The organism is Streptomyces sp. NPDC001292 (assembly GCF_042896465.1).
Classification (GTDB): domain Bacteria; phylum Actinomycetota; class Actinomycetes; order Streptomycetales; family Streptomycetaceae; genus Streptomyces.
Genome location: NZ_JBIAXG010000017.1, coordinates 67,747 through 123,108, shown reverse-complemented (window position 1 = coordinate 123,108; position 55,362 = coordinate 67,747). Strand labels below are relative to the sequence as shown.

The 55,362-nt window shown below is 70.5% G+C and carries 54 protein-coding genes and 4 tRNA genes (1 of these 58 only partly in view); 22 read left to right on the top strand and 36 right to left on the bottom strand.

What is annotated here, in order from left to right; translation table 11 throughout:
* From ACFY4A_RS19835 to rplK, 7 genes are all read right to left on the bottom strand, one after another.
* A protein-coding gene (locus tag ACFY4A_RS19835; RefSeq protein ID WP_390830688.1) for a DNA-directed RNA polymerase subunit beta' crosses the window boundary here: on the bottom strand, positions 1-3,572 show its 5' portion. The gene continues 328 nt to the left of window position 1, outside the view; 3,572 of the gene's 3,900 nt are visible here — the first part of the coding sequence; the start codon lies at positions 3,570-3,572; the stop codon falls past the left edge of the window.
* A 96-nt stretch (positions 3,573-3,668) separates the two neighbouring features.
* Positions 3,669-7,154 (bottom strand): DNA-directed RNA polymerase subunit beta, encoded by a 3,486-nt coding sequence (gene rpoB, locus ACFY4A_RS19830; RefSeq protein WP_390830687.1) that lies wholly within the window; start codon positions 7,152-7,154, stop codon positions 3,669-3,671.
* A 608-nt stretch (positions 7,155-7,762) separates the two neighbouring features.
* Positions 7,763-8,146 (bottom strand): 50S ribosomal protein L7/L12, encoded by a 384-nt coding sequence (rplL, locus tag ACFY4A_RS19825; RefSeq protein WP_390830686.1) that lies wholly within the window; start codon positions 8,144-8,146, stop codon positions 7,763-7,765.
* Between the two features lie 116 nt (positions 8,147-8,262).
* Positions 8,263-8,793 carry a 50S ribosomal protein L10 gene (gene rplJ / locus ACFY4A_RS19820; protein ID WP_100569727.1) on the bottom strand — a complete coding sequence of 177 codons (531 nt, stop codon included), beginning with the start codon at positions 8,791-8,793 and terminating at the stop codon, positions 8,263-8,265.
* Between the two features lie 294 nt (positions 8,794-9,087).
* The gene (locus tag ACFY4A_RS19815; protein WP_390830685.1) at positions 9,088-10,011 is read right to left on the bottom strand and encodes a hypothetical protein; all 924 of its coding nucleotides are present in this window, start codon (positions 10,009-10,011) and stop codon (positions 9,088-9,090) included.
* A gap of 188 nt (positions 10,012-10,199) precedes the next feature.
* Complete coding sequence (rplA, locus tag ACFY4A_RS19810) at positions 10,200-10,925, bottom strand: 50S ribosomal protein L1 (RefSeq protein ID WP_390830684.1); 726 nt, start codon at positions 10,923-10,925, stop codon at positions 10,200-10,202.
* 95 nt (positions 10,926-11,020) lie between these two features.
* Positions 11,021-11,455 carry a 50S ribosomal protein L11 gene (rplK, locus tag ACFY4A_RS19805; RefSeq protein WP_019756559.1) on the bottom strand — a complete coding sequence of 145 codons (435 nt, stop codon included), beginning with the start codon at positions 11,453-11,455 and terminating at the stop codon, positions 11,021-11,023.
* A 371-nt stretch (positions 11,456-11,826) separates the two neighbouring features.
* Between rplK and ACFY4A_RS19800 the strand changes: the two genes are divergently transcribed.
* Positions 11,827-12,252 (top strand): hypothetical protein, encoded by a 426-nt coding sequence (locus ACFY4A_RS19800; RefSeq protein ID WP_390830683.1) that lies wholly within the window; start codon positions 11,827-11,829, stop codon positions 12,250-12,252.
* A gap of 361 nt (positions 12,253-12,613) precedes the next feature.
* Here ACFY4A_RS19800 and ACFY4A_RS19795 read toward each other — a convergent pair whose 3' ends face one another.
* Positions 12,614-13,177 carry a GNAT family N-acetyltransferase gene (locus tag ACFY4A_RS19795; RefSeq protein WP_390830682.1) on the bottom strand — a complete coding sequence of 188 codons (564 nt, stop codon included), beginning with the start codon at positions 13,175-13,177 and terminating at the stop codon, positions 12,614-12,616.
* Entirely contained in the window at positions 13,174-13,947 is a 774-nt protein-coding gene (locus ACFY4A_RS19790; protein WP_141359413.1) for a GntR family transcriptional regulator, read from the bottom strand. The genes ACFY4A_RS19795 and ACFY4A_RS19790 overlap by 4 nt, the downstream gene beginning before the upstream one ends.
* 204 nt (positions 13,948-14,151) lie before the next feature.
* Here ACFY4A_RS19790 and ACFY4A_RS19785 point away from each other — a divergent pair, with 204 nt between their 5' ends.
* From ACFY4A_RS19785 to ACFY4A_RS19765, 5 genes are read left to right on the top strand one after another with little or no spacing between them, the layout of a single operon-like run.
* Positions 14,152-14,496: a hypothetical protein gene (locus tag ACFY4A_RS19785; protein ID WP_390830681.1), complete on the top strand. Its 345-nt coding sequence runs from the start codon at positions 14,152-14,154 to the stop codon at positions 14,494-14,496.
* On the top strand, positions 14,493-14,915 hold the full coding sequence (locus ACFY4A_RS19780) for an XRE family transcriptional regulator (RefSeq protein WP_390830680.1): 423 nt from the start codon (positions 14,493-14,495) through the stop codon (positions 14,913-14,915). The genes ACFY4A_RS19785 and ACFY4A_RS19780 overlap by 4 nt, the downstream gene beginning before the upstream one ends.
* Before the next feature lie 26 nt (positions 14,916-14,941).
* Positions 14,942-16,339, top strand: a complete 1,398-nt coding sequence (repSA, locus tag ACFY4A_RS19775; protein ID WP_390830712.1) for a replication initiator protein RepSA — start codon at positions 14,942-14,944, stop codon at positions 16,337-16,339.
* A complete protein-coding gene (locus ACFY4A_RS19770) occupies positions 16,336-16,530 on the top strand; it encodes a helix-turn-helix transcriptional regulator (RefSeq protein WP_390830679.1) in 195 nt (64 codons plus the stop codon). Before repSA ends, ACFY4A_RS19770 begins: the two co-directional genes overlap by 4 nt.
* A complete protein-coding gene (locus ACFY4A_RS19765) occupies positions 16,530-17,777 on the top strand; it encodes a tyrosine-type recombinase/integrase (RefSeq protein WP_390830678.1) in 1,248 nt (415 codons plus the stop codon). Before ACFY4A_RS19770 ends, ACFY4A_RS19765 begins: the two co-directional genes overlap by 1 nt.
* Before the next feature lie 75 nt (positions 17,778-17,852).
* Here ACFY4A_RS19765 and nusG read toward each other — a convergent pair whose 3' ends face one another.
* The 3 genes from nusG to ACFY4A_RS19750 all read right to left on the bottom strand — a co-directional run bounded on the left by nusG (position 17,853) and on the right by ACFY4A_RS19750 (position 19,217).
* Complete coding sequence (nusG, locus tag ACFY4A_RS19760) at positions 17,853-18,671, bottom strand: transcription termination/antitermination protein NusG (protein ID WP_390830677.1); 819 nt, start codon at positions 18,669-18,671, stop codon at positions 17,853-17,855.
* An 81-nt stretch (positions 18,672-18,752) separates the two neighbouring features.
* On the bottom strand, positions 18,753-19,037 hold the full coding sequence (gene secE / locus ACFY4A_RS19755) for a preprotein translocase subunit SecE (protein WP_390830676.1): 285 nt from the start codon (positions 19,035-19,037) through the stop codon (positions 18,753-18,755).
* Positions 19,038-19,144: 107 nt separating this feature from the next.
* Positions 19,145-19,217: transfer RNA gene (locus ACFY4A_RS19750), tRNA-Trp, on the bottom strand.
* Positions 19,218-19,481: 264 nt separating this feature from the next.
* Here ACFY4A_RS19750 and ACFY4A_RS19745 point away from each other — a divergent pair.
* Complete coding sequence (locus ACFY4A_RS19745) at positions 19,482-20,708, top strand: pyridoxal phosphate-dependent aminotransferase (RefSeq protein WP_390830675.1); 1,227 nt, start codon at positions 19,482-19,484, stop codon at positions 20,706-20,708.
* Positions 20,709-20,840: 132 nt separating this feature from the next.
* Positions 20,841-21,872 carry an adenosine deaminase gene (locus tag ACFY4A_RS19740; RefSeq protein WP_390830674.1) on the top strand — a complete coding sequence of 344 codons (1,032 nt, stop codon included), beginning with the start codon at positions 20,841-20,843 and terminating at the stop codon, positions 21,870-21,872.
* 33 nt (positions 21,873-21,905) lie between these two features.
* On the opposite strand, the gene ACFY4A_RS19735 is transcribed toward ACFY4A_RS19740, so the two are convergent.
* The 7 genes from ACFY4A_RS19735 to ACFY4A_RS19705 all read right to left on the bottom strand — a co-directional run bounded on the left by ACFY4A_RS19735 (position 21,906) and on the right by ACFY4A_RS19705 (position 25,314).
* Positions 21,906-22,628: a DsbA family protein gene (locus ACFY4A_RS19735; protein WP_390830672.1), complete on the bottom strand. Its 723-nt coding sequence runs from the start codon at positions 22,626-22,628 to the stop codon at positions 21,906-21,908.
* Between the two features lie 85 nt (positions 22,629-22,713).
* Positions 22,714-23,769, bottom strand: a complete 1,056-nt coding sequence (locus ACFY4A_RS19730) for a UDP-N-acetylmuramate dehydrogenase (protein ID WP_390830671.1) — start codon at positions 23,767-23,769, stop codon at positions 22,714-22,716.
* Between the two features lie 66 nt (positions 23,770-23,835).
* The gene (locus ACFY4A_RS19725; RefSeq protein WP_390830711.1) at positions 23,836-24,264 is read right to left on the bottom strand and encodes a MaoC family dehydratase; all 429 of its coding nucleotides are present in this window, start codon (positions 24,262-24,264) and stop codon (positions 23,836-23,838) included.
* An 8-nt stretch (positions 24,265-24,272) separates the two neighbouring features.
* Complete coding sequence (locus tag ACFY4A_RS19720) at positions 24,273-24,725, bottom strand: MaoC family dehydratase N-terminal domain-containing protein (protein WP_361427345.1); 453 nt, start codon at positions 24,723-24,725, stop codon at positions 24,273-24,275.
* Positions 24,726-24,868: 143 nt separating this feature from the next.
* Entirely contained in the window at positions 24,869-25,033 is a 165-nt protein-coding gene (gene rpmG / locus ACFY4A_RS19715) for a 50S ribosomal protein L33 (protein WP_003948671.1), read from the bottom strand.
* 89 nt (positions 25,034-25,122) lie between these two features.
* A tRNA-Met gene (locus ACFY4A_RS19710) sits at positions 25,123-25,195 on the bottom strand.
* 46 nt (positions 25,196-25,241) lie between these two features.
* Positions 25,242-25,314: transfer RNA gene (locus tag ACFY4A_RS19705), tRNA-Thr, on the bottom strand.
* Positions 25,315-25,531: 217 nt separating this feature from the next.
* On the opposite strand from ACFY4A_RS19705, the gene ACFY4A_RS19700 reads away from it, so the two are divergent.
* Together ACFY4A_RS19700 and ACFY4A_RS19695 are read left to right on the top strand one after the other, a co-directional pair.
* The gene (locus ACFY4A_RS19700) at positions 25,532-26,794 is read left to right on the top strand and encodes an amidohydrolase family protein (RefSeq protein WP_390830670.1); all 1,263 of its coding nucleotides are present in this window, start codon (positions 25,532-25,534) and stop codon (positions 26,792-26,794) included.
* 133 nt (positions 26,795-26,927) lie between these two features.
* Positions 26,928-27,584, top strand: coding sequence for an SDR family oxidoreductase (locus ACFY4A_RS19695; RefSeq protein ID WP_390830669.1), 657 nt, complete (start codon positions 26,928-26,930; stop codon positions 27,582-27,584).
* Positions 27,585-27,618: 34 nt separating this feature from the next.
* Here ACFY4A_RS19695 and ACFY4A_RS19690 read toward each other — a convergent pair whose 3' ends face one another.
* Both ACFY4A_RS19690 and ACFY4A_RS19685 read right to left on the bottom strand, forming a co-directional pair.
* Positions 27,619-27,831, bottom strand: a complete 213-nt coding sequence (locus ACFY4A_RS19690) for a hypothetical protein (RefSeq protein WP_390830668.1) — start codon at positions 27,829-27,831, stop codon at positions 27,619-27,621.
* Between the two features lie 101 nt (positions 27,832-27,932).
* A tRNA-Tyr gene (locus ACFY4A_RS19685) sits at positions 27,933-28,014 on the bottom strand.
* A 229-nt stretch (positions 28,015-28,243) separates the two neighbouring features.
* On the opposite strand from ACFY4A_RS19685, the gene ACFY4A_RS19680 reads away from it, so the two are divergent.
* Positions 28,244-28,732: a YajQ family cyclic di-GMP-binding protein gene (locus tag ACFY4A_RS19680; RefSeq protein ID WP_225078022.1), complete on the top strand. Its 489-nt coding sequence runs from the start codon at positions 28,244-28,246 to the stop codon at positions 28,730-28,732.
* 77 nt (positions 28,733-28,809) lie between these two features.
* Here ACFY4A_RS19680 and ACFY4A_RS19675 read toward each other — a convergent pair whose 3' ends face one another.
* A complete protein-coding gene (locus ACFY4A_RS19675) occupies positions 28,810-29,076 on the bottom strand; it encodes a GlsB/YeaQ/YmgE family stress response membrane protein (RefSeq protein WP_141359418.1) in 267 nt (88 codons plus the stop codon).
* A 245-nt stretch (positions 29,077-29,321) separates the two neighbouring features.
* Here ACFY4A_RS19675 and ACFY4A_RS19670 point away from each other — a divergent pair, with 245 nt between their 5' ends.
* Positions 29,322-30,578 (top strand): APC family permease, encoded by a 1,257-nt coding sequence (locus ACFY4A_RS19670; RefSeq protein ID WP_390830667.1) that lies wholly within the window; start codon positions 29,322-29,324, stop codon positions 30,576-30,578.
* Positions 30,579-30,726: 148 nt separating this feature from the next.
* Positions 30,727-31,128, top strand: a complete 402-nt coding sequence (locus ACFY4A_RS19665; protein ID WP_390830666.1) for a YccF domain-containing protein — start codon at positions 30,727-30,729, stop codon at positions 31,126-31,128.
* 85 nt (positions 31,129-31,213) lie between these two features.
* Here the strand turns inward: ACFY4A_RS19665 and htpX are convergent, their stop codons facing one another.
* The 11 genes from htpX to ACFY4A_RS19610 form a co-directional block, all read right to left on the bottom strand.
* Positions 31,214-32,077, bottom strand: coding sequence for a zinc metalloprotease HtpX (gene htpX, locus ACFY4A_RS19660; RefSeq protein ID WP_390830665.1), 864 nt, complete (start codon positions 32,075-32,077; stop codon positions 31,214-31,216).
* Between the two features lie 233 nt (positions 32,078-32,310).
* Positions 32,311-33,834: an NADH-quinone oxidoreductase subunit N gene (locus ACFY4A_RS19655; protein ID WP_390830664.1), complete on the bottom strand. Its 1,524-nt coding sequence runs from the start codon at positions 33,832-33,834 to the stop codon at positions 32,311-32,313.
* The gene (locus ACFY4A_RS19650; RefSeq protein WP_390830663.1) at positions 33,831-35,459 is read right to left on the bottom strand and encodes a NuoM family protein; all 1,629 of its coding nucleotides are present in this window, start codon (positions 35,457-35,459) and stop codon (positions 33,831-33,833) included. Before ACFY4A_RS19650 ends, ACFY4A_RS19655 begins: the two co-directional genes overlap by 4 nt.
* A gap of 6 nt (positions 35,460-35,465) precedes the next feature.
* Positions 35,466-37,460, bottom strand: a complete 1,995-nt coding sequence (locus ACFY4A_RS19645; RefSeq protein WP_390830662.1) for an NADH-quinone oxidoreductase subunit L — start codon at positions 37,458-37,460, stop codon at positions 35,466-35,468.
* On the bottom strand, positions 37,457-37,852 hold the full coding sequence (nuoK, locus tag ACFY4A_RS19640) for an NADH-quinone oxidoreductase subunit NuoK (protein ID WP_390830661.1): 396 nt from the start codon (positions 37,850-37,852) through the stop codon (positions 37,457-37,459). Before nuoK ends, ACFY4A_RS19645 begins: the two co-directional genes overlap by 4 nt.
* Positions 37,852-38,490 (bottom strand): NADH-quinone oxidoreductase subunit J, encoded by a 639-nt coding sequence (locus ACFY4A_RS19635; RefSeq protein WP_390830660.1) that lies wholly within the window; start codon positions 38,488-38,490, stop codon positions 37,852-37,854. Before ACFY4A_RS19635 ends, nuoK begins: the two co-directional genes overlap by 1 nt.
* A complete protein-coding gene (locus ACFY4A_RS19630) occupies positions 38,487-39,038 on the bottom strand; it encodes a NuoI/complex I 23 kDa subunit family protein (protein WP_390830659.1) in 552 nt (183 codons plus the stop codon). Before ACFY4A_RS19630 ends, ACFY4A_RS19635 begins: the two co-directional genes overlap by 4 nt.
* 2 nt (positions 39,039-39,040) lie before the next feature.
* Positions 39,041-40,009 carry an NADH-quinone oxidoreductase subunit H gene (locus tag ACFY4A_RS19625; RefSeq protein WP_390830658.1) on the bottom strand — a complete coding sequence of 323 codons (969 nt, stop codon included), beginning with the start codon at positions 40,007-40,009 and terminating at the stop codon, positions 39,041-39,043.
* Positions 40,006-41,433 carry an NADH-quinone oxidoreductase subunit C gene (locus ACFY4A_RS19620; RefSeq protein ID WP_390830657.1) on the bottom strand — a complete coding sequence of 476 codons (1,428 nt, stop codon included), beginning with the start codon at positions 41,431-41,433 and terminating at the stop codon, positions 40,006-40,008. Before ACFY4A_RS19620 ends, ACFY4A_RS19625 begins: the two co-directional genes overlap by 4 nt.
* Positions 41,430-42,047 (bottom strand): NADH-quinone oxidoreductase subunit B, encoded by a 618-nt coding sequence (locus tag ACFY4A_RS19615; protein ID WP_390830656.1) that lies wholly within the window; start codon positions 42,045-42,047, stop codon positions 41,430-41,432. Before ACFY4A_RS19615 ends, ACFY4A_RS19620 begins: the two co-directional genes overlap by 4 nt.
* Complete coding sequence (locus ACFY4A_RS19610) at positions 42,038-42,445, bottom strand: NADH-quinone oxidoreductase subunit A (RefSeq protein ID WP_390830655.1); 408 nt, start codon at positions 42,443-42,445, stop codon at positions 42,038-42,040. Before ACFY4A_RS19610 ends, ACFY4A_RS19615 begins: the two co-directional genes overlap by 10 nt.
* A gap of 214 nt (positions 42,446-42,659) precedes the next feature.
* Between ACFY4A_RS19610 and ACFY4A_RS19605 the strand changes: the two genes are divergently transcribed.
* The 5 genes from ACFY4A_RS19605 to ACFY4A_RS19585 all read left to right on the top strand — a co-directional run bounded on the left by ACFY4A_RS19605 (position 42,660) and on the right by ACFY4A_RS19585 (position 49,459).
* Complete coding sequence (locus ACFY4A_RS19605) at positions 42,660-43,928, top strand: sensor histidine kinase (protein WP_390830654.1); 1,269 nt, start codon at positions 42,660-42,662, stop codon at positions 43,926-43,928.
* A gap of 121 nt (positions 43,929-44,049) precedes the next feature.
* On the top strand, positions 44,050-45,411 hold the full coding sequence (locus ACFY4A_RS19600; protein WP_390830653.1) for a sensor histidine kinase: 1,362 nt from the start codon (positions 44,050-44,052) through the stop codon (positions 45,409-45,411).
* A 194-nt stretch (positions 45,412-45,605) separates the two neighbouring features.
* A complete protein-coding gene (locus tag ACFY4A_RS19595) occupies positions 45,606-46,265 on the top strand; it encodes a response regulator transcription factor (protein WP_301184424.1) in 660 nt (219 codons plus the stop codon).
* Between the two features lie 157 nt (positions 46,266-46,422).
* Positions 46,423-48,351, top strand: a complete 1,929-nt coding sequence (locus ACFY4A_RS19590) for a 2-oxoacid:acceptor oxidoreductase subunit alpha (RefSeq protein WP_390830652.1) — start codon at positions 46,423-46,425, stop codon at positions 48,349-48,351.
* On the top strand, positions 48,344-49,459 hold the full coding sequence (locus ACFY4A_RS19585; protein ID WP_390830651.1) for a 2-oxoacid:ferredoxin oxidoreductase subunit beta: 1,116 nt from the start codon (positions 48,344-48,346) through the stop codon (positions 49,457-49,459). The genes ACFY4A_RS19590 and ACFY4A_RS19585 overlap by 8 nt, the downstream gene beginning before the upstream one ends.
* A 15-nt stretch (positions 49,460-49,474) precedes the next feature.
* Here ACFY4A_RS19585 and ACFY4A_RS19580 read toward each other — a convergent pair whose 3' ends face one another.
* On the bottom strand, positions 49,475-49,894 hold the full coding sequence (locus tag ACFY4A_RS19580; RefSeq protein ID WP_390830650.1) for a winged helix-turn-helix transcriptional regulator: 420 nt from the start codon (positions 49,892-49,894) through the stop codon (positions 49,475-49,477).
* Positions 49,895-49,984: 90 nt separating this feature from the next.
* On the opposite strand from ACFY4A_RS19580, the gene ACFY4A_RS19575 reads away from it, so the two are divergent.
* Together ACFY4A_RS19575 and rarD are read left to right on the top strand one after the other, a co-directional pair.
* Entirely contained in the window at positions 49,985-50,839 is an 855-nt protein-coding gene (locus tag ACFY4A_RS19575) for an SDR family oxidoreductase (protein WP_390830649.1), read from the top strand.
* A gap of 143 nt (positions 50,840-50,982) precedes the next feature.
* Positions 50,983-51,945 (top strand): EamA family transporter RarD, encoded by a 963-nt coding sequence (gene rarD / locus ACFY4A_RS19570; protein ID WP_390830648.1) that lies wholly within the window; start codon positions 50,983-50,985, stop codon positions 51,943-51,945.
* Between the two features lie 71 nt (positions 51,946-52,016).
* Here rarD and ACFY4A_RS19565 read toward each other — a convergent pair whose 3' ends face one another.
* A complete protein-coding gene (locus tag ACFY4A_RS19565; protein WP_390830647.1) occupies positions 52,017-52,670 on the bottom strand; it encodes a CGNR zinc finger domain-containing protein in 654 nt (217 codons plus the stop codon).
* 21 nt (positions 52,671-52,691) lie between these two features.
* On the opposite strand from ACFY4A_RS19565, the gene ACFY4A_RS19560 reads away from it, so the two are divergent.
* Positions 52,692-53,171, top strand: a complete 480-nt coding sequence (locus tag ACFY4A_RS19560; protein ID WP_390830646.1) for a VOC family protein — start codon at positions 52,692-52,694, stop codon at positions 53,169-53,171.
* 9 nt (positions 53,172-53,180) lie between these two features.
* Here the strand turns inward: ACFY4A_RS19560 and ACFY4A_RS19555 are convergent, their stop codons facing one another.
* Positions 53,181-54,527 (bottom strand): tetratricopeptide repeat protein, encoded by a 1,347-nt coding sequence (locus tag ACFY4A_RS19555; RefSeq protein ID WP_390830645.1) that lies wholly within the window; start codon positions 54,525-54,527, stop codon positions 53,181-53,183.
* 226 nt (positions 54,528-54,753) lie between these two features.
* On the opposite strand from ACFY4A_RS19555, the gene ACFY4A_RS19550 reads away from it, so the two are divergent.
* The gene (locus tag ACFY4A_RS19550; RefSeq protein WP_390830644.1) at positions 54,754-55,254 is read left to right on the top strand and encodes a DUF6668 family protein; all 501 of its coding nucleotides are present in this window, start codon (positions 54,754-54,756) and stop codon (positions 55,252-55,254) included.
* The last annotated feature ends 108 nt before the right edge of the window (positions 55,255-55,362 follow it).

Below are 55,362 nucleotides of genomic sequence, written 5' to 3'. Positions count from 1 at the left end.
ATGAGCTGCGGACGACCGGAGGCCGGGTGACCGCCCTCCTGGACCACACGACGGTTCTCGTGCTCGAACTTCGAGCGCTCGACCAGTTCGCCGGGCAGCAGTTCGGCGTCGCCGGACTCGATGATCGTCACCCGGCGCAGCATCTGCCGGATGATGATCTCGATGTGCTTGTCGTGGATCGACACACCCTGCGAGTTGTAGACCTTCTGGACCTCGCCGACCAGGTGGACCTGGACGGCCCGCTGGCCCAGGATGCGCAACACGTCGTGCGGGTTGGTGGCACCCACGGTGAGCCTCTGGCCCACCTCGACGTGGTCGCCCTCGCCGACCAGCAGACGGGCACGCTTCGAGATCGGGTAGCTCGTCTCGTCGCTGCCGTCGTCCGGAGTGATGACGAGCTTCTTGGTCTTCTCGGTCTCCTCGATCCGGACGCGTCCGGCCGCCTCGGAGATCGGGGCGACACCCTTCGGCGTACGGGCCTCGAAGAGCTCGACGACACGCGGCAGACCCTGGGTGATGTCGTCACCGGCCACACCACCGGTGTGGAAGGTACGCATCGTCAGCTGGGTGCCGGGCTCACCGATGGACTGGGCGGCGATGATGCCGACCGCCTCACCGATGTCGACCAGCTTGCCGGTGGCGAGCGAACGGCCGTAGCACATGGCGCAGGTGCCCACCGCGGACTCGCAGGTCAGGACCGAGCGGGTCTTGACCTCCGCCACGCCGCGGGAGACGAGCTCCTCGATGAGCACGTCGCCCAGGTCGGTGCCGGCCGGGGCCAGCACCTGACCGTCGACCACGATGTCCTCGGCGAGGCAGCGCGCGTACACGGACGTCTCGACGTTGTCCGCCTTGCGCAGCACGCCGTCGGCGCCCCGCTCGGCGATGTGCAGACGCAGGCCGCGGTCGGTGCCGCAGTCCTCCTCGCGGATGATGACGTCCTGGGAGACGTCGACCAGACGACGGGTGAGGTAACCCGAGTCGGCGGTACGCAGGGCGGTGTCGGCCAGACCCTTACGGGCACCGTGCGTGGAGATGAAGTACTCCAGCACGGACAGACCCTCACGGAACGACGCCTTGATGGGCCGCGGGATGGTCTCGTTCTTGGCGTTCGACACCAGACCGCGCATACCGGCGATCTGACGCATCTGCATCATGTTTCCTCGGGCGCCCGAGGAAACCATCATGAAGATCGGGTTGGTCTTCGGGAAGTTCTCGTTCATCGCCTCGGCGACCTCGTTGGTCGCCTTGGTCCAGATCGCGATGAGCTCCTGGGTCCGCTCGTCCTTCGTGATCAGACCGCGCTCGTACTGCTTCTGGACCTTCTCGTCCTGCGCCTCGTAGCCGCGGACGATCTCCTTCTTCGCCTCGGGTACGACGACGTCGGAGATGGCGACGGTGACACCGGAGCGGGTGGCCCAGTAGAAGCCGGCCGACTTCAGGTTGTCGAGCGTGGCCGCCACGATGACCTTCGGGTAGCGCTCGGCGAGGTCGTTGACGATCTCGGAGAGCTGCTTCTTGCCCACCTCGAAGTCGACGAACGGGTAGTCCTCGGGCAGCAGCTCGTTGAAGAGCGCGCGGCCCAGGGTCGTCCTCAGGCGGAAGGAGTCACCCTGCTGCCACTCCGGCTCGCCCTCCTCGCGGGCCGGCGGGGTCCAGCCACGCGGCGGGATGGTGCCCACCGGGAAGCGGACGTCCACCCGCGACTGGAGCGAGAGCTCGCCGGCGTCGAACGCCATGATCGCCTCGGCGACCGACGCGAAGGAGCGCTCCTCGCCCTTGGCCTCGCGGCCCTCGGCGTCGGTGGTGAGGAAGTAGAGACCGAGGACCATGTCCTGGGTCGGCATCGTCACCGGACGGCCGTCGGCCGGCTTGAGGATGTTGTTCGAGGACAGCATCAGGATGCGGGCCTCGGCCTGCGCCTCCGCGGACAGCGGCAGGTGCACGGCCATCTGGTCACCGTCGAAGTCCGCGTTGAACGCGGTGCACACGAGCGGGTGGATCTGGATGGCCTTGCCCTCGACCAGCTGCGGCTCGAAGGCCTGGATGCCGAGGCGGTGCAGGGTGGGCGCACGGTTCAGCAGAACCGGGTGCTCCGCGATGACCTCTTCCAGCACGTCGTACACGACCGTGCGGCCGCGCTCGACCATGCGCTTGGCCGACTTGATGTTCTGCGCGTGGTTCAGGTCGACCAGGCGCTTCATCACGAACGGCTTGAACAGCTCCAGCGCCATCGCCTTCGGCAGACCGCACTGGTGCAGCTTCAGCTGCGGACCGACGACGATCACGGAACGGGCCGAGTAGTCGACGCGCTTGCCGAGCAGGTTCTGACGGAAGCGGCCCTGCTTGCCCTTGAGCATGTCGGACAGCGACTTCAGCGGACGGTTGCCGGGGCCCGTGACCGGGCGGCCGCGGCGGCCGTTGTCGAAGAGCGCGTCGACGGCCTCCTGAAGCATGCGCTTCTCGTTGTTCACGATGATCTCGGGCGCGCCGAGGTCGAGAAGCCGCTTCAGGCGGTTGTTGCGGTTGATGACACGGCGGTACAGGTCGTTCAGGTCGGAGGTCGCGAAGCGGCCACCGTCCAGCTGCACCATCGGACGCAGGTCCGGCGGGATGACCGGCACGCAGTCCAGGACCATGCCCTTGGGGCTGTTGGACGTCTGCAGGAACGCGGAGACGACCTTCAGGCGCTTCAGTGCGCGGGTCTTCTTCTGGCCCTTGCCGGTGCGGATGATCTCGCGGAGCTTCTCGGCCTCCTCCTCGAGGTCGAAGGACTCCAGGCGCTTCTGCAGCGCCGCGGCACCCATCGAGCCGTCGAAGTACGTGCCGAACCGGTCGCGCAGCTCGCGGTAGAGCAGCTCGTCGCCCTCGAGGTCCTGGACCTTGAGGTTCTTGAACCGGGTCCACACCTCGTCGAGGCGGTCGATCTCGCGCTGCGCGCGGTCGCGCAGCTGCTTCATCTCACGCTCGGCACCCTCGCGCACCTTGCGGCGCACGTCGGCCTTGGCACCCTCGGCCTCCAGCTCGGCGAGGTCCGCCTCGAGCTTCTTGGCGCGGGCCTCCAGGTCGGCGTCGCGGCGCTGCTCGATCTGCTGGCGCTCGACGGAGACGTGGGCCTCCAGCGACGGCAGGTCGCGGGTGCGGCGCTCGTCGTCGACGTACGTGATCATGTACGCCGCGAAGTAGATGACCTTCTCCAGGTCCTTCGGGGCCAGGTCGAGCAGGTAGCCCAGGCGCGACGGGACGCCCTTGAAGTACCAGATGTGGGTGACGGGCGCGGCCAGCTCGATGTGGCCCATCCGCTCACGGCGCACCTTGGCGCGCGTGACCTCGACGCCACAGCGCTCGCAGATGATGCCCTTGAAGCGGACGCGCTTGTACTTGCCGCAGTAGCACTCCCAGTCCCGGGTGGGGCCGAAGATCTTCTCGCAGAAGAGCCCGTCCTTTTCCGGCTTGAGGGTGCGGTAGTTGATGGTCTCGGGCTTCTTGACCTCGCCGTGGCTCCACTGACGGATGTCGTCAGCGGTGGCCAGGCCGATCCGGAGCTCGTCGAAGAAGTTGACGTCGAGCACTATGCGTCAATCCCTCTCAGGGTCGTAAGTCTGTGGTCTGAAACGGGGGCCTGGGGGTCGGCGGGCCTCCTGGTCAGGAGGCCCCCCGGACTCCCGTCAGACCTCTTCGACGCTGCTCGGCTCGCGCCGGGACAGGTCGATGCCGAGCTCCTCCGCAGCGCGGAAGACATCCTCGTCGGTGTCGCGCATCTCGATGGACATACCGTCGCTGGACAGCACCTCCACGTTCAGGCACAGGGACTGCATCTCCTTGATGAGCACCTTGAAGGACTCGGGGATGCCGGGCTCGGGGATGTTCTCGCCCTTGACGATGGCCTCGTAGACCTTCACGCGGCCGGTGACGTCGTCGGACTTGATGGTCAGCAGCTCCTGGAGGGCGTAGGCGGCGCCGTAGGCCTCGAGGGCCCACACCTCCATCTCGCCGAAGCGCTGGCCACCGAACTGGGCCTTACCACCCAGCGGCTGCTGGGTGATCATCGAGTACGGACCGGTCGAACGGGCGTGCAGCTTGTCGTCGACCAGGTGGTGCAGCTTCAGGATGTACATGTAGCCGACCGAGATCGGGTCCGGGAACGGCTCACCGCTGCGGCCGTCGAACAGCCGCGCCTTGCCGGACGGGAGGACCATGCGGTCGCCGTCGCGGTTCGGGATGGTGTGCTGGAGCAGACCCGCCAGCTCGTCCTCACGGGCACCGTCGAAGACCGGGGTGGCCACGTTGGTGCCGGGGGCGACCTGGTCGGCGCCGATGGCCTGGAGGCGCTCCGCCCACTCGTCCGCGAGGCCGGAGACGTCCCAGCCGCGGCTGGCGAGCCAGCCGAGGTGGATCTCCAGGACCTGTCCCGGGTTCATTCGGGACGGCACACCCAGCGGGTTGAGGATGATGTCGACCGGGGTGCCGTCCTCCAGGAACGGCATGTCCTCGATCGGCAGGATCTTGGAGATGACGCCCTTGTTGCCGTGGCGGCCGGCGAGCTTGTCACCGTCGGTGATCTTGCGCTTCTGCGCGACGTAGACGCGGACCAGCTGGTTCACGCCCGGCGGCAGCTCGTCGCCCTCCTCGCGGTCGAAGACGCGCACGCCGATGACCTTGCCGGTCTCGCCGTGCGGCACCTTCAGCGAGGTGTCACGGACCTCACGGGCCTTCTCACCGAAGATCGCGCGCAGCAGGCGCTCCTCCGGGGTCAGCTCGGTCTCGCCCTTCGGGGTCACCTTGCCGACGAGGATGTCGCCGGCGATGACCTCGGCGCCGATGCGGATGATGCCGCGCTCGTCGAGGTCGGCGAGGACCTCCTCGGAGACGTTCGGGATGTCCCGGGTGATCTCCTCGGGGCCGAGCTTGGTGTCACGGGCGTCGACCTCGTGCTCCTCGATGTGGATCGAGGAGAGGACGTCGTCCTGGACGAGGCGCTGCGACAGGATGATCGCGTCCTCGTAGTTGTGACCCTCCCACGGCATGAACGCGACCAGCAGGTTCTTGCCGAGCGCCATCTCGCCGTTCTGGGTGGCCGGGCCGTCGGCGAGGACCTGGCCCTCGACGACACGGTCGCCCTCGTTGACGATGACCTTCTGGTTGACCGAGGTGCCCTGGTTGGAGCGGGCGAACTTGGCCAGGCGGTACGTGATGTACGTGCCGTCGTCGTTGGTCGTGGTGATGTAGTCGGCGGAGATCTCCTGGACCACACCGGCCTTCTCGGCCTTGACGACGTCGCCGGCGTCGACGGCGGAGCGGTACTCCATGCCGGTGCCGACGAGCGGGGCCTCCGACTTGATGAGCGGAACGGCCTGGCGCATCATGTTCGCGCCCATGAGGGCACGGTTGGCGTCGTCGTGCTCGAGGAAGGGGATCATGGCGGTCGCGACCGACACCATCTGGCGCGGCGAGACGTCCATGTAGTCGACGTCCTCGGGGCTGACGTAGTCGACCTCGCCGCCACGGCGGCGGACGAGCACGCGGGCCTCGGCGAAGCGCAGGTCGTCCGTCAGGGTGGCGTTGGCCTGCGCGATGACGAAGCGGTCCTCCTCGTCGGCGGTCAGGTAGTCGACCTCGTCGGTGACCTGGCCGTCGTCGACCTTGCGGTACGGGGTCTCGACGAACCCGAACGCGTTGACCCGGCCGTAGGAGGCGAGCGAGCCGATCAGACCGATGTTCGGGCCTTCCGGCGTCTCGATCGGGCACATGCGGCCGTAGTGCGAGGGGTGCACGTCACGGACCTCGAAGCCGGCCCGCTCACGGGAGAGACCACCCGGGCCGAGGGCCGACAGGCGGCGCTTGTGGGTGAGACCCGACAGCGGGTTGTTCTGGTCCATGAACTGCGACAGCTGGCTGGTGCCGAAGAACTCCTTGATGGAGGCGACGACCGGCCGGATGTTGATCAGGGTCTGCGGCGTGATCGCCTCGACGTCCTGCGTGGTCATGCGCTCGCGGACGACACGCTCCATACGGGCCAGACCGGTACGGACCTGGTTCTGGATGAGCTCGCCCACGCTGCGCAGACGGCGGTTGCCGAAGTGGTCGATGTCGTCGGTCTCGACGACGATCGTCTGACCGCTGTCGCCGACCGTCTCGATCTCGCCCGCGTGCAGCTTCACCAGGTACTTGATCGTCGAGATGACGTCCTCGACGGTCAGGACGCCGGCGTCCAGCGGAGCGTCCGCACCCAGCTTCTTGTTGACCTTGTAGCGGCCGACCTTGGCGAGGTCGTAGCGCTTGGGGTTGAAGTACAGGTTCTCGAGCAGCGTCTGCGCGGCCTCACGCGTGGGGGGCTCGCCCGGGCGCAGCTTGCGGTAGATGTCCAGCAGCGCGTCGTCCTGGCCCTGGGTGTGGTCCTTCTCCAGGGTGGCGCGCATCGACTCGTAGTCGCCGAACTCCTCGAGGATCTGCTCGTTGGTCCAGCCGAGCGCCTTCAGCAGGACGGTGACCGACTGCTTGCGCTTGCGGTCGATGCGGACACCGACCATGTCGCGCTTGTCGATCTCCATCTCCAGCCAGGCACCCCGGGAGGGGATGATCTTGGCGGAGAAGATGTCCTTGTCGGACGTCTTGTCGATGGAGGAGTCGAAGTAGACACCGGGGGAACGGACCAGCTGAGACACCACGACACGCTCGGTGCCGTTGATGACGAAGGTGCCCTTGTTCGTCATGAGCGGGAAGTCGCCCATGAAGACGGTCTGGGACTTGATCTCGCCGGTCTCGTTGTTGGTGAACTCGGCCGTGACGAAGAGCGGGGCCGCGTACGTGAAGTCGCGCTCCTTGCACTCGTCGATCGAGTTCTTGGGCGGCTCGAAGCGGTGGTCGCGGAACGTCAGCGACATCGACCCGGAGAAGTCCTCGATCGGGGAGATCTCCTCGAAGATCTCCTCGAGGCCGGACTTGGTGGGGACGTCCTGACCGGACTCCAGAGCATCCTCGACACGAGCCTTCCACGCGTCGTTGCCGAGCAGCCAGTCGAAGCTCTCGGTTTGCAGCGCGAGAAGGTTCGGAACCTCGAGGGGCTCCTTGATCTTTGCAAAGGAGATGCGCAGCGGGGCGGTGCTGGCGCCGTTGTTCGTATTCGCGGTCGAGGCGTTGCGCGAGGCGGCCAAGAGGGGGTCCTTCCGAGGGCTCGGACTCACTACGCGCGTACCGGCCCCCCGCCGCCGCTTGAGGACAGGTCGTCCTGATCGGGCCGAAAGGCCAGGTCAAGGATGATCTGGTCGTCGTTGCTGAGGCGAGGGCATGCCCCTGGTGACGGGCAGGGGACAGCTAACAGGCAGCGCAAAGGGTCAGTGTAGCCACATGGCACACTGATGTCCAGTGCGGGTTTTTTGAGACCCTCGTACTTGTCAACGTCTGCGGCCTACCTGCCCTCAACGCAACCTGATACTGCCCTCTTCGTCGCCGATCCATGCCTCGGATTCGGATCCTTGTGACGACGCGTCCTGAGAATTGCGCGCTGCGTGCGGTTCGTCAAGGCCTCCCATGGCCAAACCGGATGCTGCCATCGTCACTTGCAGCCCGCCGCCGGAGCTCTGGAGGCACGACGAAGATCACCATACCCCTCCCTGCCGCCGGCGCAAGGCAGCCGGCACCGGCCCCCTCGAACGCCGAAGAGCGACCACCCGGATGGATGATCGCTCCTCGGTGCGTTCGCGTTACAGCCCTACCGGGCCGTGATCAGCGCGCGGGAGTCCTTCGCGGACCCGTGGAGGTCTTACTTGACCTCGACGGAGGCGCCGGCGCCCTTGAGGGCCTCGGCGGCCTTGTCCGCGGCCTCCTTGTTGACCTTCTCGAGGACGGGCTTCGGCGCACCGTCGACCAGGTCCTTGGCCTCCTTCAGGCCCAGGGAGGTCAGCTCGCGCACGACCTTGATGACCTGGATCTTCTTGTCGCCCGCGCCGGAGAGGATGACGTCGAACTCGTCCTTCTCCTCGGGAGCCTCGGCAACCGGGGCGCCCGGGCCGGCCATCATGACCGGGGCGGCCGCGGCGGCGGTGACGTCGAACTTCTCCTCGAAGGCCTTCACGAACTCGGAGAGCTCGATGAGGGTCATCTCCTCGAACTGCGCGAGCAGGTCTTCCTGGCTGAGCTTCGCCATGATGGCGGTCCTTCCACTAAATCGGCAGGTGCCGGATGTACTGGGTGAGGCGGGCGTACGTCGGCCCGCTGCGACCCCCGCCGCGTCAGGCGGCGCGGATCAGAAAGCGAGCCGAGTTACTCGGCACCGCCCTGCTCGTCCTGCTTGGCGCGCAGCGCGTCCACGGTGCGGACGAGCTTCGACGGCAGCGCCTGGAAGACGGAGGCAGCCTGGGACTGCTTCCCCTTGAAGGCACCGGCCAGCTTGGAGAGCAGAACCTCGCGGGACTCGAGGTCCGCAAGCTTCTTGATCTCGTCGGCGGACAGCGCCTTGCCGTCAAGGACACCGCCCTTGATGACGAGATTCGGGTTGTCCTTGGCGAAGTCACGGAGACCCTTCGCCGACTCCACCGGGTCACCGGTGACGAAGGCGACGGCCGTCGGACCAGCGAAGAGCTGGTCGTCCAGCGTGATCCCGGCCTCGTTGGCCGCAATCTTGGTCAGCGTGTTCTTCACCACGGCGTACTGGGCGTTCTCACCGAGCGACCGGCGCAGCGTCTTGAGCTGCGCCACGGTGAGACCGCGGTACTCGGTCAGCACGGCGGCGTTGGAGCTGCGGAACTTGTCCGTCAGCTCCGCAACCGCGGCAGCCTTGTCGGGCCTCGCCATAGAGCCTCGGCCTCCTTCCGGGTGATTCGGACCGCGCGGACCCGAAGGAGGACTGGGGAAAACGAAACGCCCCGGCGCAGGCGCACGGGGCGGACTCGACCGGTCGCACACACGGGGATCGACGTGTGCTCCGGGAGTTCTTCCACAGTCACCTGCGCGGGTCGTCCGCAGTTCAGCGGATCCTTCGGCCACCGCGCCCTCGTTCGAGCGCACGGCAACGACCAGCGGTCTTTGGCTTCTGTGGGAGCGTACGGGAAGGGGTCACCGCAAAGCAAATCGCCCCGGGAACGCGGCTCAGGAGCCGATGCCGGTGCCGCCCGCGGTGGTGCCCTGGGACTTCATCAGGTCCTTGAAGTCCTTGGTGTCGCCGGCCGGGGGCGCCTGGACGGCGGTCTTCACGCCGTAGTCGCTGTAGTAGGCGGTGTTGGTCATGGCGCCGGTCGCCATCTCCGCCTTCTCGACCTTCTTGACCAGCAGGTTCTGGTCGTTGACCCAGATGTCGACGGACTCGGTGGTGACCCCCGCCTCGCTGAGCTGCTTCTTCAACTCGTCCATCTGGCGCTTGGGCAGGTTCGAGCTCTTGTCGGCGAAGTCGGCGACGTTCACCGTGCCCGCGTAGTGCGTGGTGTGCTCGCCGCGCACCGTCGCCTCGCCGACCTTCCTGACGTCGCCGGAGGCCAGCAGCAGCTTCACCGACTGGTTCGGCGTGGCGTTCTTCAGCTGCTCCTGCATGTACGCCCCGGAGCCGCCGACGAGGTCCCCGAGGTCCTGGTAGCCGTACCGGATCCAGTGCTTGCCGCCCGTCTGCCGCGCGTAGGCGTCGCTCATGTGCGCGTAGTAGGCGTCGGGCAGGTAGCGCGCCTCCATCGTCGTGGACCCGATCCGGCGCATCGTCTCGGCGACCGTGCCGCCGGTGTAGGTGAGCGTGAGCGTGCCGGTCAGGCCGTCACCCCAGTCGAGGGTGCCGCTGCCCTTCATCGACATCAGCGTGCCGATGCTGGTCGTCATCGACACCCTGGCGGAGTCGGCCTCGGCGGTGGAGGTGTCGGCGGAGCGCAGGGCCGCGATGGGGCTCACGTGCGTAACACCCCGGCCGGCCGCGCCGTCGCCCTTGCCCGAGCCGCCGGAGGAACCGGAGGAGCCGCAGGCGGCCACTGCCGTCAGCGAGGTCACCGCCACGACGGAGAGCGTGATACGGCGCGCGGTCGTGCTCTTCATTCGTCCCACCCCTATGCGGTTGCTGCGATCTTCACGCTAACGCAGGCCTGTGACGGGCGTACGGGAGTCGCACAAGACGTCGCCCGCCGACGTACGGAGGACGTCGTACAGGAGCCCCACGGCGAAGGGACGAGTCCCGCACCCCAAAAGGTTGCGGGACTCGTCCCTTCGCTGTGCGAGCCGTGGGCTCAGACCGCGGCCGGGTCCTCCTCGACGAGGAGGTTGCGGGTGCGGTTCGGGTCGACCGGGATGCCGGGGCCCATCGTGGTGGTGATGGCGGCCTTCTTGATGTAGCGACCCTTGGCGGCGGACGGCTTCAGACGGAGGATCTCCTCCAGCGCCGCGCCGTAGTTCTCCACCAGCTTGCTGTCGTCGAACGACGTCTTGCCGATGATGAAGTGCAGGTTCGAGTGCTTGTCGACGCGGAACTCGATCTTGCCGCCCTTGATGTCGGTGACGGCCTTGGCCACGTCGGGGGTGACGGTGCCGGTCTTCGGGTTCGGCATCAGACCACGCGGGCCGAGGACGCGGCCGAGGCGGCCGACCTTGCCCATGAGGTCCGGGGTGGCGACGACGGCGTCGAAGTCCAGACGGCCCTTCGACACCTCGTCGATCAGCTCGTCCGCGCCGACGATGTCGGCGCCGGCGGCACGTGCGGCCTCGGCACGGTCACCGGTCGCGAAGACCAGGACCCGGGCGGTCTTACCGGTGCCGTGCGGAAGGTTCACGGTGCCACGGACCATCTGGTCGGCCTTGCGCGGGTCGACACCCAGACGGAAGGCGACCTCGACGGTGCCGTCGAACTTGGTCGTGGAGGTCTCCTTGGCGAGACGGACGGCCTCGAGCGGGGCGTACAGCTTCTCCCGGTCGACCTTGGCGTCCGCAGCGCGGAGAGCCTTGCTGCGCTTGCTCACAACTGCTCCTGTGTGTTCTGAAAGGAGTCGTGGTACGGGCCGAGCAGACCCTGCCACGTGCGGCCTTCAGCCGCATGGTGCTACGAAGGTGGGGTTCAGCCCTCGACCGTGACGCCCATGGAACGCGCGGTGCCGGCGATGATCTTCGCGGCGGCGTCCAGGTCGTTGGCGTTGAGGTCGGGCAGCTTGGTCTGGGCGATCTCACGGACCTGCGCCTCGGTGATCTTGGCGACCTTGGTCTTGTGCGGCTCGCCGGAGCCCTTCTCCACGCCCGCGGCCTTGAGGATCATCTTGGCGGCCGGCGGGGTCTTGGTGATGAAGGTGAAGGAACGGTCCTCGTAGACCGTGATCTCCACCGGGATGACCCAACCGCGCTGCGACTCGGTCGCGGCGTTGTAGGCCTTGCAGAACTCCATGATGTTGACGCCGTGCTGACCCAGCGCCGGGCCGACCGGCGGAGCCGGGTTGGCGGCGCCGGCCTGGATCTGGAGCTTGATGAGCCCCGTGACCTTCTTCTTCTTGGGAGGCATTGCTCTCCGGGTCCTTTCGATTCGGGTCCTGCCGGCGCTCGGGTACCACCCGGACGCAGGCATACCGCACAACGATAACGGGTATGGCTGCGCGGCTGAAAACCGGGCAGGTCAGGCACCCGCCGGAGCGTTCGCCTGACCTGCGCGGAAGCGGTTCGTCCAGAAAGAACCGCGGTGAACTAGTTCTTCTGGAAGTGTAGGGCCGGGGCTCTGACCTGCGGCTGTGTAATCGATCAACGCTGCGACCTGCCGCTTAGCTGTCGGCGGTTGTCAGCGTTGGTTGTCGTTGAGCGCCCTTTGACGGCCCCAGGACGGCCCCAGGACTGGCCACTACTGGGCTTCGCCTCGGCCCGGCATGCCAGACTGCGGCCGTGGAGGAGATCTACCAACTGTGGTTGGCGGCCGTGCCGAGCCCCATACCTGAGAACGAGGCTCGGATCTATTGGAACTGCAAGGAAGATCCAACCCCGGTTCTGGACGAGGGCTTGCGTCGGGCCGCCTACCTCTACGTAGGTTCCTGGGGTGATGAGCACGAGCCGGAGAATCTGCATGCGGGCCAAGGGCACTGCCCTGCCAACCGGCTGCACAGCTGGCTCTTCTACCTCGGGACGATCGACCGCTATCAGGCGCCGTTGCTTGACGATGAGCTGATGGCCCAGCTGGTCGAGCTCTACCGTCCCCGTTCCAGTGATCTCCCGGCCGACGTGATCGACCTTTCACAGCTGGAGAGCTTTCTCCGCCAGCACCTGGGGCTGTACCTCCTCACTGAGGAACCCGGCTCGGATACATACGGGTAGACATTGCGCTTAGGTCGGCGTAGCGACTTTGGCCGGGAGCTGCTTTGGCGCGAGTGATCATGGCCCCGTAAGCTTCCGGCGCGTCGGGCAGTCTGTGGACCTGCCCGGTAAAGCACGACGTTGGGGCCATGATCTTCGAGGCTCGCGCCAAAGTGGCTGGCTAAAGTCGCGGAGCCGACCGCCCCAGCCACGATGTGTTCTGACCTCATGCTCCGTGTGCCTGCCTCTTGGGCGGGAGTGGGCGGCTGGCGGTGCCGAGCGGGGCGGAGACATGAGCGCGGGCGCCGCCAGCCGCCCGCGCCCGCCCGGAGGAGCGAAGCGACGACGGGTGCTTGATGAGGTAGAGAAACCTGTAACGGGCTCACTCTGTGATGGGCTGCGGTGCCGGACTCTCGTCTACGAACCCGTGATCGGTCGGCCGTGCTGGCCTCTGAGCAAGCCACCCAGATACTCGGGGCCCTCCGTTAACGGCGGAGCCTTCTCGAACGGTCCGGACATGTTCAAAGCCCTGCTGAAGGTAGTAGCGCTGTAGGGCCTGGTTCGTCGTCCACGCGTCGAGGCGGAGCCACTTCGCGCCGGATCGGTAAGCCCGGTCGCTTGCCCAATCCAGCAACCTGCCGCCGAGATCTTGACCCGCGTGGGTCCGGGCAACGGTGAGCTTGTTGATGAACATCGAGGGCTCGCTCAGCTCCTCGGCCGACCACAACCCGTCTTCCGCCTCGGGAGTTAGTGTGATCGTCGCTGGGGTTGCATCGCCGTCGCGGACCATGAACACCGTCCCGGCCTCGATGGTCGCCAGCAGCCGATCCGCCGGGTACGGTCGGCTCCACTGATCGCTGCCTAGCTTGCTGAGCCACGATGCCGCCTCTTGGCGGAACGCGAGCAAGCGGGCAAGGTCATCTGGTGTTGCGGGACTGATCTTCACTGGGGCTCGTTCTCGTTCCGGGCGGACAGGTCGCCGATCTCGTAGGTCATCCGGTTCAGGTCGCCCCGGAAGGTGGTGATCGTGCAACGGATCGGCCGATCACTGGAGTAGCCCGTACGTGTCCAGAGCAACACGGGAACCCCCGCGCCGATCTCCAGGATTCGGGCCTCCTCGGGCGTCGGCATTCGAGTGGCGATCTCGTCGGCGTATCCGATCTGCTCGATACCGAGACTCCCGAGGTACCGGGTCGTTCCCTCGTCGATGTCCCCCGGCTCCGTCAGCCTGGGGGCCCTTTCGATCAGCCATTCTGGGTACTGCGTGGCCTGGGTTGACCACGGCACATCATCAACGAAGCGGTGGCAGAACCGCAGGACGGTCCTCGAACCCTCCTCGACCTTGAGCCGCTTCGCCACGTACTCGTTGGCGGTGGTCAGTTCGACCCGAAAGGTTTGATGGGGTCGCCGACCTGCGTTCGTGACATCGGTGGAGTACGCGTCGCCGTTCTGCGGAAAGCTCAGGTCCTCGAACCGGGAGGCGTTCAGCTCGAACACCTCGTGCTTCCGGACCTCGTATCCAAGCCCTTGGCTGGACGAGATCAGCCCCTGACTGACCAGGAGGTTCAGGCCGGACCGCACGGTGTTCCTGGAGGCGTCGAAACGAGCCGACAGCTCGCTCTCCGAAGGAAGCCGCGCGCCGGGCGCATAGACGCCACTGTCGATCTCGCGACGTAGGGCGTCGGCGACCTGTCGGTACTTCGGCTGCTTGCTCATGCCCTCCATCATGACGCACTCGGTCAACTTGTTGGTACATGTGTGCGCGAATCCCTTGACGGGAGTCGCTGAGCAGTGCAGCATCGAGCTTGTACCAACAAGTTGAGCAAGGGGTCCAACTGGAACCCCAGGCGTAAGCCAGGGGCGGCGCTCCCACCGCCAAGTAGAACCGCCGCCCCCAGTCCCATGAAGGGAAGTTCCATCATGGCTGGAACACTTGAGGTCCTGCACATCGCACGTCCGGTCGAGGATGACGAGCAGTGCTCGGACTGCGTCGGCTCGCTGGTGACCGTGGACAGCGGAGAGCTGTCGGGTCTGCCGGGTGCGCTGGTGCCCTGCATCTGCGTTCCGTCCTTCGGCGGCCGGTGGGAGTGGTGCTCTGAACCGTCCGGCATCCCGTGCGCGTGCTGGATGGCGCGCTGGCCGTTCAACGGCGGTCACACCGGGCTCGTGCCGCTGACCCCGGACGAGTTCGACGACGACGGCCCGCTGTACCGGCCGTGCCCCGTCCACGCGGTGGCGCTCGCCTCGACGGCGGTGGTCGCATGACCGCCCTCGCCGTCGTCCCGCTGACCGGCCATCCCCGGCCTGCCGTGCAGCCCCCGGCCCAGCGTCCCGCCGGTACACCGCTGGCGCAGGTCCGGGCGGCCCGTGGCTGGTCCCAGTTCCAGGTGATCCGGGCGCTGACGCTGCTCGCTGAGCACTGGGGCTGGCCGATCGCCTCCGAGCCCTCGCTGAAGGTGCAGCTCTCCCGCTGGGAGAACGGTGCCAACGGGCCGAACCCGAGCTATCAGGTGCTGCTCTGTGCGGTGCTGCGGGCCACCCCGGAAGAGCTGGGCTTCGGCCGTGCTTCCCGCCCGGCGGCTCCGCTGCCCGGTGAGGACGTGGCCGCGCTCGCCGACCGCGTCCAGGCCCTGGAAACCCTGGTGGTCCAGCTTTCCGCGCGGCTCGGGGCGGTGAGTGCGTGACGGTCTTCCCCGTCGCCCCGGAGGCCGTGGCCGGTGCTGCGGCCTCCCTGGGCACCGACCCCCTGACCCTTGCCGACCTGCTGCGGGTCGCCAACGCGCCCGGCTTCGACCGCTGGCAAGACCAGATCCGCCGGACCGGCGGCTGCTCCAATCCGATTCACCTCGTCGGCCAGACCGTCACCCGCGACGCTCGCACGGGTGACGTCCTGTACTCCTACTCGACCGAGCAGGAACCGGGCGGACGGCTCCGGGTGGCCTGCGGCAACCGGCGGGCCTCTCGCTGCCCGGCCTGCGCCTGGACCTACGCGGGGGACACCTACCACCTGATCCGCGCCGGGATCACCGGCGACGAACGTAAGGACGTGCCCGCGACCGTGCGGGATCACCCGCGTGTCTTCGCCACCCTCACCGCTCCCTCGTTCGGCCCGGTCCACAACCGTCCCGACTCCGGCCAGTGCCGCTGCGGTGCCCGGCACACCGAGGATGACCCGGCCCTCGGCACAGCCCTCGACCCGGCCTCGTACGACTACGCCGGGTCCGTGCTGTGGAACAACCACGCCGGGGACCTGTGGCGCCGCTTCACCATCTACCTGCGCCGCGAGATCGCCGCCCGCGCGGGCATCACGCAGACGGCCATGAAGGAGGTATGCCGGGTCGCCTTCGGCAAGGTCGCCGAGTTCCAAAAGCGCGGCGCCGTGCACTTCCACGCCGTGGTCCGGCTCGACGGCCCGGACGGTCCCGGCACCCCTCCGCCGTCCTGGGCCACCGTCGCCCTCCTGGACGAGTCGATCCGTGCTGCCGCTGCTCGCGTGTCCGTGCCGGTGTCCGCTGCCGGGGACTTCCCCGCCCGCACCTTGCGCTGGGGCTCCCAGGTCGACGTACAAGCCATCGGCGCCCTGGGCCGCGAGGAACTGACCGAACAGGCCGTGGCCTCCTACGTCGCCAAGTACGCCACCAAAGCCGCCGAGACCACCGGCACCGTTGACCGCCGCATCGGGGAGCTGGCCGAACTCGACAAGCTCACCTTGCCCGCCCATACCCGGCGACTGATCGAAGCGTGCTGGGCGCTCGATGACGCCTACCCGGACCGGCTGCTGTGGCGCTGGGCTCACATGCTCGGCTTCCGCGGGCACTTCTCCACCAAATCCCGCCGCTACTCCACCACCCTCGGCGCGCTGCGCCAGGTGAGGGCCGACTACCGCGCCCGGCAGGAACGCCACGAACGCGGGCTCTCCGAAGACCTCGACGACACGGAGGGCTCCACGCTCGTGCTCGCCCACTGGACCTACGCCGGGCAAGGGCACACCCCCGGTGAATCCTGGCTCGCTGCCTCGATCGCCCGGGACCTGCGTCTGAACCGAGAGACAGCGCGCGAAGCGCTCGCTGACCTGCACGACATGGACGACATGGAGGTGTGGGCATGAAGCGCTCACTGCCCGACCGCTACCTGACCCCGATCGACCTGGCCGACCTCCTCGGCGTTCCGGTCGAGACCGTCTACCAGTGGCGCCGCAAGCAGACCGGACCGCGCGGCTTCCGCATAGGCCGGCATCTCCGCTTCGACCCCGAAGACGTCCGCGTCTGGGTCGAGTCCCAGATGGAAGAGGCTGCCTGATGGCCGGACACGTCCAAGACCGCTGGTACAAGGTCGAGACCGGCTCCGATGGCAAGCCCGTCAAGGTCAAGACCGACCGCTTCGGCGTCGGCCTGCGCTACCGCGCCCGGTACGTCGGGCCTGACGGCTCCGAGAAGTCCAAGAGCTTCCCGGACCGCAAGAAGCGCGAGGCTGAGCGGTGGCTGGCCAACATCGAGGCCGACATGTCGCGCGGCCACTACATCGACCCCACGGCCGGAAAGATCACGTTCAGGAAGTACGCCGAAGACTGGTTGGCCTCCCAGACAACCGACCCGGCTACCCGCATCGCGGTCGAGAGTCGGCTACGGCTCCACGCCTTCCCGCACCTGGGCAGTCGGCCACTGGCTTCGTTCCAGCCGTCGCACATCCGCTCTTGGGCTCGGCTTCTCGAGGACACCGGGGCGGCCAGCTCGTACCGGCGGGTGATCTTCGGGAACGTCTCGGCCGTGCTGTCGGCCGCCGTGGATGACGGCTACCTGGCGCGCAACCCGTGCCGTGCTGGCTCGGTCCGACCGCCCAAGCCGTCCCCCGGACGGATCACGCCCTGGACGCCTGATCGCGTCTTCGCGGTCCGGGACGGGATGCCTGATCGTCTCCGGGCCATGGTCGACGTGGGTGCGGGCTGCGGCCTTCGCCAGGGCGAGATCTTCGGGCTTGCCGTGGACGACGTAGACCCGCTGGCCGGTGTGCTGCGCGTCACACAACAGGTGAAGCTGGTGAACGGTCACCTGATCTTCGCGCCGCCCAAGAACAACAAGCTGCGTGACGTACCTCTCCCCGACTCGGTGGCGGCCGTGTTGGCAACGCACATGACCGCCTTCCCGCCGGTGGAGGTCACCTTGCCGTGGCTTCGCTCGGACGGGCCGCCAGTGACCAAGCTCCTGTACTTCAGCACTCAGGAGGGTGGAGCACTCCGCCGGAACGACTTCAACGCCCACGTGTGGAAGCCTGCGCTGGCTTCCGCTGGCATCATCCCGGTGCCCGGCGTCGGCGAGCGGTACAAGGAATCCCGCGAGGATGGCATGCATGCCCTGCGGCACTTCTACGCCTCGGTCCTCCTGGACTCGGGCGAGAGCGTCAAGGCCGTGAGTACCTACCTGGGCCACGGCGACCCCGGGTTCACCCTTCGGACGTACACCCACCTGATGCCGACCAGTGAGACCCGGACCCGGAAGGCCGTGGATGCGGTCTACCGCAAAGCCCGGAGGCGACCCACGGCCCAGTGACGGCCCCCTGAGCGCGAGAGAGCTCCTGCCCAACGGGAAACCGCTGGTCAGGGGCTCTTTCGGATGATCGCGAAACTAGTTCTTCTGGATCTGGTCGAAGCTCAGCTCGACCGGGGTCTCGCGGCCGAAGATCTCGACGAGGCCCTTGACCTTCTTGGAGTCCGGGTTGATCTCGTTGATCGTGGCCTGGAGCGTGGCGAACGGGCCGTCGGTGACGGTGACCGAGTCGCCGACCTCGAAGTCCAGCACCTGGACCTCGACCTTGCGCTGCGGAGCCGGCTTGCCCTCGGCCTCGGCGGCCTCGCGGGCGGCCTTCTCCTCCGCCTCGGGGGCGAGCATCTTGACGATCTCGTCCAGGGACAGCGGGTAGGGGTCGTAGGCGTTGCCGACGAACCCGGTCACACCCGGGGTGTTGCGGACGACGCCCCAGGACTCGTTCGTCAGGTCCATGCGGACGAGAACGTAGCCGGGCAGCTTGTTCTGCCGGACGGTCTTGCGCTCGCCGTTCTTGATCTGGACGATCTCTTCCTCGGGCACCTCGGCCTGGTAGATGAAGTCCTCGACGTTCAGCGAGACGGCACGCTGCTCCAGGTTCGCCTTCACGCGCTTCTCGTAGCCGGCGTAGGTGTGGATGACGTACCACTCGCCGGGCAGCGTGCGCAGTTCCTCGCGGAGCTTGGTGACCGGGTCGACCTCGGCCTCCGGCTCCTCCTCCTCGGCCTCACCCCCGGGCGCCTCGTCCACGGCGTGGACGGCGGCCTCCTCGGCCGGCTCGCCCACGGCGGCCTCGGCAGCCTCGGCCTCGTCGACCTCGTCCGCACCCTCGACGATGTCGAGCTCGTCATCCACGGACTCGGTCGGCTCGATGGCGTCGTTCAGGTTCGGGTCAGACACGGTGGCTGCTTCTTCCTGGATACATAGGGGTGGAACATGCGAAAAGAGGCGCCGGTAACCACGGCGCCCTTCGCTCTTGGCTCAGCCGAAGACGTACTTGGCCGCGTGGTCGAGCCCATAGTCAATCACGGTCACCAGGGCGATCATGATGACGACGAAGACAATCACCACGGTGGTGTACGTCGTCAGCTGGGTCCGGGTGGGCCAGACGACCTTGCGGAGTTCCGCGACGATCTGACGGTAGAAGAGAGCAAGGCGCTTCAGCGGGCCCTTCTTGCCACGCTTGCCACCCTTGCGGGCCTTCTTGGATTCCGTCACCTCGTCCTGGGCATCAGGCGTGTCGAGGGAGCCCACGGCGTCCGTCATTCGTCCTCACCTGATTCCGGGTCGTGGCCGTGCCGCGCCCGGTCGAGCCGCACGGCGGTGCATTGCTGTACGTACATGCGCACACATCCTGGCGAAGGTGTGTGTAGCAGGGCCGGAGGGACTCGAACCCCCAACCGCTGGTTTTGGAGACCAGTGCTCTACCAATTGAGCTACGACCCTTTGTGTTGTGCCCACCAACGTACCGCATACGACCGAGTGCTCGGAGTGCACCAGGTGCGACAGCGGCTGCTGAAGGCCAACGAGGTGAGAGTGTACGTGTTCCGGCGCCGGTCGTCGAACAGAAAGTGGCCGACCGGCCCCGATCGCTGGAAGATCGCCTGGCCGGGGACGGGATCCGGACGGATGTCCGGAGGTTCGACCGGCCTTGTTCACCCTGTGAAACCCGCGTGCCCCGGGCGTTTCCGGTCTGAAACGATGGACGGTATGAGCGCTGCAACCCCTCCCACCGAGCGCCGGGTCTCCGCCCGCATCGGCGCGATCTCCGAGTCCGCCACCCTCGCCGTGGACGCCAAGGCCAAGGCCCTCAAGGCCGCCGGACGTCCCGTGATCGGCTTCGGCGCCGGCGAGCCGGACTTCCCGACCCCGGACTACATCGTCGAGGCCGCTGTCGAGGCCTGCCGGAACCCCAAGTACCACCGCTACACCCCGGCCGGCGGCCTGCCCGAGCTGAAGGCCGCGATCGCCGCGAAGACGCTGCGCGACTCCGGCTGGGAGCCGGACGTCTCGCAGATCCTGGTCACCAACGGCGGCAAGCAGGCCATCTACGAGGCGTTCGCCGCGATCCTCGACCCGGGCGACGAGGTCATCGTGCCGGCGCCGTACTGGACGACGTACCCGGAGTCGATCCGTCTGGCCGGCGGTGTCCCGGTCGACGTCGTCGCGGACGAGACCACCGGCTACCGCGTGACGGTCGAGCAGCTGGAGGCCGCACGCACGGACAAGACCAAGGTCGTCCTCTTCGTGTCCCCGTCCAACCCGACCGGCGCGGTCTACTCCGAGGCCGAGACCGAGGCGATCGGCCGCTGGGCCCTCGAGCACGGCCTGTGGGTGCTGACCGACGAGATCTACGAGCACCTGGTCTACGGCGACGCGGTCTCGGTGTCCCTGCCGGCCCTCCTGCCCGAGTTGCGCGACAAGTGCATCGTCGTCAACGGCGTGGCGAAGACGTACGCCATGACCGGCTGGCGCGTGGGCTGGGTCATCGGCCCCAAGGACGTGGTCAAGGCCGCGACCAACCTTCAGTCGCACGCCACGTCGAACGTCTCGAACGTCGCCCAGGTCGCCGCGCTCGCCGCCGTCTCCGGCGACCTGGAGGCCGTGGCGAAGATGCGCGAGGCCTTCGACCGGCGCCGCAGGACCATCGTGCGGATGCTCAACGAGATCGACGGCGTGCTCTGCCCGGAGCCCGAGGGGGCGTTCTACGCCTATCCCTCGGTGAAGGCGCTGATCGGCAAGGAGATCCGCGGCAAGCGCCCGCAGAACACGGTGGAGCTGGCCGCGCTGATCCTGGAGGAGGCCGAGGTCGCGGTCGTCCCCGGTGAGGCCTTCGGCACGCCGGGCTATCTGCGCCTGTCCTACGCCCTCGGTGACGAGGACCTGGTGGAGGGCGTGAGCCGGATCCAGAAGCTGCTGGCGGAGGCGCGGGACTGAGTTCCGCTTCTCTTCGCGGGCGCGCCAGGCCACTCACACGAGCAGCCTGGCGCGCCCCTTCGTTTGTGCGAGCAAGACCACGAATGGGGAAACGACTACCAGGGCGCGGGGAACGTGCGGCACCATCCAGGAATGGAGCGTGTACGTGATCTCTCTGAGCTGCCGAAAGCCCATCTGCACCTGCACTTCACCGGGTCGATGCGGCCCACCACCCTGCTGGAACTGGCCGACAAGTACGGCGTGCGGCTGCCCGAGGCGCTGACGGAGGCCCTGGTCAGCGGGGAGCCGCCGCGGCTGCGCGCGACGGACGAGCGGGGCTGGTTCCGCTTCCAGCGGCTGTACGACGCGGCGCGCTCCTGCCTGCGGGAACCGGAGGACATCCGGCGGCTGGTGCGGGAGGCCGCCGAGGAGGACGTCAGGGACGGCTCGGGATGGCTGGAGATCCAGGTCGACCCGACCTCGTACGCACCGCGCCTGGGCGGACTGCTCCCGGCGCTGGAGATCATCCTGGACGCGGTGGAGACGGCGTCGCGCGAGACGGGCCTCGGGATGCGGGTCCTGGTCGCCGCGAACCGGATGAAGCACCCCCTGGACGCCCGCACGCTGGCCCGCCTCGCGGTGCGCTACCGGGACCGCGGCGTGGTCGGCTTCGGTCTGTCGAACGACGAACGCCGGGGCATGGCACGGGACTTCGACCGGGCGTTCGCGATCGCACGGGACGGCGGCCTGTTCGCGGCCCCGCACGGCGGCGAGCTGACCGGCCCTGCCTCGGTCCGCGACTGCCTGGACGACCTCCAGGCCCACCGGGTGGGCCACGGGGTGCGCGCGGCCGAGGACCCGCGGCTGCTGAGCCGTCTGGCCGACCGGGGCGTGACCTGCGAGGTGTGCCCCGCGTCGAACGTGGCCCTCGGCGTGTACGACAAGCCCGAGGACGTCCCCCTGCGCCGGCTGTACGAGGCGGGCGTCCCGATGGCCCTGGGCGCCGACGACCCGCTGCTCTTCGGCTCCCGCCTGGCCGCGCAGTACGACATCGCCCGCCGCCACCACTCCTTCACGGACGCCGAACTGGCGGAACTGGCCCGCCAGTCGATCCGCGCGTCGGCGGCCCCCGAGGACGTGCGCGCGAAGCTGCTGTCGGGCGTGGACGACTGGCTGGCGGGCTGACGGCGGCGGGCCGGCGGGCGGAGGGCGCGCCGGTCAGGAACGGGACATGGCACCGATCACCATGGGCAGCGTCTCCTTGTCGAAGATGCCGCCGGCCAGGGACCCGCCGACGGTCCTGCCGTCGACCTTCATGGTGGGCGTGCCGGTCACTCCCGACGTGTCGAAGGCCCTCTCGGAGGCGGTCACGAAGTCGCGGTGCTTCATGTCCTTGACCGCGGCGTCGAACTCCTCGCCGCGCAGGCCCTGGACCTTGGAGGCCATGTCCAGCAGGAAGGCGTCGGTGTAGCCGTCGGCCTCCTCCTCGGGCTGGTGCGCGAAGAGCACCTCGTGGTACTCGACGAACCTGCCCGCGTCCAGGGCGGCCCGCAGCGCGTTGGCGGCCTTCTTCGAGCCCTCGCCGCCGAGCCGGTCGTCGAGGAACGACGCCAGCGTGTACTCGGCCCGGACCTCGCCGGACAGGATCAGCTCGCGCAGACCCTCGCCGCCGCCCCCGGTCTCGAACTCCGCGCAGACCGGGCAGCGCGGGTCCTCGTACAGGTGGACGACGGTCTTCGCGCGGGGGGATCCCACACGGACGGTGGTGCCGTCCGGTGCGAGCGTCTCGTCGATCTCCCCCACGCGGGTGTACGGCGCCGCCGCGTCCGGCTCCCCGCCTCCGGTCGGTGCGGCGCCCTCGCCGCATCCCGTGGCGAGCACGCCCACCAGGACGGCGGCGGCCACGACCGCCGCGGCACGTCGGCCGCGTCGCTCCCCCATGGTCTTCCCCTCCCCTTCCCTTCTGTCCTGCGGCTACAGGCTCACGCCTTCTGTCCTGCGGCTACAGGCTCACGGTGTCCTGCGGCTACAGGCTCACGCCGACCGTCACCGGCTCGTTGACCAGGGTGATGCCGAAGGCCTCGCGGACCCCGGCCACCACCTCGCGGGCCAGTGCCAGCAGGTCCTCCGTGGTCGCGCCGCCGCGGTTGGTGAGGGCGAGGGTGTGCTTGGTGGAGATGCGGGCCGGTCCGGTGCCGTAGCCCTTGGTGAAGCCCGCCTTGTCGATCAGCCACGCCGCGGAGGTCTTGGTGTGCCCCTGCCCCGCCGGATAGGCGGGGGGCTCGACGCCATCGCCGAGCCGCTCCCGCACGCGCGCGCGGAACGTGGCGAAGCCGGCGTCCGTGAGGATCGGGTTGGTGAAGAAGGAGCCGGCGGACCAGGTGTCGTGGTCCTCGGGGTCCAGCACCATGCCCTTCCCGGCCCGCAGCTTCAGCACGGTCTCGCGGGCGGTGGCGAGCGGCACCCGGTCGCCCGCCTCCACGCCCAGGGCGCGGGCGGTCTCGGCGTATTTGACCGGCGCCGACAGCCCGTCAGCGTCCTCCAGCCGGAAGCGGACGCGCAGGACGACGTACCGCTCGGGGTCGGCCTTGAAGCGGCTGTGCCGGTAGGAGAACGCGCACTCCTCGTTGGCCAGGGTCACCGTGCGGCCCGCCCGACGGTCGTAGGCGACGACCTCCGTGATCGTCGAGGACACCTCCTGGCCGTACGCCCCGACGTTCTGGATCGGGGTGGCGCCCGCGGAGCCGGGGATGCCGGACAGGCACTCGATGCCCGCGAGTCCGGCCTCGACGGTGCGCGCGACCGCGTCCGTCCACACCTCACCGGCGGCCAGTTCCAGCGTCGTACCGCTGAGTTCGAAGCCGCGGGTGGCGATGCGCAGCGCGGTGCCGTCGAAGCCCTTGTCGCCGATGACCAGGTTGGACCCGCCACCGATGACCAGCAGCGGCGTGCCGTGGGCGTCGGCCTCGCGGACGGCGTCGACCACCTCGGCGTCGGTGGTCGCGGTGATCAGCCGGGTCGCGGGGCCACCCAGCCGGAAGGTGGTCAGCGGGGCGAGGGGCGCGTCGTGGAGTTCCTGCACGCGCCCAAGACTACGAGACCCGGCTGACGGCCCCGCACCTCGGCAAGTGCGGGACCGCGGTGGCCGTCAGGCCAGGCGTACGACGGCCCGGGACATCCCGAGGACCTTCTGCCCGTTGCTCATGGCTGTCAGGTCGACCCGCACGGTGTTGTCGTCGAGCTTGGCCGCGACCTTGCCGGAGACCTCGATCACGGCCCCCTCGTCATCGTTCGGGACGACGACGGGCTTGGTGAAGCGGACGCCGTACTCGACGACGGCGCCGGGGTCGCCCGTCCAGTCGGTGACCACGCGGATCGCCTCGGCCATGGTGAACATGCCGTGCGCGATCACGTCCGGAAGCCCGACCTCCTTGGCGAACTTCTCGTTCCAGTGGATGGGGTTGAAGTCCCCGGAGGCGCCCGCGTACTGCACGAGGGTGGCCCGGCTCACGGGGAAGGTCTGCGCCGGCAGTTCGGTGCCGACCTCGACGTCGTCGTAGGCGATCTTCGCCGTCATCGGTTTCCTCACGCCTCCTCGGCCGCGCGGGCCACGAGCTTGGTCCAGGCGGTCACGACGTGCTCGCCCACCTCGTCGTGCACCTCGCCGCGGATGTCCAGGACGTCGTTGCCGGCCAGGGACTTGATCGACTCGATGGTGGAGGTGACGGTGAGCCGGTCGCCGGCGCGCACGGGCCGGGTGTAGGCGAACTTCTGGTCGCCGTGCACCACGCGGCTGTAGTCCAGGCCGAGCTGCGGGTCCTGGACGACCTGTCCGGCGGCCTTGAAGGTGATCGCGAAGACGAAGGTCGGCGGGGCGATCACATCGGGGTGGCCGAGCTCCTTGGCGGCTTCCGGGTCCGTGTACGCCGGGTTGGCGTCGCCCACCGCCTCCGCGAACTCACGGATCTTCTCCCGGCCCACCTCGTAGGGGTCGGTGGGCGGGTAGGACCGCCCCACGAAGGACTGGTCGAGCGCCATGGCTCGGCACCTCCTGGTGTCGCTGGGGTTTTACGTCGCCCGAGGGCGGGCCCGGCTGTCACCGGGCTCCCGCTGGGCTTTCGCACATGAAACAACATGAGGCCGCCCCCGTGGTGCGGGGGCGGCCTCATGTCGGATTCTGATCAGCGCGTCTCGCGGTGCGCGGTGTGCGCGTTGCAACGCGGGCAGTGCTTCTTCATCTCGAGCCGGTCGGGGTTGTTCCGCCGGTTCTTCTTGGTGATGTAGTTCCGCTCCTTGCACTCCACGCAGGCCAGCGTGATCTTCGGGCGGACGTCGGTGGCAGCCACGTGAGTGCTCCTTGACGAACGGGTAGGCTATTTCAACGCAAGAAAGAGTAGCCGATCGAAGGACCGACCCCGCAATCGGCTACTGTGAGTAGCGGTGACCGGACTTGAACCGGTGACACAGCGATTATGAGCCGCTTGCTCTACCGACTGAGCTACACCGCTGCGATGCGATCGGGCCCCGCCTTACGGCGGGTACCTCTCACACCAGAGCCCCAAAACGGAATCGAACCGTTGACCTTCTCCTTACCATGGAGACGCTCTGCCGACTGAGCTATTGGGGCGAGCGAGGAAGACATTACACGCTCTGCGGCCGTTCACCCAAATCCGTTTCCCGGCACCGCTCCGGTCCGGCGGCCACACCGGTACGACTATTGCGCTCCTCCTTCGTCCGGCCCGGCGGCCACCCTAGGCTCGACTCACTCTGCGTGATCTTGCGTGGCCCGCGCGGCCTCGCGGTCCGTGTCCCGAACCCCAGTCGCCTTTCGTACCTGGAGTGCGATGCCCCCCGGACAGCCGCCGCCCCCCTCGTCCTCCTCGCCGGGCCCGTCCGGACGGACGGGCCCGGAAGGGCTGCTGCTGTGCGGGGCCCGGCTGACCGACGGGCGGACCGTGGACGTACGGCTGGCCGGTGAGCGCATCGAGGCGGTCGGCACCGCCGGCAGTCTCGGCGCGGGCGGCCCGGGGGGCGGCGCGCCGCGCGTCGACCTCAGCGGCTATCTGCTCCTGCCGGCACCGGCCGAGCCCCACGCCCACGCCGACACGGCCCTGACCGCCGACAGCGGCGGACCGGTGTCGTACGAGCCGGAGGACGTCCAGCGCCGCACCACCGAGGCCGCGCTGCTGCAACTGGGTCACGGCGCGACGACCGTGCGCGCACACGTACGCGTGGGCGACGTCCAGGGGCTCGGCGTCCTGACAGCGGTCCTGCGGGCCCGGCGGTCGTTGCGTGGGCTCACCGAACTGACGACGGTGGCGGTGCCGCGCGTGCTGACCGGGGCGGCCGGCGCGGACGGCCTGGCGATGCTGCGGGACTCGGTGAAGATGGGCGCGTGCGTCGTGGGCGGCTGCCCGGACGTGGACCCCGACCCGACGGGCTACGTCGAGGCGGTCCTCGATGTCGCCTCCGAGCACGGCTGTCCCGTCGACCTGCACACCGACGGCGCCGACCCGGCCCGACTGGCGCGCATCGCGGCGATGGCGGGCGGGCTGCGCCCGGGAGTCACGCTGGGCCCGTGCGGCGGCCTGGCCCAACTGCCCGCCGGTGCGGCCGAGCGGGCCGCGGACCAGCTGGCCGCGGCCGGGGTGAGGGTGGTGTGCCTGCCCCAGGGCGGCTGCGGTGGCGCCGAGGGGCACGGGACGCCGCCGGTGCGGCTGCTGCGGGCGGCCGGTGTCCGGGTGGCCGCGGGCAGCGGCGCCCTGCGGGACGTGTCGAACCCGGTGGGACGCGGCGACCCGCTGGAGGCCGCGTACCTGCTGGCCTCGCGGCACGGGCTGCGCCCCGAGGAGGCCTACGACGCGGTGAGCGCGTCCGCCCGCGCGGTGCTCGGCCTGCCCGAGGTGCGGGTGGAGGCGGGTTTCCCCGCCGAACTGCTCGCGGTGCGCGGCGACCGGCTCGCGGGGGCGCTGTCGCTCGCGTACAGCCGGATCGTGGTGCACCGGGGGCGCGTGGTGGCACGCACCAGCGCGGTACGGGAGTTCTGCGACTCCGCCGTCACGGTGGAGCTGGGGCTGCCTCGGCAGGGGCGGGGGGAGTTGTCCTGACCGTCCGTGCGGCAGGGCGGCGGCAGCGCCGCCGGGAGCACCGTCGGGGGCGGGGGCGACCCGGCGGAGCGCGCCCCGGGGCATGGCCGAAGTCGTGCGGCAGATACGGCCGTCCGGGCGTACGGTCGGAAGCATGCGCATTGTCATCGCTGGTGGTCATGGTCAGATCGCGCTGCGGCTGGAGCGGCTGCTCGCCGCGCGCGGGGACGAGGTGGCGGGCATCATCCGCCGTGCCGAGCAGAGCGAGGACCTGAGGGAGGCCGGCGCCGAACCGGTGGTGCTCGACCTGGAGTCGGCGTCGGTCGAGGAGGTCGCGCAGCTGCTCCGGGGCGCCGACGCGGCGGTGTTCGCGGCGGGCGCGGGTCCGGGCAGCGGCGCGGCGCGCAAGGACACGGTGGACAAGGGCGCGGCGGTGCTGTTCGCGGACGCGGCGGTGCGCGCGGGCGTGCGCCGCCACCTGGTGGTGTCCTCGATGGGCGCGGACGCGGCGCACAAGGGCGACGAGGTCTTCGACGTCTACCTGCGCGCCAAGGGCGAGGCGGACGACCACGTCCGCCGTCAGGAGGCCCTGGACTGGACGATCCTGCGCCCCGGCTCGCTGACGAACGACGCCGGCACCGGCCAGGTGCGCCTGGAGGCCCATACCGGCCGCGGCATGATCCCGCGCGACGACGTGGCCGCCGTACTGGCCGAACTGGTGGAGACCCCGGCCACGGCGGGCCTGACCCTGGAACTCGTCAGCGGCTCGGCACCGGTGTCGGTGGCGGTGAAGTCGGTGGCGGGCAACTGAGCACGTCCGGGCGCCTTCCGGCACCGGCAAAAGCTCAGAACAAGGGCAGCTGTCCGGGACACTCCGGAACGGCATAGCCGTCCAATGACGGCTGCGCGGCGCCGAGTTGCGCCATCCGGCGCGAACCGGCACAGGAGGTCAGTCCGCCGCTCGCCCGCGTACCGGGCGGATCGTGCCGCGCGAACCGCCCGGCGACCACGGCGATCTCCCGACGGCACACGGGGCAGAGTCTGCGACGCGAGGACATGGCCCCAGTGTGCACGGCACCACCGACACCGGCCCCCGCGCCCACAAACAAAACCCCCCCCTGGTCCACGTTCCCGCAGATCAGAGGGGGTCTTCCCAGTGTGGCGGCGCCAGGATTCGAACCTGGGAAGGCTGAGCCGGCAGATTTACAGTCTGCTCCCTTTGGCCGCTCGGGCACACCGCCTTGGGATGCCGCCGGTCGAACCGCTTTTCGGCGGTGCTCTCCGGCAACGACGTAAACAATACCCGATGCCGAGGGGTACTCCGCCACCCCATTGATCGGCGGCCGTCACGGCCTGGGATGGCTAGGCTGGTGCGGATGCGACCCGCGACCCGCAGGCCGGGATCGGCGGCCTCCCCCACACCCGCCGGCACGCATCCGATACGCACCCCGATACAAGGAGCCACAGGACATGGCCGACTCCAGTTTCGACATCGTCTCGAAGGTCGAGCGGCAGGAGGTCGACAACGCCCTCAACCAGACCGCCAAGGAGATCTCGCAGCGCTACGACTTCAAGGGCGTGGGTGCCTCGATCTCGTGGTCCGGTGAAAAGATCCTCCTGGAGGCGAACTCCGAGGACCGGGTGAAGGCAGTCCTCGACGTCTTCCAGTCCAAGTTGATCAAGCGCGGCATCTCGCTGAAGGCCCTGGACGCGGGCGAGCCGCAGCTGTCCGGCAAGGAGTACAAGCTCTTCGCGTCGATCAAGGAGGGCATCTCCCAGGAGAACGCGAAGAAGGTCGCCAAGCTCATCCGCGACGAGGGGCCCAAGGGCGTGAAGGCCCAGGTCCAGGGTGAGGAGCTGCGCGTCAGCTCCAAGAGCCGCGACGACCTCCAGACCGTGATCGCGCTGCTGAAGGGCCAGGACTTCGACTTCGCGCTCCAGTTCGTGAACTACCGGTAGGACAGAACAAAGGGTGGGCACCTGGCCGGTGCCCACCCTTTTTCGCCTGCCGGCCGCGGCTCGGCCCGGCCCGGTGCTCAGTCACGCGAGTTGCCGAAGAAGATGCGGTACGCGATCAGCAGCACGAGCGAGCCGCCGATCGCGGCGGCCCAGGTGGCGCCGTCGTACAGTTGCCGGCTGATCGGGTGGTGCAGCCAGCGGGCGGAGATCCAGCCGCCGAGGAACGCTCCGGCGACGCCGATGAGGGTCGTGACGATGAAGCCGCCCGGGTCGCGCCCCGGCAGCAGGAGCTTCGCGATGGCGCCGGCCAGGAGCCCCAGGATGATCCAGCTGATGATGCCCATGCTCTGAACCTGCCCTTCCGCGCCGAGCCTGCACTGTCCCGGTGCTTCGCGTCCGGTTCGGACAGGCTGTGCTGCTGCGCTCGCAGGCCGCGCGTCGTTCTGTCGTGCTTGTCACGTGTTGTGATCGTGCTTACCACACGCGTGTTCGTTCCGCGCCAGGAGCGCGTCGTGGAAGAGGACGCCCTGACTGCGTCCCGCGGTTGCACCGTTCAGTCGCGGTTGCGCCGGTCAGTAGGGTTCGGACCATGACTCGGTCCGCTGCCCCGTCCTCGTCCGAGCTGCGGCGCACCCTCGGGGTCGGGGACGCCGTGGTCATCGGGCTCGGCTCGATGATCGGGGCCGGGATCTTCGCCGCCCTGGGGCCCGCGGCGCGCGCGGCAGGCTCCGGGCTGCTCCTCGGGTTCGCCGTCGCCGCCGTGGTGGCCTACTGCAACGCCACCTCCTCGGCACGGCTGGCCGCCCGGTATCCGGCCTCCGGCGGCACGTACGTGTACGGGCGTGAACGGCTCGGCATGTTCTGGGGCCATCTGGCGGGCTGGGCGTTCGTCGTCGGCAAGACGGCCTCCTGTGCGGCGATGGCGCTCACCGTGGGCGCGTACGTCTGGCCGGGACAGGCGCACGCGGTGGCGGTCGCGGCCGTGGTGGCGCTGATCGCGGTGAACTACGGCGGCGTCCAGAAGTCCGCCTGGCTGACGCGTGTGATCGTGGCGGTCGTACTGGCGGTCCTGGCCGCGGTGGTCGTGGTGTGTCCGGGCTCCGGCGCCTCCGCCGCCGACCGGGCGGCCATCGGCGGTTCCGTCGGCGCCGGCGGTGTGCTTCAGGCGGCCGGGCTGCTGTTCTTCGCCTTCGCCGGGTACGCGCGGATCGCGACCCTCGGCGAGGAGGTACGGGACCCGGCGCGCACCATTCCGCGCGCGATCCCGCTCGCCCTGGGCATCACCCTGGCCGTGTACGTGTGCGTGGCGGTGGCCGCGCTCTCCGTGCTGGGGCCGGACGGGCTGGGCCGCGCCGGGGCACCGCTGGCCGACGCGGTGCGGGCGGCCGGGGTGCCGGGACTGGTCCCGGTGGTGCGGGCCGGGGCCGCCGTGGCCGCGCTGGGGTCGCTGCTCGCCCTGGTCCTGGGCGTCTCGCGGACCACGCTGGCCATGGCCCGGGACCGGCATCTGCCCGGTGTGCTGGCCGCCGTGCACCCGCGCTTCCAGGTGCCGCACCGGGCGGAGCTGGCCGTGGGCGCCGTGATCGCGGTGCTGGCCGCGACGGTCGACGTCCGGGGCGCGATCGGTTTCTCCTCCTTCGGCGTCCTGGCGTACTACGCGGTCGCCAACGCCTCCGCCTGGACCCTGGATCCCGCTCCCGCCCGGCGCGCGGTGCCGGCGCTGGGCCTCGTGGGGTGCGTGACGCTGGCGTTCGCCCTGCCGTGGGTCTCGGTGGCCGTGGGCAGCGGGGTACTGGCGGCGGGCATGGCCTCGTACGGCGTACGGCGGCGGTGGGCGGCGCGGTAGGCGTGCGGCGCCGGCGCCCCCGCGGGATCGTCTCCGAACGTTCCCGATCACGCTACAAGGGAGCCGCGGCCCACCCCTGATCCCCTGATCGCGCCGATACTTGAGTCAGCAGGCAGTGCCGTCGGAGCGACCTTGGAGGATGCCGATCATGAGGGTGATCAACCTGCTGCTCAACATCGTGTGGCTGGTCTTCTGCGGCATCTGGATGGCGATCGGCTACCTGATCGCCGCGCTGATCTGCTTCGTCCTGATCATCACCATCCCGTTCGGCGTCGCGTCGCTGCGCCTCGCGGGATTCGTCCTGTGGCCGTTCGGCCGCAACGCCGTGGAGCGTCCGGGGGCCGGGGCGGGGTCCTTCATCGGCAACGTGATCTGGTTGGTCTTCGCGGGCTGGTGGCTGGCGCTGGGACACCTGATCACCAGCATCCCGCTGTTCCTGTCGATCATCGGTATCCCCTTCGGGTGGGCCAACCTGAAGCTCATCCCGGCCTCGCTCATGCCCCTCGGGCGTGAGGTGGTGCGGACGGACGACGGATTCGCCGGGCGCTGAGCGCCCCGCCCGACGGGTGAGGCCGGGCATAGCCGCCGGACCGGCCGGCTCTCCCCGGCCGGGCTTCGCTTCGTCCCTGGTCGTCTCAGAGCCGGCGGCCGGCCATCTGCTCGAGTCGGGCGATGCGCTCCGCCATCGGCGGGTGTGTGGAGAACATCTTCGACAACCCCTGACCGGGGCGGAACGGGTTCGCGATCATCATGTGACTCGCGGTCTCGATACGCGGCTCGGGGGGCAGCGGCAGTTGCTGGGTGCCCATCTCCAGTTTGCGCAGGGCACTGGCGAGGGCGAGCGGGTCGCCGGTGAGCCGGGCGCCGGACGCGTCCGCCTCGTACTCCCTGGAACGGCTGATGGCCAGTTGGATGAGGGAGGCGGCGAGCGGGCCGAGGATCATGATCAGGAGCATGCCGAACAGGCCGGGGCCCTCGTCGTCGTCGGAGCGGCCGATCGGGATCAGCCAGGCGAAGTTCACCAGGAACATGATCACGGAGGCCAGGGCGCCGGCGACGGAGGAGATGAGGATGTCGCGGTTGTAGACGTGGCTGAGCTCGTGGCCGATGACGCCGCGCAGCTCGCGCTCGTCCAGGATGCGCAGAATGCCTTCCGTGCAGCACACGGCGGCGTTGCGGGGGTTGCGGCCGGTCGCGAAGGCGTTGGGTGCCTCGGTCGGGGAGATGTACAGGCGGGGCATGGGCTGGCGGGCCTGGGTGGAGAGGTCGCGGACCATGCGGTACAGGGCCGGGGCCTCGAACTCGCTGACCGGGCGGGCCCGCATGGCGCGCAGCGCCAGCTTGTCGCTGTTCCAGTACGCGTACGCGTTGGTGCCGAGGGCGACGAGGACCGCGACGATGAGGCCCGTGCGGCCGAAGAAACTGCCGATAAGGATGATGAGTGCGGACAGTCCCCCGAGGAGGACTGCGGTCCTGAGCCCGTTGTGCCGGCGGTGCACGGTACGCCCTCCAAGTGGTGCGGCAGGGGAACCCTTCGCTTGCTGCGCTTCGACTCCACCGGTGCCGTGTGGTGTCACGTCCAGTGGACCCTTCCGAATTGGTCAACGCCAGGCGGGGGCCACGGGTTCCCTGGTGCGCGCGACGGCGCGCGGGCCGTCCGGGTGAGTCGGACGCCGGGCGGCACGCGCGCGTCAGGGCCGTTCCCCAAGCGCGCGTGGCGAGGCCGGGGTGCTCAGAACAGGCCGGTGCCGGCGAAGCGGAGCACCAGCTGGGGGGCGCCGGAGAGGGCTGCGCCGAGGACAGCCGTCAGGGCGAGGGCGGCGGTGAGGGGGGCCGGGACACGGTGCCGGACGGGTTCGCCCTCGGGGGCGCGGAACAGCAGGGCCGTCCACTGGAGGTAGTAGAACAACGCGATGACGACGTTGACGGCCATGACGACGGCGAGCCAGCCGAGTCCGGCGTCGACGGCCGCGGAGAACACGGTGACCTTGGCGAACAGTCCGATGACGCCCGGGGGAAGGCCGGCCAGGCAGAGCAGGAAGAAGGCCAGCACCAGGGCGGTCAGCGGGTTCGCGGCGTACAGGCCGCGGTAGTCGCTGATGCGGTTGCGTTCCTTGGTACGGCCCACGACCGCGGCCACGGCGAAGGCACCGATGTTCACGGCGGCGTACATGAGCGCGTAGGCGACCGTGGAGCCGATCGACTTCTGCGGGTCCCTGGAGTAGCCGGCGGCGGCGATCGGCACCAGGAGGTAGCCGGCCTGGCCGACGGAGGACCAGGCGAGCAGGCGTACCGCGCTGTACGCGCGCGTGGCCTGCTGACGCAGGGCGCCGACGTTGCCGACGGTCATGGTGAGCGCGGCGAGCACGGCCGTCGCCGGACCCCAGGCGCCGGAGTACGACGGGAAGGCGACGACGGTGACGAGGATCAGTCCGGTGAAGCCGACGGCCTTGCCGACGACCGACAGATAGGCGGCGATCGGCAGGGGGGCACCCACGTAGGTGTCGGGCACCCAGAAGTGGAAGGGAACGGCGGCCGTCTTGAAGGCGAAGCCGACGAGGGTGAGGACGACGCCTGTCTGGGCGAGCGTGTGGAGCTGGCCGTCGACGTGCTGGACGAGTTCGGCGATCCGGGTGAGGTAGAGGGTGCCGGTGGTGGCGTAGACGAAGCTGACGCCCAGCAGGCTGACGGCGGTGGCGGTGACCGAGGACAGGAAGAATTTCAGGGCCGCGTCGGAGGACCTGCGGTCGCCGTGCCGGAGGCCGACGAGGGCGAAGGCGGGCAGGGAGGCGACCTCCAGGGCGACGACGAGGGTAGCCAGGTCGCGTGCGGCGGGCAGAAGCGCGGCGCCCGCGGCGGAGGCCAGCAGCAGGAACCAGAACTCCCCTTCGGGCAGTGCCCTGCGCGCGTCCTTCAGGCCGGTGACCGACAGCAGGGCGGTCAGGAGGGCGCCGCCGAGGACGAGGAACTGGATGACGAGGGTGAAGCGGTCGGCGGTGTAGCTGCAGACGTCGGGGTGGCCGGTCTGGCAGAAGGTGGCCCGGTCGCCGTCGAGGAGGGGCAGGAGCAGCAGCGCGGCGGCGGCGAGCCCGGCGACGGAGAACCAGCCGAGGAGGGGCTTGCGCGCCCCCGGCACGAAGAGGTCGGCGACGAGGACCACGAGGGCGACCACCGCGGTGAGGGTGGGCGGCGCGACGGCGAGCCAGTCGACGGACTGGACCACCGAATCGGCCGCCGTCTGGGCCAGGGCGCTCATCGGGTGCCTCCTGCGAGGAGCTGCTGCACGGCCGGGTCGGTGAGTCCGAGCAGGGCCTTCGGCCAGAGTCCGGCGAGGACGGTGAGGGCGACGAGCGGGGTCCAGGCCGCGAACTCGTAGCCCCGGACGTCGGCGAGCTGTGGCGCCTGCCGCGGTACGGCACCCATGCAGACGCGGCGGACCACGACGAGCATGTACGCGGCGGTCAGCAGGGTGCCGAAGACGCCGATCGCCATGAAGGTGAGGAAGGCGGGCCGGCTGAGGCCGGCGGCGGGCTGGAACGAGCCGAACAGGGCGAGCATCTCGCCCCAGAACCCGGCGAGGCCCGGCAGGCCGAGCGAGGCGACGGCGCCGAAGGCGAGCAGTGCGCCGAGGCGCGGGGCCTTTCCGTACAGCGCGGCACCGGACTGGAATCGGTTCGGCGCGGCGGAGCCGCTCGTTGAGGGGTGGCGGTCGGGCGACGGGAGGGCCAGTGCGTCGAGGTCGGTGGTGCCGGTGCGGTCCTTTAGCGCGCCGACGAGGAAGAACAGCAGGCCGGTGATGAGGCCGTGGGCGATGTTGGCGAACAGGGCGCCGTTCACGCCGGTGGGGGTCATGGTGGCGATGCCGAGCAGGACGAAGCCCATGTGGCCGACCGAGGAGTAGGCGATGAGCCGCTTGAGGTCGCCCTTCGCGCCCTGCCGGGCGAGGGCGAGGCAGGCCAGGGATCCGTAGATGATCCCGACGACGGCGAGGGCTGCGAGGTAGGGCGCGAAGGTCCGGAGGCCGTCGGGAGCGATCGGCAGCAGGATGCGGACGAAGCCGTACGTTCCCATCTTCAGCAGGACACCGGCCAGCAGCACCGAGCCGACGGTCGGGGCGGCGGTGTGCGCGTCCGGCAGCCAGCTGTGCAGCGGCCACATCGGCGTCTTGACCGCGAGTCCGAGACCGATCGCCAGAACGGCGACGACCTGCACGGACGCGGTCAGTGACCGGCCGTTGTCAGTGGCGAGTGCCACCATGTCGAAGGTGCCGGCCTTGAGTCCGATCAGGAGCAGGCCGAGCAGCATGACGACCGAGCCGAGCAGGGTGTAGAGGATGAACCGCCAGGCGGCGGCCTGACGGCCCTCGCCGCCCCAGCGGGCGATGAGGAAGTACATCGGGATGAGGACCATCTCGAACGCAAGGAAGAACAGCACCAGATCGAGGACGGCGAAGGTCGCGAGGGTGCCGGACTCGAGGAGCAGCAGCAGCGCGACGAACGCCTTCGGGGTGGGGCCCGTGGGCGGCTTGAAGTAGGAGTACAGCGCGCAGAGGAAGGTCAGCAGCGCGGTCAGCACGACGAGGGGGAGGGAAATGCCGTCGACGCCGAGGTGGATGCGCACGTGGAGTGCGGGGATCCAGCCGATGTCGGTCGTGGCCTGCATCTTCGACGGGTGGGCGCGGTCGAAGCCGAGCGCGAGGACGATCGCGGCGGCGAGGATCGCGCCGGTGACGGTCACGCCGTGCCGGAGCACGGCCTGCTCGGGTGACTTCCCCTTCAGTCCGGGCGGCGCGGGCAGGAGGGCGGCGAGCGCCCCGAGGAGCGGACCGGCGACGAGGAATGCCAGGAGGAACTGCATCACGGACTCGTTGATATCGATCACGCCTGCTCACGCTCCCGTGGCCAGAAGGACGGCGGCGACCGCCAGGACGACGGTGCCGGCGAGCAGCGCGCTCACATAGGTCTGCACATTGCCGGTCTGGGCGCGCCGTACCGCAGCGCCTAGCAGGCGGGGTGCGGCTCCGGCGCCGCGTACGTAGGTCTCGACGACCTCCCGGTCGAGGAACCGGACGAGGCTCGCTCCGGCCAGCACCGGGCGGACGAAGAGGGCCGCGTACACGGCGTCGAGGTGGAAGCCGACAGCCGCGTGCCGGTGCAGCGGGCCGAGCAGCAGCCGTCCCGGGTCGGCGGGGTCGGGCGCGTAGGCGATGCCTCCGTACGCGGGCTTGTGCGCGGCGATGGCCTCGGCCTCGACGAGCCCGGCGTCACCCTCGGGGTGGGCGGCGACGGCGCCGAGGGGGACGCGGGCGGCGAGCGCGGTGGTGTGCTGTCGGGCGCCGTAGATGGCGATGCCGCCGACCAGGGCCACACCCGTGCCGAGGACGGAGGTGGTGAGCGTGGGCGTCAGGTCGCGGCCGTCGAACCACGCGGGCAGGACGCGGAAGGCGAGGCCGCCGAAGGCGACGGACGGGAGGGCGAGCACCCAGAGTACGGCGTTCATGACGAGAGGCTGCCTGCCGTGGTCGGGGGCCTCGGCGCCCCGGCCGCGGAAGGCCAGCAGCCACAGGCGCATGGCGTAGGCGCCGGTGAGCAGGGCCGTCAGGAGGCCGGCCACGAGGACGGTCCAGCCCGCCGCCGCGGGGGCGTGGCCGGTGTTGCCGGTGGCGACGTGTTCGGCGGCGCCGAGGACGGACTCCTTGGAGAAGAAACCGCTGAAGGGAGGGATCGCGGCGAGCGCGAGGAGCGCCACGGTCATCGTCCAGTAGGCGTCCGGCACGCGGGCCCGCAGGTTGCTCATGCGGGACATGGCTGCCAGCGAGTTGGTGCCGGCGGCGTGGATGATCACGCCGGCCGCGAGGAACAGCAGCGCCTTGAAGGCGCCGTGCGACAGGAGGTGGAAGACGGCCGCGCCGCGGTCGCCGACGGCGAGCGCGCCGGTCATGTAGCCGAGCTGGCCGATCGTGGAGTAGGCGAGGACGCGTTTGATGTCGTCCTGGGCGAGCGCGGCGAGCGCCGAGCCGGCCATCGTCACGGCGGCCATGACGGCGAGGACGACCATCGCGGCCGAGGAGGCCTGGAACACCGGGAGGAGCCGGGCGACGAAGTAGACACCGGCGGCGACCATCGTCGCGGCGTGGATCAGCGCGGAGACGGGCGTCGGGCCCGCCATGGCGTCGGGGAGCCAGGTGTGCAGCGGGAACTGCGCCGACTTGCCCGCCACACCGGCGAGCAGCAGCAGGGCGATCACGGTCGGGTGGTGCAGTCCGCCGCTCGCGACGGTGCCGAGGACCTGGGTGATCCGGAAGGACCCCGCGTCGGTGCCGAGCGCGAACAGGCCGATCAGGAACGGCACGTCGCCGAGCTTGGTGACCAGGAAGGCCTTGATGGATGCGGCGCGGGCCTCGGGGGTCTCCCAGTAGTGGCCGACCAGGAAGTAGGAGCAGATGCCCATGACCTCCCAGCCCACCAGCAGCACGATCAGGTCGCCCGAGTAGACGACGAGCAGCATCGCGGAGGTGAACAGGGAGACGAGCGCGGCGTACGAGGGGTAGCGGGGGTCGTCGCGCAGGTAGCCCATGGAGTAGATCTGCACGCAGGTGGCGACGACACCGACCAGGACGGCGACGAGCGCGGCGAAGCCGTCGATGTGCAGGGCGAGTTCGATGGGCACCGAGCCGGTGGGGGTGAGCTCGGTGGCGGCGTCGACGGCCTGGCCGCCGCCCTGGTCCGCGGCGACCAGTACGGCCAGGACCAGGGAGGCGAGGGTCGGCAGGACGGCGAGCGGGCGGGCGAAGCCGGGCGCGGTGCGGCCGAGCAGCAGGCCGGCCACGGCGCCGAGGAACGGAAGGAGCGGAACGAGGACGGCGAGGGTGGTCGTGGTCACGCGGTGGCCTCAGCCTTCTCAGCGGCCTCTGCGGTCGCGGCGGCGCTGTGGGGGCCGTCGTCGGAGTCGTCGGGGCTCTCGGCGGAGTCGCGGAGCCGGTCGATGTCCGAGGTGCCGCGGTTGCGGTGGACGGCGAGGACGATCGCCAGGCCGATGCCGATCTCGGCGGCGGCGATGGCGATGGTGAACAGGGTCAGGGCCTGGCCGGAGTGCAGGGTCTCGATCGCGGCCCTGCTGAGCCAGACGTCGAAGGCGACCAGGTTGAGGTTGACGGCGTTGAGCATGAGCTCGACGGACATCAGGACCAGGATCGCGTTGCGGCGGGCGAGGACGCCGTACAGGCCGGTGCAGAACAGGAGGGCGGAGAGCACGGCGGGATAGGCGAGGTGCATCAGCGGACACCTTCCTTCGCGCCCGGGTCGCCGTGGGTCCCCGGGGCCTGGGTGGCGGCAGGGGCCGGAGTGACCGCAGGGGCCTGGGCGGCGGCAGCGGACGCCTTAGCCCTGCGGGACAGGACGATCGCGCCGACCAGCGCTGCCAGGAGCAGTACGGAGAGGGCCTCGAAGGGCAGGACCCAGTTCTGGAAGAGGCTCTCGCCGGTGACCTTCGTCGATCCGGCGGCGGCGCCGTCCAGGTCGATCCAGGTGGTGCGGAAGGCGTCGACGACCACCCAGACCAGGGCACCCGCGGCGGCGACGGCCACGGTCAGGGCGGCCCAGCGGTTGCCGGAGTCGGCGTCCGGGGAGCGGCCGATGGGCGCCTTGGTGAGCATCAGGCCGAACAGGAGGAGGACGACGACGGAACCCACGTAGATGAGGACCTGCACCCAGGCGATGAACTCGGCGGTGAGCAGCAGGTACTCCACGGCGAGGCCGCCGAGGGTCACCACCAGCCACAGGGCGGCGTGCACGAGCTGCCGGGTGGTGACGGTGACGAGGGCGGCACCGAAGGTGCCCAGGCCGACGAGGAGGAAGGCGACCTCGACGCCGGTCGGGGAGAGGAAGCCGTGGCTTGCGGCGGCGATGCTCATGTGTCCCCCTCCCGCGGTTCGGCCTGGGCGGCCGCCAGCTTCTCGGCGGTCTTGCGGGCGGCGGCGATCTCCTTGGGTTCCTCCGCGCCGGGGTCGAGGGCGGGCGGCGCGGGCACGGTCCACATCCACTCGCGCAGCTTGTCGCGCTCGTGGGTGAGGTCGCGGATGTCGGTCTCGGCGTACTCGAACTCCGGGGACCAGAACAGGGCGTCGAAAGGACAGACCTCGATGCAGATACCGCAGTACATGCACAGGGAGAAGTCGATGGCGAAGCGGTCGAGGACATTGCGGCTGCGGTCGCGTCCGCCGGGGGTCGCCGCTGGGACCGTCTCCTTGTGGGAGTCGATGTAGATGCACCAGTCCGGGCACTCGCGGGCGCACAGCATGCAGACGGTGCAGTTCTCCTCGAACAGGCCGATGACGCCTCGGGTGCGGGGCGGCAGGTGGGGCTGGGCGTCCGGGTACTGCTCGGTGACGGTCTTCTTCGTCATCGTGCGGAGTGTGACGGCCAGGCCCTTGGCCAGGCCGCTGCCGGGGATGGGGGCCATGGCTACTGGATCACCACCTTGACGACGCCGGTGAGAGCGATCTGGGCGAGGGAGAGGGGGACGAGGAGGCTCCAGGACAGTTTCTGGAGCTGGTCCTCGCGCAGGCGCGGGTAGGTGACCCGCAGCCAGATGACGACGAAGGCGAGGATCGCGGTCTTCAGCAGCGTCCACAGCCAGCCGAGGCCGTCGGCGCCCCAGGGGCCGTGCCAGCCACCCAGGAAGAGGACGGTGGTCAGTCCGCACAGTACGACGATCCCGGCGTACTCGGCGAGGAGGAACAGGGCGAAGCGCAGACCGGTGTACTCGGTGTACGCGCCGAAGATGATCTCCGAGTCGGCGACGGGCATGTCGAACGGCGGGCGTTGCAGTTCGGCGAGGCCGGCGACGAAGAAGACGATCGCGCCGACGATCTGCCAGGGCAGCCACCACCAGTGGAAGGCGTGGACGATGCCGGGCAGGGAGACCGTGCCGGCCGCCATCGCCACGGAGGCGGCGGCGAGCAGCATCGGCAGCTCGTAGGCGAGGAGCTGGGCGGCGGTGCGCAGTCCGCCCAGGAGGGAGAACTTGTTGGCGGAGGCCCAGCCGGCCATGAGCGAGCCGAGGACGCCGATGGCCATGATCGCGAGCACGAAGAAGATGCCCGCGTCGAGGACCAGGCCGACGGCGCCCTCACCGGGGCCGATCGGAATGGCGAGCAGCACGAGGAGGTAGGGCAGCAGGGCCACGGCGGGGGCGAGCTGGAAGACCCGGCGGTCGGCGCCGGCCGGGATCACGTCCTCCTTCTGCGCGAACTTCACGCCGTCCGCGACGAGTTGGGCCCAGCCGTGAAAGCCGCCGGCGTACATGGGGCCGAGGCGGCCCTGCATGTGCGCCATCACCTTGTGCTCGGTCTGCCCCACGATCAGGGGGAAGGTCAGGAACACCGCGAAGACGATCAGGAGTCGCAGGGCGACGTCGACGGCGTCGTTCACCGCGGGCCTCCTTCCGGGTCGTCGGGGGTGGTGGGGGGTCGCGTGGCGTCGGGGTCGTCGTCCTCGGGGGCCGGCCCCGGTTTCGGTTCGGGTTCGTCGAACGCCGGGCGGGCGTGGTGCCAGGGGGCGTCCGAGCCGCGCGGTGCCGTCGGCGGCTTCGGAGCCGCCGCCTGCCCGCGCTGAGACGTCGATCCCTCGCTCGCACTCCGCGCACGGCGAGGCCGCGCGGCCCCCGCCCGCTGCGACACCGACCCCTCGGCCGCACTCCGCACCCGCCGGCTCCCCGCGGGGGGCGCGACCGGCGCGTCCGCGGCCGTGCCTTCGGCCCCGGCCCCCGTGTCCTGCGCGGCACTCTCGCCGGCTACGGCCCCGTCCCGCCCGGCCGTGCCCTCGGCGCCGGCCGAAGCCTCGGCACCGCCGCCGGACTCCGCCGCCGCACCCTCGGACGCGGCCGCGGACTCCGCCGCCGCACCTTCCGCACGCTCTGCCGTCCCACTTTCGCGCCGCGCCGCCGCGCCCTCGGCCACCGCCTGGCGCCGGCCGGCGTCTCCGGGCGTGCCCTCCGCGGCCGTCCCGGCCTTCGGCACCGCGGCCTGCGGCGCGGTCGCGGCGCTCCCGGCCGCCACCCCGGCCTCCGCCGCCGCACCCTCGTTGCGGTGTGCCGTCTGGCTTGCTGAGCCCTCGCTGGCACTGCGCGTCCGCCGGGGCCTGGTGGTGGGGGCCGGGGGCTGCGCGGTTCCGGGGGTGGGGGATGTCGTGTCGGTCGAGCCCTCCGCCGCGGTGCGTGTACGGCGTGCCGGGCGGTCGCCCGCCGCCCGGGCCGCGCCCCGCGCCGGGCGGGCCGGGGCGGGCGGGAGCTGGCCCTTCAGGGGGCCCCACTCGTTGGGGTCGGGCACGCCCGGCGGCAGCATCTGGCGGCGCTTGGGCCCGCCGTGGTCCGAGTCGCCCGGTTCCTTGGCCCCCGGCCAGGCCTTGGCGACACGGGCCGCGAGGACGAAGTCCTTGCGGAGGGGGTGTCCCTCGAAGGTCTCCGGCAGGAGGAGGTGGTCCAGGGCGGGGTGGTCCCGGAAGGAGACGCCGAACATCTCGTGCGTCTCCCGTTCGTGCCAGGCCGCGCCCGCGTAGACGTCCACCGCGGTGGGCAGGACCGGCGCCTCGTGCGGAACCGTCGTACGCAGCAGCAGACGCCGCACCGGGGCGAGGGCGACGACGTGGGCCGTCACGCGGAAGCCCGTGCCCGGCTCGTCGACGGCGCTCAGCCAGTCGAAATACGTGCAGCCCAGCTCGTCACGGGCGGTCAGCAGTGCGGAGACCCATGTGTCCGGCGGCACGTCCACCGTCAGGACCTCGTAGGCCTCCTCCGCCGTGGCCCCGGTCCCGAACAGTTCCTCGACGGGCGCGGGCAGCCAGCCGGTCCCACTCATCGCGGGTCCTCCTCGCCGGTGCTCGCGCTGGCCGGCGGCCGCACGAGCCCGCTCTGCAGCGCCGCCGTCGAAGGACGGGCCGCCGCGGTCGCGTACCGCTCCCCCAGCGACTCGCGCGCGATCTTCTCCTGGAGCTTCAGGATCCCCTGGAGCAGCGCCTCGGGACGCGGCGGGCAGCCGGGAACGTAGACGTCCACCGGGATGATCTGGTCGACGCCCTTGGTGACGGCGTACGAGTCCCAGTACGGGCCGCCGCAGTTGGAGCAGGCGCCGAAGGAGATGACGTACTTGGGCTCCGGCATCTGCTCGTACAGCCGCTTGACCGCCGGGGCCATCTTGTCCGTGACCGTGCCGGACACCACCATCAGGTCGGCCTGGCGGGGCCCGGGCGCGAACGGGATCACGCCGAGGCGGATGAAGTCGTGCCGGGCCATCGACGCGGCGATGAACTCGATCGCGCAGCAGGCGAGGCCGAAGTTGAAGACCCAGAGCGAGTAGCGCCGGCCCCAGTTCAGGACGACCTTCATCGGCTCCGGGGCGAGCCGGGCGAGCGTGCCCAGCCGCTTCGGCTCCGGCAGCGGTACCGGTGCGGGGGTGATGGGGGTCACGTCCATGCCAGGACGCCCTTCTTGTATGCGTACAGCAGGCCCACGGCCAGGAAGCCGAGGAAGATGAACATCTCCACGAGCGTCGTCGCGCCGTAGCCGGGGGCGGCGAAGACCGTCGCCCAGGGGAACAGGAAGATCGAGTCGACGGCGAAGATCACGTACAGGAACGCGTAGACGTAGTAGCGGACCTGGGTGTGCGCCCAGCCCTCGCCGACGGGGTCGACACCGCACTCGTACGTCAGCAGTTTCTCCGGGGTGGGGACCACCGGGCGCAGCAGGCGTCCCGCACCGAAGGCGACGGCGACGAACAGCACGCCGACGACGGCGAGCAGTCCGACGACCGAATACGACTGGAAGTAGTCCGCCGCGACGACGGCGGTCGACCCCCGCAACGTCTCCCGCACCGTCCGTTCCTCACTCCCTGGCCCTGTCGGACCCGTTTCCCCGGCCACGTGCTGTTCGGCTGTTCGACGATCTGTACGCACCGGAGTCTAGGCCCTGATAAAGGGCCGGTAAGCAGCCCGTCACACCGCGGGACGCGAAGGTGGGGTTTTCCCCAGTGGCTCAGGGCGGCCCACCTCATGGCGCCGTCGGCCGCAGCGCGGCACGCTGACCCGTATGACCGCACGCATCCCCGCCGCCGAACCCGCGGCAGCCGGCGCCGAGGACCGGCTGCCCCCGGCCCGTTTCGCCTACGACCTGCCCACCTGGAAGGAGATCACGCATCTCCTGGTGAACCTGCCGGTGTCGCTGTTCGGCTTCGTCTACGTGGTGACGGTGCTGCTGACCGCCAGCGCGCTGACGCTCAACGTGATCGGCTTCCCGCTGCTGGCGCTCGGGCTGATGGGTTCGCGGCTGCTGGGCCGGCTGGAGCGGGCGCGGGCGCGGGCACTGCTCGGAGTGCGGATCGACGAGCCGAGCCCGCTGTCGCTGCACCGCGCGAAGGGACTGCCCGGCCGGCTCTGGACGGCGCTGAAGGACCCGGTGGGCTGGCGCACGGCGCTGTACCACTTCATACGGCTGCCCTGGGGCGTGCTCACCTTCACGGTGACGCTGACCTCGCTCTTCGTGCTCTGGCCGGTGCTGCCCTTCCTCGCGCGGGGCCTGGCGAACGTGGACCGGGCGATGGTGCGCGGCCTGCTGTCGCCGTCCGACGAGCTGGAGCGGCGGATCGCCGAGCTGGAGTCCGACCGGGGCGTCGTGGTGGACACGGCCGCCGCGGATCTGCGGCGCATCGAGCGGGACCTGCACGACGGGGCGCAGGCAAGGCTGGTCAATCTGGCCATGGGCCTGGGCCTGGCCAAGGAGAAGCTGCTGGAGGGACAGTCCGACGAAAACGTCGCCGCGATGGTGGAGGAGGCGCACGGCGAGGTGAAGCTCGCGCTCCAGGAGTTGCGCGATCTGGCCCGCGGCATCCATCCCGCCGTCCTGACCGACCGCGGCCTGGACGCGGCCCTGTCGGCGGTGGCCTCGCGGTGCACGGTGCCGGTGCAGGTGACGGTCGACCTGGAGTCGCGTCCGGCCGCGGCCATCGAGGGCATCGCCTATTTCACGGTCTCGGAGCTGCTCCAGAACGTCAGCAAGCACAGCGGGGCGCGGTCCGCCTCCGTCGACGTCTGGCGGACCGACGGCCGGCTGCTGATCCAGGTCTCGGACGACGGCCGCGGCGGCGCCCGGCTGGACGGCGGAACGGGCATGCGCGGTCTGGCCGAGCGGCTGGACGCGGTCGACGGCCTGTTCGTCGTCGAGTCGCCGCCGGGCGGTCCGACGACGGTCACGGCGGAGCTGCCGTGGCGGGACCGCACGGACGGCACCGGTCCGGGCGGCATGGGTGCGGCCGGATCCGGCGCGGCCGCCTCCGGCAGGGGCGCCCCCGGCAGGAGGTAGGGAAAACCCCCCGCCCAAGACGCCGACGTGCTCCATGGTCCCGCCACCCGCGGCCGAGCACGCTGGGAGTACGGCGGGACAGCCGTAAGAAACAGCGGAACGAGGGGACGGGACGACGCCGATGGCCACCCAGTACCGATCGCAGGACGCACCAGGGTACGGGCCCTGCAGCGGGTTCCACGACGGTGGCACCGGCCGGGAACGGCACCTGCTGCCGGCCGGGCTGCGGGCGCCGTTCGAGGCCCGCAGCTGGCGCGAGTTCGGGTACGTGCTGCTGAACCTGCCGATCGGCATCATGCTGTTCACGTACGCGGTGACGATGGTGTCGCTGGGCGTGGGCCTGCTGGTGACGTTCTTCGGTGTGCCGGTGCTGGCGGCGGCGCTGGCCGGCTGCCGCCTGTTCGGCGTGCTGGAGCGGGCGCGGGCGCGCCGGCTGCTCGGCCTGGAGGTGGCGGAGCCGCAGCCGCTGCGGATGAAGGAGCCGGGCGTCCTGGCCTGGACGGGGGCCCTGCTGAAGAGCGGTACCTCCTGGCGGGCCCTGGTCTACGCGATCCTGCACTTCCCGTGGGCGGTGTTCTCCTTCTCGGTCTCGCTGGTCCTCTGGACGCTGGGCTGGAGCCTGCTGACGTATCCGCTGTGGTTCTGGGTGTTCCCCATGTGGGCCGGTCAGGGCGGCATCCAGCTCTACGGCGACGGTCAGCACGGCATCTACCTGGACAACCCGTTCGAGATCACGGTGACCGCGCTGGTGGGGCTGCTGTTCACGCTGGCCACGCCGTGGATCGTGCGGGCGCTGACGATGGTGGACCGGGTGCTGGTGCACGGGCTGCTCGGGCCGTCGCGGCTGTCGGCGCGGGTGGTGGAGCTGGAGTCGGACCGGGGGGTCGTGGTGGACGCGGCCGCCGCGGATCTGCGGCGCATCGAGCGGGACCTGCACGACGGGGCGCAGGCCCGGCTGGTGGCGCTGGCGATGGATCTGGGGCTGGCGAAGGAGAAGCTGGCGGAGGATCCGCAGGCGGCCGCGCGGATGGTGGACGAGGCGCACGGCGAGGTGAAGACCGCGTTGCAGGAGCTGCGGGACCTGGCGCGGGGGATCCACCCGGCGGTGCTGACGGACCGCGGCCTGGACGCGGCGCTGTCCTCGGTCGCCTCGCGCTGCACGGTCCCGGTGCGGGTGGAGGTCGATCTGGCCGAGCGGCCGGCGGCGGCCATCGAGGGGATCGCGTACTTCACGGTCTCGGAGCTGCTCCAGAACGTCAGCAAGCACAGCGGGGCGCGGTCCGCCTCCGTCGACGTCTGGCGGGTGGAGGACCGGCTGATGCTCCAGGTGGAGGACGACGGGGTCGGGAACGCGGACGTGTCCAAGGGGTCGGGCCTCGCCGGGCTGGCGGAGCGGCTGGACGCGGTGGACGGGATCCTGGTCGTGGACTCGCCGGCCGGGGGCCCCACCCGGGTGACGGCGGAACTGCCCTGGCGACGCTGAGCGCGCCCGGGGTCTGCTGATGGCGGCCTGCCGGCCGCGGCCACACCGGTCGCGGCGGCAGGCCGAAACGTGTGGTCGCCTCTCTCACTTCCCCTGACCCGGGCGCGGCACGGTCCGAATACTGGAATGCTGGACCATGCCGCGCGGAAGGCCGTGGGCGAGGCTGTGGGGGGCCGAGGATCGTGGAGGACAGGGTGCGGGTGGTCATCGCCGAGGATTCAGTGCTGCTCAGGGAGGGCCTGACCCGGCTGCTGACCGACCGCGGACACGAGGTCGTGGCGGGTGTCGGGGACGCCCAGGCGCTGATCAAGACCATCACGGAGCTGCACGACCAGCAGGCACTGCCGGACGTCGTCGTGGCGGACGTGCGGATGCCGCCGACGCACACCGACGAGGGGGTCCGGGCCGCGGTGCAGCTGCGCAAGGCGCACCCGGCGCTGGGCGTGCTCGTGCTCTCGCAGTACGTGGAGGAGCGGTACGCCACCGAACTGCTGGCCGGTTCCAGCCGCGGGGTCGGCTATCTGCTCAAGGACCGCGTGGCCGAGGTGCGCGAGTTCGTGGACGCGGTGGTGCGGGTGGCCGAGGGCGGTACGGCCCTGGACCCGGAGGTCGTCGCCCAGCTGCTCGGCCGCAGCCGCAAGCAGGACGTGCTGGCCGGGCTCACCCCGCGGGAGCGGGAGGTGCTGGGGCTGATGGCCGAGGGGCGGACGAACTCGGCGATCGCCCGGCAGCTGGTGGTGAGCGACGGCGCGGTCGAGAAGCACGTCAGCAACATCTTCCTCAAGCTCGGACTGTCCCAAAGTGATGGGGATCACCGGCGTGTTCTGGCCGTGCTCACCTATCTGAACTCGTGATCGTCCGACACTGTGTCGGACCGTGCGAACCGTCTCACCGCCGCGTCCAGCATGCGAACGATGCAGGGAAGGCGACCCTCACGGTCGTAGGGTTGAAGCCGGGAAGGTCTTCGGGAAGGCCGCTCCCACACAGCCGCCTCGAAGGAGGTCCAGTTCAGTGACCAGCCAGGTCAGCAGTCCAGCGGAGCAGGCCGATGGAGCCGTCGTAGGAGAGCAGCGCAGGGCGGCCGGGACGAAGGGCGTGCGCCGTCTGGATCGGGTGATCATCCGGTTCGCGGGTGACTCGGGTGACGGTATGCAGCTCACCGGTGACCGTTTCACGTCGGAGACGGCGTCGTTCGGGAACGATCTGTCGACGCTGCCGAACTTCCCGGCCGAGATCCGGGCCCCCGCAGGAACCCTGCCGGGCGTGTCCTCCTTCCAGCTGCACTTCGCCGACCACGACATCCTCACCCCCGGGGACGCGCCGAACGTGCTGGTCGCGATGAACCCGGCCGCGCTGAAGGCGAACGTCGGCGACCTGCCGCGGGGCGCGGAGATCATCGTCAACACCGACGAGTTCACCAAGCGCGCGATGCAGAAGGTCGGCTACGACGCCTCCCCGCTGGAGGACGGCTCGCTGGACGGCTACAACCTGCACCCGGTGCCGCTGACCACGCTGACGGTCGAGGCCCTCAAGGAGTTCGACCTGTCCCGCAAGGAGGCCGAGCGCAGCAAGAACATGTTCGCGCTGGGCCTGCTGTCCTGGATGTACCACCGGCCCACGGAGGGCACGGAGAAGTTCCTGCGGACGAAGTTCGCCCGGAAGCCGGACATCGCGGCGGCGAACGTCGCCGCCTTCAGGGCGGGCTGGAACTTCGGTGAGACGACGGAGGACTTCGCGGTCTCCTACGAGGTCGCCCCGGCCGCCAAGGCCTTCCCCGTCGGCACGTACCGCAACATCTCCGGGAACCTGGCCCTGGCCTACGGCCTGGTGGCGGCCTCCCGGCAGGCGGACCTGCCGCTGTTCCTGGGCTCGTACCCGATCACCCCGGCCTCGGACATCCTGCACGAGCTGTCCAGGCACAAGAACTTCGGTGTGCGGACCTTCCAGGCCGAGGACGAGATCGCCGGCATCGGCGCCGCGCTCGGCGCCGCCTTCGGCGGCTCGCTGGCGGTGACGACCACCTCCGGCCCGGGTGTGGCGCTCAAGAGCGAGACGATCGGCCTGGCCGTCTCGCTGGAGCTGCCGCTGGTGGTCGTCGACATCCAGCGCGGCGGCCCGTCCACCGGCCTGCCCACCAAGACCGAGCAGGCCGACCTGCTGCAGGCGATGTACGGCCGCAACGGCGAGGCCCCGGTCCCGGTCGTCGCCCCCCGCACCCCGGCCGACTGCTTCGACGCCGCCCTGGAGGCGGCCCGGATCGCGCTGACCTACCGCACCCCCGTCTTCCTGCTCTCCGACGGCTACCTCGCCAACGGCTCCGAACCCTGGCGCATCCCCGAACTGGACGAACTGCCGGACCTGAGCGTGCGGTTCGCCCGCGGCCCCAACCACACCCTGGCCGACGGCACCGAGGTGTTCTGGCCCTACAAGCGCGACCCGAAGACCCTCGCCCGCCCGTGGGCGATCCCGGGCACTCCGGGCCTGGAACACCGCGTCGGCGGCATCGAGAAGCAGGACGGCACCGGCAACATCTCCTACGACCCCGCCAACCACGACTTCATGGTCCGCATCCGCCAGGCCAAGGTCGACAACATCGAGGTCCCCGACGTCGAGGTCGACGACCCGAACGGGGCACGCACCCTCGTACTGGGCTGGGGCTCCACCTACGGACCCATCACGGCGGCGGTGCGCCGGCTGCGCGCGGCCGGGGAGTCCATCGCGCAGGCCCACCTGCGCCACCTCAACCCCTTCCCGAAGAACCTCGGCACGGTGCTGCGGGCTTACGACAAGGTGGTGATCCCCGAGATGAACCTCGGCCAGCTCGCCACCCTGGTGCGGGCGAAATACCTGGTGGACGCGCACTCCTACAACCAGGTCAACGGCATGCCGTTCAAGGCCGAACAGCTCGCCACGGCTCTCAAGGAGGCCATCGATGGCTGAGACGTCCACGGAAGGCACGGGCACGGCCGAGGCGCTCTCCCTGGTGCCCAAGGCCCAGGCCCGGCAGTCCATGAAGGACTTCAAGTCCGACCAGGAAGTGCGCTGGTGCCCCGGCTGCGGCGACTACGCGATCCTCGCCGCCGTCCAGGGCTTCATGCCCGAACTCGGGCTGGCCAGGGAGAACATCGTCTTCGTCTCCGGCATCGGCTGCTCCTCCCGCTTCCCGTACTACATGAACACCTACGGGATGCACTCCATCCACGGCCGCGCCCCCGCCATCGCCACCGGCCTGGCCACCTCGCGGCGCGACCTGAGCGTGTGGGTCGTCACCGGTGACGGCGACGCGCTGTCCATCGGCGGCAACCACCTCATCCACGCCCTGCGCCGCAACGTCAACCTCAAGATCCTGCTGTTCAACAACCGGATCTACGGCCTGACCAAGGGCCAGTACAGCCCCACCTCCGAGATCGGCAAGATCACCAAGTCGACCCCGATGGGCTCCCTCGACGCCCCCTTCAACCCCGTCTCCCTCGCCATCGGAGCCGAGGCGTCCTTCGTGGCCCGCACCATCGACTCCGACCGCAAGCACCTCACCGAGGTGCTGCGCCAGGCCGCCGCCCACCCCGGCACCGCACTGATCGAGATCTACCAGAACTGCAACATCTTCAACGACGGCGCCTTCGACGCCCTCAAGGACCGCCAGCAGGCCCAGGAGGCACTGATCCGCCTCGAGCACGGGCAGCCGATCCGCTTCGGCGCTGGGGGCACCTCCCGCTCGAGCGAAGCCGAGAGTGGGGGAGGCGAACGAGGCGTCGTCCGCGACGCCCGCACCGGAGAACTGTCCGTCGTGGACGTCACCCCGGACAACGAGTCCGACATCCTCGTCCACGACGCCCACGCCGCCTCCCCCACCACGGCGTTCGCGCTGTCCCGCCTCGCCGACCCCGACACCCTCCACCACACCCCGATCGGCGTCTTCCGCTCCGTAGACCGCCCGGTCTACGACACCGCGATGGCCGACCAGCTCGACACCGCCATCGAACAACGCGGCAAGGGCGACCTCGCCGCGCTCCTGGCCGGCGGGGACACCTGGACCGTCGTCGGCTGAGCGGCCCGCTCCGTCTCACGAGGCCCGGGTCCCTGCGGCCCGGGCCTCGTCGTATGTCCGCCGGGCCCGCTCCACGTCCGCCATGCGCTCCTGGGTCCACAGCGCGAGCGCCCGTACCTGTTCGGCGGCCTCCCGGCCGAGGCCGGTGAGGGAGTAGTCGACCCGGGGCGGGATCACGGGCTTGGCGTCGCGGTGGACCAGGCCGTCGCGCTCCAGGGTCTGCAGCGTCTGGGCGAGCATCTTCTCGCTGACGCCTCTTTCGCTGACCCGGCCGATGGCGCGACGCAGTTCGCTGAAGCGGTGGGGCCGCTCCAGCAGCTCGATCAGGACGAGGACGCCCCAGCGGCTGGTGACGTGCTCCAGGACCAGTCGGTACGGGCACATCTCCGCGTCGGCGACGGCGTCCCTTGCCGCTCCTCCAGTGCTTACCGGCATGCCAGTACCTTACTTCAAAGTAGGTACTGTCGAATAGTTAGCACATCTCCTAGCGTTAGTGCACAGGCACCCCACAAGGAGACTTCCGTCATGAGCATCGTCGTCACCGGAGCCACCGGACACCTCGGCCGCCACGTCGTGGAACAGCTGCTGGAGAAGGTTCCGGCCGGCCACGTCACCGCTGTCGTACGCACCCCCGAGAAGGCCGCCGGCCTCGCCGAGCGCGGGGTGCGGATCGCGGTCGCCGAATACAACGCGCCTGAGACCTTCGACGGCCTGTTCTCGGCCGGCGACAAGGTTCTGCTGATCTCCGGCAACGAGTTCGACAAGGGCCGGGTCCGGCAGCACCGGGTCGTCATCGACGCGGCCCGGGCCGCCGGTGTCGCGCTGCTCGCCTACACCAGCGCCCCCGGCACCCTGAAGGCCGCCCTCGCCGACGACCACCACGGCACCGAGGAGGCGCTGCTGGCCTCCGGGGTGCCCTACGTGCTGCTGCGCAACGGCTGGTACCACGAGAACTACACCGAGCAACTCGCCCCCGCCCTGGAGCACGGCGCCGTCGTCCACGCCGCCGGCGAGGGCCGAATCTCCTCCGCCCCGCGCGCCGAGTACGCGGCCGCCGCCGTCGCCGTCCTGACCGGCGAGGGCCACGAGAACAAGACGTATGAGCTGGGCGGGGACGAGGCCTGGAGCTTCACCGAGTACGCCGCAGAGCTGAGCAGGCAGACCGGCAGGCGTATCACGTCCAACCCGGTCTCCGTCGAGGAGTACGCGGGCATCCTGACCGGCGCCGGGCTGCCCGGGCCGCTCGCCGCGATCCTGGCGGGCGTGGACGCCTCCATCGAGAAGGGCGAGCTGGTGGTCACCTCCGGCGATCTGTCCCGCCTGATCGGGCACCCCACCAGCCCGATCTCGGAGGCGATCGCCGCCGCGCTCGAGGCCTGAGCGACGCCGGAGCAGACGCCGGACAAACCGTCACCCACCCGTCATGACCGTTTCGCCATACGGACATGACAGGCGGGGGCGCGTGGCGCTACCTTCTTTGATGCCCGTCGCACGGCACGCGGCCGGGCACGAAGGAGGAACCAGTGAGCCAGAAGCCGAGGGGTGAGCGGCGCACAGGACTGCTGAACGGCATCGCCGCCTACGGGATGTGGGGCCTCGTCCCCCTCTTCTGGCCGCTGCTCAAACCCGCCGGGGCGGTCGAGATCCTCGCCCACCGCATGGTGTGGTCCCTCGCCTTCGTCGCCGTCGCCCTGCTCGTCGTACGCCGCTGGGCCTGGGCCGGTGAACTGCTGCGCCAGCCGCGCAAGCTGGCCCTCGTCGTGGTCGCTGCCGCCGTGATCACCGTCAACTGGGGGGTCTACATCTGGTCCGTCAACAGCGGGCACGTGGTGGAGGCCTCCCTGGGCTATTTCATCAACCCGCTGGTCACCATCGCGATGGGCGTGCTGCTCCTCAAGGAACGGCTGCGGCCCGTGCAGTGGGCGGCGGTCGGCACCGGCGCCGCCGCCGTCGTCGTGCTCACCGTCGGCTACGGCCGCCCGCCGTGGATCTCCCTCTGCCTCGCCTTCTCCTTCGCCACCTACGGCCTGGTGAAGAAGAAGGTCAACCTGGGCGGCATCGAGTCGCTGACCGCCGAGACCGCGGTCCAGTTCCTGCCCGCCCTGGGCTACCTGCTGTGGCTGGGCGCCCACGGCACCTCGACGTTCGCCGCCGAGGGAGCAGGGCACGCCGCCCTGCTCGCCTCCACCGGCATCGTCACCGCGCTGCCGCTGGTCTGCTTCGGCGCGGCCGCGATACGCGTGCCGTTGTCCACCCTGGGCCTGCTCCAGTACATGGCCCCGGTCTTCCAGTTCCTGCTCGGGGTCGCCTACTTCCACGAGTCCATGCCGGCCGAGCGCTGGGCCGGCTTCGCCCTGGTCTGGCTGGCCCTGACCCTGCTGACCTGGGACGGGCTGCGCACGGCCCGGCGGGCGGCACAGCTCAGGGCCCGGCTCGCCGCCCCCAGGACCGCGGCGCCGGCGACGGCCGACCCGGTGGACGCGTAGCCGCTGCCGCGGGTGCCGGCCGCTGGTGCTGTGACCGGAAGGGTTCACCGGCTCGCGACGCCGGCACGGCACTAGACGAAATCCGTGCCGGGCGGGCGGTCCGGCGCGGGCGGGCGAGTGGTGCGGGCGCGGTGGGCTCGCACCTTCTCCCTGTTGCCGCAGTGCCCCATCGCGCACCAGCGCCGCCGGCCCGGACGTGAGGTGTCGACGAACAGCAAGTAGCAGTCGTGGGCGCCGCATTCGCGGATGCGGTCGGCGTACGGGCCGCTGAAGAGGTCGATCGCGTCCCGGGCCACCGTCGACAGCAGTCGCGCGCCGGTGGCGCCGGGCGCCCAGACCCGGGTGCCGGCCGGGGTGAGCCGGGAGACGAGGGGCGGTTCGGCCGCCGTCTCGTTGACCGTGGCCACATGACCGGGCTGGAGCGGACGGCCGTGCGCGCGGTCGGCGGTCAGCAGGAACAGGGCGTCACGGAAGGCACGGGCGCGCTCCACCTCGTCCTCACCGACCGCTGGTTCCAACCCCGGCGCGAGCCTGCTGCGGTCGGCCCAGGCGACCAGGTCGGCTGGGGTGTGCAGCACCTCGTAGCGGGCGAAGGCACCCGGGCCGCCCGTCGTCAGCAACTCCAGGCACAGCGCCCCCGGATCGAAGCGGTAGGGCTTTCCGTCGCACGAGACGAGCGTCAGACCGGTGGCGGATTCCCGCGTTTCCCTGGCACGCGCACTCATGTAACCACTATAAGTGGTTACATGACTCGGACACCCCCGGGCCCCGCGCCCGCACCGCTGCACTGGAAGCTCGTGGTCGACGCCACCGACCCGCACGCGCAGGCCGGCTTCTGGGCCGCCGCGCTGCACTACGAGGTGGAGGACAACAGCGCGTTGGTCGAGCGGCTGCTGGAGCTCGGGGCGCTGCCGGGCGAGGCCACCGTCGAGTTCCACGGCCGCCCGGCCTTCCGGGACCTGATCGGCGTACGGCACCCCGACGACCCGTACGACGAGGAGCGCGGCACCGGTCTGGGCAGGCGGCTGCTGTTCCAGCGGGTGCCGGAGGCCAAGGCCGGCAAGAACCGGCTCCACCTCGACCTGCACCCCGGCGAGGGCCGGCGCGCGGACGAGGTGGAGCGGCTGAAGGGGCTCGGGGCGCGCGTGGTGCGGCACGTGCGGGAGCCCGCCGGGGAGTGGGTGGTGATGGAGGATCCGGAGGGCAACGTGTTCTGCGTGGCGTAGGACGCGGGGTCAGTTCGCGGACGGGGGGGTCGCGTTGCGGGCCCGTTCGGCCAGGCGGCCCATGCGGGCGCGGGCGGACTCCAGTTGTTCGATCTCGTCGGCGGCGGGGCCGTCCTCGGCGGTGAGTTCGGTCCACAGGTCGATCAGGTCGCGGCCGAGCCGCAGGCCCTGCTCGGGGTCGCGGACCGCGCGCCAGGCGGCGGCCGCGCTCTGCACGTCGCCGTAGGCCGCCGCCGTGTCCCGGGCGCGGTGGCGGATGCGGGCGAGGGCGAGGGAGATGCCGAAGGAACGGAGCGGATCGCCCGCCAGGTAGGCGATGTAGGCGGTGAGTTCGCGCACCCGCAGCACCTCGGGGTGCTCCGGGCCGAGCGTGCCGGACGCGTCCGCGGCGGTGCGTTCGGCCAGGGCCGCCGCCTCCTCGATCCGGCCCTCCTTCACGGCCTCGTTCACGCGCGCCAGGGGTTCGGCGAGCAGGACGACGCCCGCTTCACCGGCCGCGGTCCTGGGATCCTCCCCGAGCACCGCCTCGGCCACGGCGTCGAACCCGCGGGCGGGGGTGGGCCTGGGGTCGGGTCCGACCGGGTCGGGGTCCGGATGCTGGTGCTGGTGCTGGTGGGAAGTCACGGCGGGCGCGACCGGGTCCGGCTGCGCGTTCGCGTCGGCCGGGCTCGCGTCCATCACCGGTGGCGGGCCGAACACCCCCGTGGGGGCGACGGCCGTACCGAGCGGCGTGTCACCCACCGGTTCCGGCAGCTCCCGCAGCGTGAACGTCGGTGCCGCCTCGGTGGACGGCGCCTGCGACTCGGGAACCGCCCGCAACGGGAAGGTGGGCGCGCTCTCGCTGTGCGGTGTTCTCTCACCGCTCCTGGGCTCGCCGTGCGGCCCGGATCCGGGCAACTCCTGCGCCGGGAACGCAGGTGCCGCCCCGTCGGGCTCGCGGGCCGGTTCCGGGACCTGCCTCAGTACGTGCGTCACCCTGTCGTCCTCCGGGCGCGGGGGCGCGGCCGGGGCCGGTCCGGGTACGTCGGCCGGCGGGTCCGGCGGTGCCGTGCGCACGGGGTCCGCCGCGAACGTGCTGGAGCCGTCGGTGTGGACCTGGAGGGGGACGACGTAGCCGATGCGCTCGTCGGTGACCGTGGCGAGGACGGGGTGGCCGGAGGCGAGGGCGATGCGGTGGAGGTGGTTCAGTACGGCCTGCTGGATCTCCTCGCCGGGAGCCGGGTGGACCGGTAGGCCGCCGACCGAGGCGCCGGCGCCGTCAGCCGGCACATGGACGGCGACCGGCGTCGCCACGGGTGCCGCCGGCTGCGCGGCGCGCTCGTGTTCCCGCTTCTTCCCGCGGCTCAGTCGAGACATCGGCTCCCTCACTCGGATGAGTGCCATCCGGTCGTTCGCATGCATTCGAGTCTCTCTGGCCGCCTGCCCTCCCCGCGTCACCACGACGTCACAGACTCGCACCAGGAACCGCGCTCCTGTGACGCGGGTAACGTCTCGCGGGCGAGGATCGTCGGGATGACGCGGGAGGGGGACGAAGATGCGGACAGATGTACGACAGGGACCGGAGATCTGAGTCCGCGGGCCGGTGACCGACGCCCGCGCCGAGCCCGGCGGGTGGGAGGGCAGGCCCGAGCGGCCAGTCGGCCGGCCCGTCACGCCCCGCCGGTTCTCCTGGCTGGCCACCCACGGCGGCGCGGGCACGACCACGCTCGCGGCCGTCTACGGCGGTCACGACTGCGGACGCGCCTGGCCGGGGCCCGGCGCTCCGGAGTCGGTGCTGCTGGTCGCCAGGACCCACGCGGCGGGGCTGGACGCCGTCACCCGGGTCCTCGAGGTGTTCCGCAGGGGCGAGGCGCCCGCCGGACTCGACCTGGACGCCGTGGTGCTCGTCGCGGACGCGCCGGGCCGGCTGCCGCGGCGGCTCGCCCAGCGGGTGAAGCCGATCGAGTCCGTGATCGACGTCTACCGCGTCCCGTGGGTGGAGGCCTGGCGGGTGGGCGACCTGAGCGGAGCGCCGCCGCGGGGGAGCGAGCCGCTGGCCCGTCTCACCGGGGCGGGAACCGCGCGGGCGGCGACTACGCCGTGATGTCCTTCGCCGTGGGCGACCTGAGCGGAGCGCCGCCGCGGGGGAGCGAGCCGCTGGCCCGTCTCACCGGGGCGGGAACCGCGCGGGCGGCGACTACGCCGTGATGTC

Excerpts from the sequence above, each read along its gene's own strand:
- ACFY4A_RS19690 (WP_390830668.1), bottom strand. The coding sequence starts at position 27,831 with ATGTCCTCGCGTCGCAGACTCTGCCCCGTGTGCCGTCGGGAGATCGCC.
- ACFY4A_RS19620 (WP_390830657.1), bottom strand. The coding sequence starts at position 41,433 with ATGAGTGGGACCGGCTGGCTGCCCGCGCCCGTCGAGGAACTGTTCGGG.
- ACFY4A_RS19670 (WP_390830667.1), top strand. The coding sequence starts at position 29,322 with ATGACTCGGTCCGCTGCCCCGTCCTCGTCCGAGCTGCGGCGCACCCTC.
- ACFY4A_RS19725 (WP_390830711.1), bottom strand. The coding sequence starts at position 24,264 with ATGACGGCGAAGATCGCCTACGACGACGTCGAGGTCGGCACCGAACTG.
- ACFY4A_RS19770 (WP_390830679.1), top strand. The coding sequence starts at position 16,336 with ATGAAGCGCTCACTGCCCGACCGCTACCTGACCCCGATCGACCTGGCC.
- ACFY4A_RS19680 (WP_225078022.1), top strand. The coding sequence starts at position 28,244 with ATGGCCGACTCCAGTTTCGACATCGTCTCGAAGGTCGAGCGGCAGGAG.
- secE (WP_390830676.1), bottom strand. The coding sequence starts at position 19,037 with ATGACGGACGCCGTGGGCTCCCTCGACACGCCTGATGCCCAGGACGAG.
- ACFY4A_RS19665 (WP_390830666.1), top strand. The coding sequence starts at position 30,727 with ATGAGGGTGATCAACCTGCTGCTCAACATCGTGTGGCTGGTCTTCTGC.
- ACFY4A_RS19790 (WP_141359413.1), bottom strand. The coding sequence starts at position 13,947 with ATGAGCAAGCAGCCGAAGTACCGACAGGTCGCCGACGCCCTACGTCGC.
- ACFY4A_RS19745 (WP_390830675.1), top strand. The coding sequence starts at position 19,482 with ATGAGCGCTGCAACCCCTCCCACCGAGCGCCGGGTCTCCGCCCGCATC.
- rplL (WP_390830686.1), bottom strand. The coding sequence starts at position 8,146 with ATGGCGAAGCTCAGCCAGGAAGACCTGCTCGCGCAGTTCGAGGAGATG.
- ACFY4A_RS19695 (WP_390830669.1), top strand. The coding sequence starts at position 26,928 with ATGCGCATTGTCATCGCTGGTGGTCATGGTCAGATCGCGCTGCGGCTG.
- ACFY4A_RS19615 (WP_390830656.1), bottom strand. The coding sequence starts at position 42,047 with ATGGACGTGACCCCCATCACCCCCGCACCGGTACCGCTGCCGGAGCCG.
- ACFY4A_RS19575 (WP_390830649.1), top strand. The coding sequence starts at position 49,985 with ATGAGCATCGTCGTCACCGGAGCCACCGGACACCTCGGCCGCCACGTC.
- ACFY4A_RS19560 (WP_390830646.1), top strand. The coding sequence starts at position 52,692 with ATGACTCGGACACCCCCGGGCCCCGCGCCCGCACCGCTGCACTGGAAG.
- ACFY4A_RS19765 (WP_390830678.1), top strand. The coding sequence starts at position 16,530 with ATGGCCGGACACGTCCAAGACCGCTGGTACAAGGTCGAGACCGGCTCC.
- ACFY4A_RS19555 (WP_390830645.1), bottom strand. The coding sequence starts at position 54,527 with ATGTCTCGACTGAGCCGCGGGAAGAAGCGGGAACACGAGCGCGCCGCG.
- ACFY4A_RS19720 (WP_361427345.1), bottom strand. The coding sequence starts at position 24,725 with ATGGCGCTCGACCAGTCCTTCGTGGGGCGGTCCTACCCGCCCACCGAC.
- ACFY4A_RS19700 (WP_390830670.1), top strand. The coding sequence starts at position 25,532 with ATGCCCCCCGGACAGCCGCCGCCCCCCTCGTCCTCCTCGCCGGGCCCG.
- ACFY4A_RS19580 (WP_390830650.1), bottom strand. The coding sequence starts at position 49,894 with ATGCCGGTAAGCACTGGAGGAGCGGCAAGGGACGCCGTCGCCGACGCG.
- ACFY4A_RS19635 (WP_390830660.1), bottom strand. The coding sequence starts at position 38,490 with ATGAGCATCGCCGCCGCAAGCCACGGCTTCCTCTCCCCGACCGGCGTC.
- nuoK (WP_390830661.1), bottom strand. The coding sequence starts at position 37,852 with ATGCACCTCGCCTATCCCGCCGTGCTCTCCGCCCTCCTGTTCTGCACC.
- ACFY4A_RS19740 (WP_390830674.1), top strand. The coding sequence starts at position 20,841 with ATGGAGCGTGTACGTGATCTCTCTGAGCTGCCGAAAGCCCATCTGCAC.
- ACFY4A_RS19675 (WP_141359418.1), bottom strand. The coding sequence starts at position 29,076 with ATGGGCATCATCAGCTGGATCATCCTGGGGCTCCTGGCCGGCGCCATC.
- ACFY4A_RS19735 (WP_390830672.1), bottom strand. The coding sequence starts at position 22,628 with ATGGGGGAGCGACGCGGCCGACGTGCCGCGGCGGTCGTGGCCGCCGCC.
- ACFY4A_RS19815 (WP_390830685.1), bottom strand. The coding sequence starts at position 10,011 with ATGAAGAGCACGACCGCGCGCCGTATCACGCTCTCCGTCGTGGCGGTG.
- ACFY4A_RS19655 (WP_390830664.1), bottom strand. The coding sequence starts at position 33,834 with ATGAGCGCCCTGGCCCAGACGGCGGCCGATTCGGTGGTCCAGTCCGTC.
- ACFY4A_RS19600 (WP_390830653.1), top strand. The coding sequence starts at position 44,050 with ATGGCCACCCAGTACCGATCGCAGGACGCACCAGGGTACGGGCCCTGC.
- ACFY4A_RS19605 (WP_390830654.1), top strand. The coding sequence starts at position 42,660 with ATGACCGCACGCATCCCCGCCGCCGAACCCGCGGCAGCCGGCGCCGAG.
- ACFY4A_RS19630 (WP_390830659.1), bottom strand. The coding sequence starts at position 39,038 with ATGGCCCCCATCCCCGGCAGCGGCCTGGCCAAGGGCCTGGCCGTCACA.
- rplJ (WP_100569727.1), bottom strand. The coding sequence starts at position 8,793 with ATGGCGAGGCCCGACAAGGCTGCCGCGGTTGCGGAGCTGACGGACAAG.
- ACFY4A_RS19785 (WP_390830681.1), top strand. The coding sequence starts at position 14,152 with ATGGCTGGAACACTTGAGGTCCTGCACATCGCACGTCCGGTCGAGGAT.
- ACFY4A_RS19565 (WP_390830647.1), bottom strand. The coding sequence starts at position 52,670 with ATGAGTGCGCGTGCCAGGGAAACGCGGGAATCCGCCACCGGTCTGACG.
- rplK (WP_019756559.1), bottom strand. The coding sequence starts at position 11,455 with ATGCCTCCCAAGAAGAAGAAGGTCACGGGGCTCATCAAGCTCCAGATC.
- ACFY4A_RS19780 (WP_390830680.1), top strand. The coding sequence starts at position 14,493 with ATGACCGCCCTCGCCGTCGTCCCGCTGACCGGCCATCCCCGGCCTGCC.
- ACFY4A_RS19585 (WP_390830651.1), top strand. The coding sequence starts at position 48,344 with ATGGCTGAGACGTCCACGGAAGGCACGGGCACGGCCGAGGCGCTCTCC.